The 55,895-nt window shown below is 64.6% G+C and carries 53 protein-coding genes (1 of these 53 cut by a window edge); 25 read left to right on the plus strand and 28 right to left on the minus strand.

Annotated features, from left to right (window positions below; translation table 11 throughout):
• Positions 1 to 109: 109 nt before the first annotated feature.
• On the plus strand, positions 110 to 1,894 hold the full coding sequence (locus tag NKG59_RS20150; protein ID WP_253540386.1) for an EAL domain-containing protein: 1,785 nt from the start codon (positions 110 to 112) through the stop codon (positions 1,892 to 1,894).
• Between the two features lie 16 nt (positions 1,895 to 1,910).
• Here the strand turns inward: NKG59_RS20150 and NKG59_RS20155 are convergent, their stop codons facing one another.
• Entirely contained in the window at positions 1,911 to 2,663 is a 753-nt protein-coding gene (locus NKG59_RS20155; protein WP_253540389.1) for an autoinducer binding domain-containing protein, read from the minus strand.
• Positions 2,664 to 2,950: 287 nt separating this feature from the next.
• On the opposite strand from NKG59_RS20155, the gene NKG59_RS20160 reads away from it, so the two are divergent.
• The 4 genes from NKG59_RS20160 to NKG59_RS20175 all read left to right on the plus strand — a co-directional run bounded on the left by NKG59_RS20160 (position 2,951) and on the right by NKG59_RS20175 (position 7,892).
• A complete protein-coding gene (locus NKG59_RS20160) occupies positions 2,951 to 3,232 on the plus strand; it encodes a hypothetical protein (protein ID WP_253540392.1) in 282 nt (93 codons plus the stop codon).
• Positions 3,233 to 3,597: 365 nt separating this feature from the next.
• A complete protein-coding gene (locus tag NKG59_RS20165) occupies positions 3,598 to 5,016 on the plus strand; it encodes a discoidin domain-containing protein (protein ID WP_253540395.1) in 1,419 nt (472 codons plus the stop codon).
• 182 nt (positions 5,017 to 5,198) lie between these two features.
• Complete coding sequence (locus NKG59_RS20170; protein ID WP_253540399.1) at positions 5,199 to 6,851, plus strand: alkaline phosphatase D family protein; 1,653 nt, start codon at positions 5,199 to 5,201, stop codon at positions 6,849 to 6,851.
• A gap of 27 nt (positions 6,852 to 6,878) precedes the next feature.
• Positions 6,879 to 7,892, plus strand: coding sequence for a 2-dehydropantoate 2-reductase (locus NKG59_RS20175; RefSeq protein WP_253540402.1), 1,014 nt, complete (start codon positions 6,879 to 6,881; stop codon positions 7,890 to 7,892).
• Here the strand turns inward: NKG59_RS20175 and NKG59_RS20180 are convergent.
• The 8 genes from NKG59_RS20180 to NKG59_RS20215 all read right to left on the minus strand — a co-directional run bounded on the left by NKG59_RS20180 (position 7,889) and on the right by NKG59_RS20215 (position 13,831).
• Complete coding sequence (locus NKG59_RS20180) at positions 7,889 to 8,581, minus strand: Crp/Fnr family transcriptional regulator (protein ID WP_253540405.1); 693 nt, start codon at positions 8,579 to 8,581, stop codon at positions 7,889 to 7,891. The two genes, NKG59_RS20175 and NKG59_RS20180, sit on opposite strands and share 4 nt — an antisense overlap.
• 17 nt (positions 8,582 to 8,598) lie before the next feature.
• The gene (locus NKG59_RS20185) at positions 8,599 to 8,970 is read right to left on the minus strand and encodes a 2OG-Fe(II) oxygenase family protein (RefSeq protein ID WP_253540408.1); all 372 of its coding nucleotides are present in this window, start codon (positions 8,968 to 8,970) and stop codon (positions 8,599 to 8,601) included.
• Between the two features lie 44 nt (positions 8,971 to 9,014).
• Positions 9,015 to 9,278, minus strand: coding sequence for a DUF2164 domain-containing protein (locus tag NKG59_RS20190; protein WP_253540411.1), 264 nt, complete (start codon positions 9,276 to 9,278; stop codon positions 9,015 to 9,017).
• Positions 9,279 to 9,313: 35 nt separating this feature from the next.
• Positions 9,314 to 10,927 carry an alpha,alpha-trehalase TreA gene (treA, locus tag NKG59_RS20195; RefSeq protein WP_253540415.1) on the minus strand — a complete coding sequence of 538 codons (1,614 nt, stop codon included), beginning with the start codon at positions 10,925 to 10,927 and terminating at the stop codon, positions 9,314 to 9,316.
• A 186-nt stretch (positions 10,928 to 11,113) separates the two neighbouring features.
• Entirely contained in the window at positions 11,114 to 11,674 is a 561-nt protein-coding gene (locus NKG59_RS20200) for a dihydrofolate reductase family protein (protein WP_253540418.1), read from the minus strand.
• Between the two features lie 70 nt (positions 11,675 to 11,744).
• Positions 11,745 to 12,917: a GGDEF domain-containing protein gene (locus NKG59_RS20205; protein ID WP_253540421.1), complete on the minus strand. Its 1,173-nt coding sequence runs from the start codon at positions 12,915 to 12,917 to the stop codon at positions 11,745 to 11,747.
• A gap of 165 nt (positions 12,918 to 13,082) precedes the next feature.
• The gene (locus NKG59_RS20210; protein WP_045205742.1) at positions 13,083 to 13,409 is read right to left on the minus strand and encodes a hypothetical protein; all 327 of its coding nucleotides are present in this window, start codon (positions 13,407 to 13,409) and stop codon (positions 13,083 to 13,085) included.
• A 71-nt stretch (positions 13,410 to 13,480) separates the two neighbouring features.
• A complete protein-coding gene (locus NKG59_RS20215) occupies positions 13,481 to 13,831 on the minus strand; it encodes a hypothetical protein (RefSeq protein WP_024977928.1) in 351 nt (116 codons plus the stop codon).
• A 208-nt stretch (positions 13,832 to 14,039) separates the two neighbouring features.
• On the opposite strand from NKG59_RS20215, the gene NKG59_RS20220 reads away from it, so the two are divergent.
• Complete coding sequence (locus NKG59_RS20220) at positions 14,040 to 14,618, plus strand: chorismate mutase (RefSeq protein WP_420804043.1); 579 nt, start codon at positions 14,040 to 14,042, stop codon at positions 14,616 to 14,618.
• Between the two features lie 68 nt (positions 14,619 to 14,686).
• Here the strand turns inward: NKG59_RS20220 and NKG59_RS20225 are convergent, their stop codons facing one another.
• From NKG59_RS20225 to NKG59_RS20250, 6 genes are all read right to left on the minus strand, one after another.
• The gene (locus NKG59_RS20225; RefSeq protein WP_253540424.1) at positions 14,687 to 16,846 is read right to left on the minus strand and encodes an Ig-like domain-containing protein; all 2,160 of its coding nucleotides are present in this window, start codon (positions 16,844 to 16,846) and stop codon (positions 14,687 to 14,689) included.
• 46 nt (positions 16,847 to 16,892) lie between these two features.
• A complete protein-coding gene (locus NKG59_RS20230; protein ID WP_253540427.1) occupies positions 16,893 to 18,674 on the minus strand; it encodes a glycoside hydrolase family 28 protein in 1,782 nt (593 codons plus the stop codon).
• Between the two features lie 458 nt (positions 18,675 to 19,132).
• Positions 19,133 to 20,614, minus strand: coding sequence for a DegQ family serine endoprotease (locus NKG59_RS20235; protein WP_253540443.1), 1,482 nt, complete (start codon positions 20,612 to 20,614; stop codon positions 19,133 to 19,135).
• A gap of 147 nt (positions 20,615 to 20,761) precedes the next feature.
• Positions 20,762 to 22,078 (minus strand): sensor histidine kinase, encoded by a 1,317-nt coding sequence (locus tag NKG59_RS20240; RefSeq protein ID WP_253540446.1) that lies wholly within the window; start codon positions 22,076 to 22,078, stop codon positions 20,762 to 20,764.
• A gap of 3 nt (positions 22,079 to 22,081) precedes the next feature.
• Positions 22,082 to 22,816, minus strand: coding sequence for a response regulator transcription factor (locus NKG59_RS20245; RefSeq protein ID WP_045205736.1), 735 nt, complete (start codon positions 22,814 to 22,816; stop codon positions 22,082 to 22,084).
• Between the two features lie 95 nt (positions 22,817 to 22,911).
• Positions 22,912 to 24,636 (minus strand): S53 family peptidase, encoded by a 1,725-nt coding sequence (locus NKG59_RS20250; RefSeq protein WP_253540449.1) that lies wholly within the window; start codon positions 24,634 to 24,636, stop codon positions 22,912 to 22,914.
• Positions 24,637 to 24,851: 215 nt separating this feature from the next.
• Between NKG59_RS20250 and NKG59_RS20255 the strand changes: the two genes are divergently transcribed.
• Positions 24,852 to 25,685: a MurR/RpiR family transcriptional regulator gene (locus NKG59_RS20255; RefSeq protein ID WP_045205733.1), complete on the plus strand. Its 834-nt coding sequence runs from the start codon at positions 24,852 to 24,854 to the stop codon at positions 25,683 to 25,685.
• 13 nt (positions 25,686 to 25,698) lie between these two features.
• Here NKG59_RS20255 and NKG59_RS20260 read toward each other — a convergent pair whose 3' ends face one another.
• Genes NKG59_RS20260 through zwf form a run of 3 tightly spaced genes read right to left on the minus strand, consistent with a single transcriptional unit; the run spans position 25,699 to position 28,920 of the window.
• Positions 25,699 to 26,766 carry a glucokinase gene (locus NKG59_RS20260; RefSeq protein WP_253540471.1) on the minus strand — a complete coding sequence of 356 codons (1,068 nt, stop codon included), beginning with the start codon at positions 26,764 to 26,766 and terminating at the stop codon, positions 25,699 to 25,701.
• On the minus strand, positions 26,747 to 27,451 hold the full coding sequence (pgl, locus tag NKG59_RS20265) for a 6-phosphogluconolactonase (protein WP_253540484.1): 705 nt from the start codon (positions 27,449 to 27,451) through the stop codon (positions 26,747 to 26,749). Before pgl ends, NKG59_RS20260 begins: the two co-directional genes overlap by 20 nt.
• The gene (gene zwf, locus NKG59_RS20270; protein ID WP_045205731.1) at positions 27,451 to 28,920 is read right to left on the minus strand and encodes a glucose-6-phosphate dehydrogenase; all 1,470 of its coding nucleotides are present in this window, start codon (positions 28,918 to 28,920) and stop codon (positions 27,451 to 27,453) included. Before zwf ends, pgl begins: the two co-directional genes overlap by 1 nt.
• Positions 28,921 to 29,241: 321 nt before the next feature.
• On the opposite strand from zwf, the gene edd reads away from it, so the two are divergent.
• On the plus strand, positions 29,242 to 31,071 hold the full coding sequence (gene edd / locus NKG59_RS20275) for a phosphogluconate dehydratase (protein ID WP_253540487.1): 1,830 nt from the start codon (positions 29,242 to 29,244) through the stop codon (positions 31,069 to 31,071).
• A 49-nt stretch (positions 31,072 to 31,120) separates the two neighbouring features.
• On the opposite strand, the gene NKG59_RS20280 is transcribed toward edd, so the two are convergent.
• Together NKG59_RS20280 and NKG59_RS20285 are read right to left on the minus strand one after the other, a co-directional pair.
• Entirely contained in the window at positions 31,121 to 31,819 is a 699-nt protein-coding gene (locus tag NKG59_RS20280; RefSeq protein ID WP_253540490.1) for a YceH family protein, read from the minus strand.
• Positions 31,820 to 31,922: 103 nt separating this feature from the next.
• Positions 31,923 to 32,378 carry a universal stress protein gene (locus NKG59_RS20285; RefSeq protein ID WP_045205728.1) on the minus strand — a complete coding sequence of 152 codons (456 nt, stop codon included), beginning with the start codon at positions 32,376 to 32,378 and terminating at the stop codon, positions 31,923 to 31,925.
• 155 nt (positions 32,379 to 32,533) lie between these two features.
• On the opposite strand from NKG59_RS20285, the gene NKG59_RS20290 reads away from it, so the two are divergent.
• From NKG59_RS20290 to NKG59_RS20325, 8 genes are all read left to right on the plus strand, one after another.
• On the plus strand, positions 32,534 to 32,992 hold the full coding sequence (locus NKG59_RS20290; RefSeq protein WP_253540492.1) for a DUF3293 domain-containing protein: 459 nt from the start codon (positions 32,534 to 32,536) through the stop codon (positions 32,990 to 32,992).
• A gap of 97 nt (positions 32,993 to 33,089) precedes the next feature.
• Positions 33,090 to 33,602: a hypothetical protein gene (locus NKG59_RS20295; RefSeq protein WP_045205726.1), complete on the plus strand. Its 513-nt coding sequence runs from the start codon at positions 33,090 to 33,092 to the stop codon at positions 33,600 to 33,602.
• A 232-nt stretch (positions 33,603 to 33,834) separates the two neighbouring features.
• Positions 33,835 to 34,992 (plus strand): cytochrome c oxidase subunit II, encoded by a 1,158-nt coding sequence (locus NKG59_RS20300; RefSeq protein ID WP_253540495.1) that lies wholly within the window; start codon positions 33,835 to 33,837, stop codon positions 34,990 to 34,992.
• 12 nt (positions 34,993 to 35,004) lie between these two features.
• Positions 35,005 to 36,795: a cytochrome c oxidase subunit I gene (gene ctaD, locus NKG59_RS20305; RefSeq protein WP_253540498.1), complete on the plus strand. Its 1,791-nt coding sequence runs from the start codon at positions 35,005 to 35,007 to the stop codon at positions 36,793 to 36,795.
• On the plus strand, positions 36,792 to 37,400 hold the full coding sequence (locus tag NKG59_RS20310) for a cytochrome c oxidase subunit 3 (protein ID WP_253540501.1): 609 nt from the start codon (positions 36,792 to 36,794) through the stop codon (positions 37,398 to 37,400). The genes ctaD and NKG59_RS20310 overlap by 4 nt, the downstream gene beginning before the upstream one ends.
• Positions 37,397 to 38,089: a heme-copper oxidase subunit III family protein gene (locus NKG59_RS20315; RefSeq protein WP_253540504.1), complete on the plus strand. Its 693-nt coding sequence runs from the start codon at positions 37,397 to 37,399 to the stop codon at positions 38,087 to 38,089. The genes NKG59_RS20310 and NKG59_RS20315 overlap by 4 nt, the downstream gene beginning before the upstream one ends.
• A gap of 7 nt (positions 38,090 to 38,096) precedes the next feature.
• A complete protein-coding gene (locus tag NKG59_RS20320) occupies positions 38,097 to 38,444 on the plus strand; it encodes a cytochrome C oxidase subunit IV family protein (protein ID WP_253540518.1) in 348 nt (115 codons plus the stop codon).
• A gap of 163 nt (positions 38,445 to 38,607) precedes the next feature.
• On the plus strand, positions 38,608 to 39,963 hold the full coding sequence (locus NKG59_RS20325; protein ID WP_253540520.1) for an MFS transporter: 1,356 nt from the start codon (positions 38,608 to 38,610) through the stop codon (positions 39,961 to 39,963).
• A gap of 476 nt (positions 39,964 to 40,439) precedes the next feature.
• Here NKG59_RS20325 and NKG59_RS20330 read toward each other — a convergent pair whose 3' ends face one another.
• Complete coding sequence (locus NKG59_RS20330) at positions 40,440 to 41,342, minus strand: LysR family transcriptional regulator (RefSeq protein ID WP_253540521.1); 903 nt, start codon at positions 41,340 to 41,342, stop codon at positions 40,440 to 40,442.
• Between the two features lie 130 nt (positions 41,343 to 41,472).
• Between NKG59_RS20330 and NKG59_RS20335 the strand changes: the two genes are divergently transcribed.
• The 8 genes from NKG59_RS20335 to NKG59_RS20370 all read left to right on the plus strand — a co-directional run bounded on the left by NKG59_RS20335 (position 41,473) and on the right by NKG59_RS20370 (position 48,227).
• Entirely contained in the window at positions 41,473 to 42,459 is a 987-nt protein-coding gene (locus NKG59_RS20335) for a 2Fe-2S iron-sulfur cluster-binding protein (protein WP_253540523.1), read from the plus strand.
• A 34-nt stretch (positions 42,460 to 42,493) separates the two neighbouring features.
• Positions 42,494 to 43,750, plus strand: coding sequence for an aromatic ring-hydroxylating dioxygenase subunit alpha (locus tag NKG59_RS20340; RefSeq protein WP_253540524.1), 1,257 nt, complete (start codon positions 42,494 to 42,496; stop codon positions 43,748 to 43,750).
• A 1-nt stretch (position 43,751) separates the two neighbouring features.
• The gene (locus NKG59_RS20345; RefSeq protein ID WP_253540526.1) at positions 43,752 to 44,243 is read left to right on the plus strand and encodes an aromatic-ring-hydroxylating dioxygenase subunit beta; all 492 of its coding nucleotides are present in this window, start codon (positions 43,752 to 43,754) and stop codon (positions 44,241 to 44,243) included.
• Between the two features lie 9 nt (positions 44,244 to 44,252).
• Positions 44,253 to 44,576 (plus strand): non-heme iron oxygenase ferredoxin subunit, encoded by a 324-nt coding sequence (locus tag NKG59_RS20350; protein ID WP_253540528.1) that lies wholly within the window; start codon positions 44,253 to 44,255, stop codon positions 44,574 to 44,576.
• Positions 44,577 to 44,586: 10 nt separating this feature from the next.
• Entirely contained in the window at positions 44,587 to 45,633 is a 1,047-nt protein-coding gene (gene gtdA, locus NKG59_RS20355) for a gentisate 1,2-dioxygenase (RefSeq protein WP_253540531.1), read from the plus strand.
• Between the two features lie 92 nt (positions 45,634 to 45,725).
• On the plus strand, positions 45,726 to 46,424 hold the full coding sequence (locus NKG59_RS20360) for a fumarylacetoacetate hydrolase family protein (protein ID WP_253540534.1): 699 nt from the start codon (positions 45,726 to 45,728) through the stop codon (positions 46,422 to 46,424).
• A gap of 11 nt (positions 46,425 to 46,435) precedes the next feature.
• On the plus strand, positions 46,436 to 47,077 hold the full coding sequence (gene maiA / locus NKG59_RS20365) for a maleylacetoacetate isomerase (protein ID WP_253540538.1): 642 nt from the start codon (positions 46,436 to 46,438) through the stop codon (positions 47,075 to 47,077).
• 46 nt (positions 47,078 to 47,123) lie between these two features.
• A complete protein-coding gene (locus NKG59_RS20370) occupies positions 47,124 to 48,227 on the plus strand; it encodes a porin (protein WP_253540541.1) in 1,104 nt (367 codons plus the stop codon).
• Positions 48,228 to 48,300: 73 nt separating this feature from the next.
• On the opposite strand, the gene NKG59_RS20375 is transcribed toward NKG59_RS20370, so the two are convergent.
• The 4 genes from NKG59_RS20375 to NKG59_RS20395 all read right to left on the minus strand — a co-directional run bounded on the left by NKG59_RS20375 (position 48,301) and on the right by NKG59_RS20395 (position 51,992).
• Positions 48,301 to 49,536: a cystathionine gamma-synthase family protein gene (locus NKG59_RS20375; protein ID WP_253540544.1), complete on the minus strand. Its 1,236-nt coding sequence runs from the start codon at positions 49,534 to 49,536 to the stop codon at positions 48,301 to 48,303.
• A gap of 377 nt (positions 49,537 to 49,913) precedes the next feature.
• Positions 49,914 to 51,185 (minus strand): Nramp family divalent metal transporter, encoded by a 1,272-nt coding sequence (locus NKG59_RS20385; protein WP_253540566.1) that lies wholly within the window; start codon positions 51,183 to 51,185, stop codon positions 49,914 to 49,916.
• A gap of 7 nt (positions 51,186 to 51,192) precedes the next feature.
• The gene (locus NKG59_RS20390) at positions 51,193 to 51,459 is read right to left on the minus strand and encodes a hypothetical protein (RefSeq protein WP_253540569.1); all 267 of its coding nucleotides are present in this window, start codon (positions 51,457 to 51,459) and stop codon (positions 51,193 to 51,195) included.
• Between the two features lie 41 nt (positions 51,460 to 51,500).
• Positions 51,501 to 51,992 (minus strand): DUF421 domain-containing protein, encoded by a 492-nt coding sequence (locus tag NKG59_RS20395; RefSeq protein WP_092970913.1) that lies wholly within the window; start codon positions 51,990 to 51,992, stop codon positions 51,501 to 51,503.
• A 155-nt stretch (positions 51,993 to 52,147) separates the two neighbouring features.
• Between NKG59_RS20395 and NKG59_RS20400 the strand changes: the two genes are divergently transcribed.
• A complete protein-coding gene (locus NKG59_RS20400) occupies positions 52,148 to 53,008 on the plus strand; it encodes an SDR family oxidoreductase (RefSeq protein WP_253540572.1) in 861 nt (286 codons plus the stop codon).
• A 32-nt stretch (positions 53,009 to 53,040) separates the two neighbouring features.
• Here the strand turns inward: NKG59_RS20400 and NKG59_RS20405 are convergent, their stop codons facing one another.
• The 3 genes from NKG59_RS20405 to NKG59_RS20415 form a co-directional block, all read right to left on the minus strand.
• On the minus strand, positions 53,041 to 54,177 hold the full coding sequence (locus tag NKG59_RS20405) for a porin (protein ID WP_253540575.1): 1,137 nt from the start codon (positions 54,175 to 54,177) through the stop codon (positions 53,041 to 53,043).
• A 116-nt stretch (positions 54,178 to 54,293) separates the two neighbouring features.
• Positions 54,294 to 55,514, minus strand: coding sequence for a 3-(3-hydroxy-phenyl)propionate transporter MhpT (gene mhpT, locus NKG59_RS20410; protein WP_045205706.1), 1,221 nt, complete (start codon positions 55,512 to 55,514; stop codon positions 54,294 to 54,296).
• A 29-nt stretch (positions 55,515 to 55,543) separates the two neighbouring features.
• On the minus strand, positions 55,544 to 55,895 hold the 3' end of the coding sequence (locus NKG59_RS20415; RefSeq protein WP_253540578.1) for a tannase/feruloyl esterase family alpha/beta hydrolase. 1,397 nt of this gene lie beyond the right edge of the window; only the last 352 of its 1,749 coding nucleotides appear in the window; its start codon lies beyond the right edge, outside the window; its stop codon occupies positions 55,544 to 55,546.

The following is a 55,895-nucleotide window of genomic DNA, read 5'->3' on the forward strand; positions in this document are numbered from 1 at the left end:
CCATCTCCCGCGAACCCGCGCCGCTGCGTGCGTCACAAAAAGTTCATTCAACTCTGTGTTCAGCGGGTCGTTTAGCGGAATGTCCGATCTTGCGTCTGCCGCCAACGTCATGACTTTCTCACCGCTTCCCTTGCCCGCGGGCATTGCGCCCGAGATGCTGCGCACGGTGTTCCAACCGATCTTCCGCCTGTCCACCACCGAGGTGCTCGGCTACGAAGCCCTGCTGCGCGGGCCGGCGGGTTCGGCCATGGAGTCGCCCGCGGCGCTGTTTGCCGCTGCATCGGACACAGCAGGCACGATTGCGCTGGAGACCACCGCTGCGCGTCTGGCCATCGCCAATTTCTCGGCGATGCGGCTGCCGGGCAAGCTGTTTCTGAACTTCAGCGCACTGGGCGTACGCCAGTTGCTGGAAGACCATGCCCGCCTGCTGCATGCCATTGCCGACCACGACCTGCACCCCTCGCGCATCGTCATCGAACTGACCGAGCAAACGCCCATCGATGATCTGGCCAGCTTTGCCGAGGCCCTGTCGGTGGCACGCGACTTTGGCCTGCAATGCGCGCTGGACGATTTCGGCACCGGCAATGCCAACCTGAACCTGCTGATCGAACTCACGCCCGACTTCATCAAGCTCGACAAATATTTCCTGCGTGACATTGCCAAGCACCCGGCCAAGCTGGACATGGCACGCACGCTGCAACAGACGCTCAAAGGCGGCGCCACCAGCATCATTGCCGAAGGGCTGGAGACTGAAGACGAACTGGGCGTGGTGCGCGACCTGGGCATCCGCTTTGGGCAAGGTTTCTTCCTCGCGCGGCCACAGGACAAGCCGGCGAGCGACATGTCGAGCCAGGCGGCGCGTGTGCTGCAGTCTTCGCAGATTGCGGTGTTTCCGCAGGCTGTGCGCGTAGGCTGGCGCGCCATCACGGCCAGCAAGTTGCTGCGTGTGGCACCTACCTTGCCCTTGCGCAGCAGCAACGACGAGGTGCTGCACCTGTTCAACCGTCACCCCGATCTGCACGCCGTGGCGCTGCTTGATGAAGACGAGCGTCCGCTCGCGCTCATCGCACGCCGAGCGTTCATCGACCGCTATGCGATGCCGTATCACCGCGAGCTGTACGGCAAGAAACCGGCGCTGGCGTTTGCCAACCGCCAGCCGGTGCTGGTGGAAAAATCCGCTTCGCTGGAAGACATGTCGGCGCTGCTGATGAGCGAAGACCAGCGCTACCTGACCGACGGTTTCATCATCACCGAGCATGGCCGCTACCTGGGCCTGGGCACCGGCGAAGAGCTTGTGCGCACCGTCACGGAAATTCGCATCGAGGCCGCGCGCTACGCCAACCCGCTCACGTTCCTGCCAGGCAACATTCCGTTGAACCTGCACATTGAACGTTTGCTGGAAGCGCGCGCGGAGTTCTACGCCTGCTATGTCGACCTCAACCACTTCAAGCCCTTCAACGACCAATATGGCTACTGGCAAGGCGACGAGATGCTGAAGATGGCCGCCGCCGTGCTGGCCACTGCATGCGAGCCCACGCGCGACTTTCTCGGCCACGTGGGCGGCGACGATTTCCTGATCCTGTTTCAGAGCGCCGACTGGCAGGCGCGCATCACGCAGGCCATGGTGGCGTTCAACGCCAACGCGCTCGCCATGTACACGCCGGCGGATCGCGCGGCGGGCGGCATCCATGCAGAAGACCGCAAGGGCCTGCCCGCATTCTTCCGCTTCGTGACGATTGCGGTGGGCGCGCTCCATGTGTACCCCGGTGCCGCGCGCAGCAGCGATGACATCGGCACCGCCGCCGCCCTGGCCAAGCGGCGCGCCAAGCAAAGCGAAAACGGCTTCCATCTGGAGGCCATGCGCCCTGCCCCTGCCGTGCGGGCCATGGCCTGACATCTCTGCGCCTGCGCTACAGCATCGCGGGAATCAGCCCGAGCAACGCGGCCTTTACCACGGCATGCGTCTTGTTGGCGGCGTTGAGCTTGGTGATGGCGTTGCGGATGTGGAAGTTCACGTTGCGCTCGGTCATCTCCAGGATGGCCGCGACTTCGGCCGCTGTCTTGCCTTCGGCCGTCCAGTGCAGCGTCTGGCGTTCAACCTCTTTCAAGCGCGCGGCGGCATCGGGCAAGACCTTTTCGGCCATCAGCGTGCTGATGCTGGCGTGCGCGCGCTGGCTCAGCCAGATCATTTCGGGCTCGCTCGCGGCCAGCTCCTCTTCGGTGATGGGCGTGGCGCGGCGCACCAGGCTGAAGGTACCGAAGATGCCGGTGTGATCTCGTATGGTGTGCGACCAACCGTGGTTGAGCCCGTGGCGGCGCGCGTCCATCCAGAACGGCGCGTCTGCCGTGGCGATGCTGGACCACAGCATTGGCTCGACGCAGCGCTGCCCGAACTGCAACACGGGATCGATCGCCAGATAGCCGCACACCCGGTAGTGCTCGCACCAGGGCTCCGGATAGGTGCTCCAGCAGATGGTGTTGAAGCGCGTGATCGGAATGGCTGCACGCAAGGCGTAGGCGCAATAGTCGAAGCCGAGCAGAACCACCGCCGTTTGCAGGCAGCGGATGACTGCATCGGCATCGCGCAGGGCATTCAACTCGCGCAGCAATGCCGCCCGCCAGGATATTGCGCAGCCATGCGGCACTTGGTTGTGAACGCCCATTCCCTCGACCTCCAGAGCACACCCTAAATCGCCATGCCCGCGCCCATTCCCGGCTTTCCTCATTTCAAACGGGCGAAAAGCGTGATCAGCCTTGCGTTTTGCTGAGAGCAATCGTTGGCGTGCTGAAACTATACATAATCCGAAACGAATTGCAGTCCATGCATAGTCGATGCAATTAGTGGATTTTCTCGAATATAGGAATAACGCAATACAGAAATAAATAAATTGATTGCCAAACAGTTTTGCGCAAAAAAACATCCACTATTTAAATCTGCTTTTTATGCAGCATGCCCGCCCTCGCCATTGCAAGCTGGCTACGCGGGGCAGTTTTTTTACAACGTCGGGTAGGCCGAATTCGTATCGTCGGCTTCCGCCAATGGCGGTTGCGGGCGGTGCAGGTGCGCCTCGCTGCGCATGACCCGCTTGCCGTATCGAAAACGCCGCAAAGCGGGCGCCGGCGCCACTTCAGGATGGTGCGCAAACGCGACAAGCAGCAAGGTTTGCACCGTCGCCGCGCGGCAAAACGCCGCAGTAAAAATAACAATATCGACTTCGCACGTGCAGTTTGATCGACGTGCGGAAAATTTGACGTGTCAGATTTACACGCACGTGTGGCGATTCGCTACCACGGCAGCGAATTAGGGCAAGAACGGCGTTCTTATTGGGGTTTCACAGTGTCAGCGAAACCCTTACAGTCTGGTCCGCGACTCGCCCTCTCGATGTAGTCGAGGCCCCGACAAGAAACACGACGGTACGAAGCAACAGGGTTTTTTGGCGCGTCTTTATCCTCGTCACTCCCCCGGTTTGTGGCGCTTTTTCAAATCCGGATTTCCCGGAATTGGCGGAGCTTTGCCCAAATTCAGAAAAGTGACGCGGACTTAATGCGGCGGTTGCCCCCGCCCCACTGACCCATTTGCATAGGAAGTCCCGTTTCATGCGCTCCACTCTGATTTCTCTTGGCCTTGTCGCTACCGCGGCCCTCGGTCTGTTCTCTGCCGGTGCCCAGGCCAACTGCGTTGCCAATCCGCCCACGCAATCCAACACGACGTTCCCCGCCAGCCTGACTGGCAAGCTCGCGTATCACAGCTACGTCAGCTACGGCGATGGCACCAGCCAACTCTTCATCTACGATTTTTCGGCACGCACGCTGCAGCAGGTGTCGAAGGCGGCCTGGGGCATCCAGGACCCGATGAACGCGGTGTTCAGCCCTGACGGCAAGTGGATCGCCTTCATGGGCATCACCAACAACGCGTGGAACGTGTTCTTCTGGCAAGTCGGTTCGACCAGCATGCCGATCAACCTGACCAACAGCACCGGCCAGACGCGCAATGAAGATCCGAAGTTCAGCACGGACGGCAAATCGCTGTTCTTCAAGCAGAACGGCGATGTCATGCAGGCCGCGCTGTCGTACACCAGCTCAGGCCCCGTCTTCACCTCGACTGTGAACCTCACGCGCACGGCACCGACATTGGAAAACTCGATGCCGTTTGCCACGCCGGACGGCACGGCCGTCTACTACACCACGGGCACGGGCTCGGGCATGGGCCTTTACAAGCAGACCGTGGGCAGCACCACCAAGGTGGCGTTTGACACGCCGGCGGGCCTGGCGACGTACTACCCGATCGTGCGCGCGGACGGCACCGTCTTCTATGCCCGCTGGCACGACGCTACCAGCCAGGCCGACCAGATCTACACCAAGGTCAACCCAAGCGACACGCCCAACCAGCTCACGCTCAACGACTGCAACAGCAACAACTCCGACCCGTCGCCCGTGAACGGCACGAACTACGTGTTCTTCTCGTCGACGAGCGCCGGTGGCTACCAGCTCTACCTGGGCGACGCGAGCAACGGTCAGCGCTGGAGCCTGTCGCAGTTTGGTGTGAACTCGGACACGACCAAGGCGAAGCTCGGCTCGAACTACTACCCGGGCACGCCGACGGCCGCAGCACAGGCCATCACGCTGCTCTCGCAAGGCAAGCCCGCCAGCGCGTCCACCAGCTACAGCGCCAGCCTCGGCCCGGCCTATGCGTTTGACGGCAACACCACCAGCACGCGCTGGGATTCGGTGGAAGGCGTGGCCGGCGCGCAATGGCTGATGGTGGATCTGGGCTCGACCCGCACCATCACCGGCGTCGACCTGTACTGGGACGCTGGCGCCAAGGTGTACTACATCCAGACCTCGAATGATGGCGTGACGTGGACGAACATCTACTCGACGTCGAGCGGCGCTTCGTGGGGCCACACATCGCTGGCCAACCTCAAGGGCAGCGGCCGCTATGTGCGCATGTACGGCACGCAGCGCGCCACGCAATGGGGTTACTCGCTCGACGAAATGCAGGTGTGGGGCTACTAAGCGGCAGCTCCAGCATCGTCTGACATGACAAACGCCCCGGTGGCTTCGGCCATCGGGGCGTTTGTCATTGGTGCGACGAGCCGACCGCATTGGGGCCTACCCCTAAATTGTCAAAAGCTGAACATTCAGCCTGCGCAGGGCTCGGCACGATGGCGTCTCCGCACCACGCCAGAGGATGGACGATGCCCTCCCATAAATCGCCGCATACCCCCGCGCACGGCATGAGCCGGCGCGATTTCCTGACGCTAGGCACTGCCGCTGCCAGCCTTGGCGCGCTGGGCCTGAGCCTGCCAGAAGGCGCGCAAGCAACCGACGCCAACTGGCATGCCGGCCAGCTCGCGCATCTGATTCCGGCGGCGAGCCACGACCGCTTTCTCATCAAGGCGTCGTTTCAGGCACCACTTGCGCGTGCGCCGTGGCTGATGGTCAACGGCAAGCGCGTCGCCGGCGAGCGAACCGATGCCGCCGGCCGCTTCTGGCGCTTTGATGCGCGCGGCCTGCAGCCCGCCACCGAATACACGCTGCGCATTGTCGATGCAGGCGGCAAGCCACTGGCCGACGCATGGCCGCTGCGGACTTTCCCCGCACCCGATGCCACCCCCGCGCGCCTGCGCATCCTGGCCTACACCTGCGCAGGCGGCTACGATGGCCCACCGGTGGCCGGCAAGACCGCATGGCTGGACATGACCGCCCGCCGCCGCCTGCTCGCGCGCGGGATGTCCTTCGCGCCCGACACCGTCATCGCCAACGGCGACCACATCTACTGGGATCTGCAGACCTCGCAGAACAAGCCGTTCGCACGCCAGGTGCGCGAACTGATGTGGGCGAAGTTTGGCGGCGCGCTCGACACGTCTGTGCCGATGTCGCACCCGAAGAACGAAGCCATCTTCACACGCGTTTGCGACTACCAGGTCAGCGGTCTGTACGGCACCACGCTGCGCTCCACGCCCGCGTATTTCCTGACCGACGACCACGACACCTTTGAGAACGACGAGTTTGACGACAAGGTGGCCACCCTGCCGCCGGAGCCGTACGGTCTGGTGGGTGCAGAGCTGACGCAACATCGCTACTACCCCGAGTTCCTGCCCGACGCGAACCGCCCCGTGTGGCTGCCCGGCGGTGACAAGGCCGGCATGCCCGCGGACACCAACAGCGCCTTCGGCACGCTGCGTTATGGCGCATTGCTCGAAGCCGTGCTGTACGACTGCCGGCGCTTTCTCGACAACAAAGGCATCCATGCACGCGTGGTGCCGCAATGGGTGGAAGACTGGCTCGTGGCACGCACGCGCGCTGAAGACACCGCGCATTTCTTCCACGTGCCGTCGCTGCCGTTTGCGTATTCGTCGGGCAAGCTGGGCGACTGGTATCCGGATCTGCTCGACAGGAAGACCGGCCGCCTCGTCGCCAACCAGCCTAAGCCCGGTTGGCAGGCCGGCTGGCACACGCAGCACCAGCGCCTGGTGGCGGCGCTTGCCGAGCAGAAGCAGCGCGCGGCCGTGATCGTGCAGGGCGACTTCCATGCATCGGCGGCCGGGTCCATGTCGCGCTCGGGCGATCTGGCGTTCGCGCATCCGGTGCATACGGTCATGACCGGCACGCTCGGCACCGGCGACCTCGCTTTCCCTTCGGCATTCCGCAGCATCGAGACCACGCCCGCGCTGTCCGTCGCCATGCAGGAGGCGCTGCACCCCACCGAGAAAAACGGCTTTACCATCATCGACGTAACGCCCGAGAAGATGACCTTCTCGCTGTTCATGTGGCGCCCGCCCGAGCCGGTGGAAGCCATCGATACACTGCAGCCGGCCCTGGTGTACGAGGTGCCGCGCCTGGCTTGAGGTGCCAGCGCAACAACAAGGAGACGCATGGCGAAGATCTGCATCGTGGGGGCCGGCTCGATCGGCTGCTATCTGGGTGGCCGTCTGCTGGCGGCCGGCGCCGATGTCACGCTGGTTGGCCGCGCACGCATCGGCAACGAGCTGCGTGAGCACGGCCTCACCTTGACGGACTACCGCAACGGCCGCTGGCAGGTACCGCCGGCTGAGGTGCGCTACGTGACCGACCCCGGCGCTGCCGCCGATGCCGATCTCGTGCTCGTCACGGTCAAATCTGCTGCCACGCAATCCGTGGCCGATGCATTGAAGCCCGTGCTGCGCGCGGGTACCGTTGTCATCAGCTTCCAGAACGGTCTTGGCAATGCCGACGTGCTGCGGGCCACCGTGCCGCAGCACACCGTGCTGGCCGGCATGGTGCCCTTCAATGTGATGCAGCCTGGCCCCGGCGCTTTCCATCAAGGCACGGGCGGCGAGCTGGAAGTGGCAGCGTCACCCATGCTGCAGCCGTTTCTGGGTGACTTTCTCCGCGCGGGTCTGCCGCTCACGGAACGGACCGACATGGCGGCCGTGCAATGGGCCAAGCTGCTGCTCAACCTGAACAACGCCATCAATGCACTGGCCAACCGGCCGCTGAAGGAAGAGTTGTCGCAGCGTGCGTATCGGCGCTGCCTCGCGCTGGCGCAAATGGAGGCACTGCGGCTGCTGTCGCGTGCGGGCATCCAACCCGCCAAGCTGACGCCCATACCGCCCGCCTGGATTCCACGCCTGCTCGCCACGCCCGACGCGGTGTTTGCGCGGCTGGGCGGCAGGATGCTCGCCATCGATCCGCTCGCGCGTTCATCCATGTCCGACGATCTGGCCGCCGGGCGCACGACCGAAGTCGACTGGATCAACGGCGAAGTTGTGCGCTTGGCGGAGCGCCTGGGGCAACGCGCGCCCGTAAATGCGCAACTGTGTGCGATGGTGCATGCCGCCGAATCTGCCGCCACACGCCCGAGCTGGTCGGGCAACGATCTGCTGGCGGCCTTGCGGGCTGCGGGTTAGTCGGCGCCGGCTTCGCTCGCGTCCAGCAACAACGCCATGTCCTGAATCTCGATGTGGCCATAGCGCAGGCGGATCGCGCCGAGTTTGACCAGCGCCTGCAGCTCCTTGCTGAGCGTCTGCCGGCTGATGCCCAGCATCATCGCCAGCGCGTCTTGCGAGGTGGAGATGCTCGCGCGCCCTTCTGCCGATTGCGACACATCGCCGTGCGCCAGTGAAGCGATACGCCGCGCCACACGCGCCCGCGTGCCGTGCAGCGCCGCACTCGCCAGCGAGCCATACGCCAGGCGCAAGCGCGTCGCCACCAGCCGTGCAATCGCTCCGGCAAATGCGGCATCGCGCATCAATGCTTCAAAGCGCGCCACGCTCACCCCCAGCACGTCCGAATCTTCCAGCGCAATTGCGCAATGGCCACGCGGTTGTTGATCCAGCGTCGACACCCCGCCAAACCAGTTGCCTGGCTCCACCAACGTGAGGATCGCCTCATCTCCGTCAGCGTTGAAGATGGAGAGTTTGAGCGCGCCACTGGCCACGCCAAAGAACGCGTGCGAACCCGCGTCCATCGGATCGCCCTGACGAAAGAGAAATGCGCCAGCCGCGATGTGCAGGGGCACCGCGGCTTCGAGCAGCGCATCAGCCGCGCGCGGCGGCAGGCTCTGGAACCAGGGGTTGGCGGCAAATGCGTGCGTCACGATTCTGTTCCCGGCCCTCAGGCGCGCGGCCCTAACACCCACCCCACCGACAGCACATACCGGCTGCCACCCACCACGCGCGTCACGCTGTGCTCGCACGCATCGGGGCGGAAGAGCTTGATGCGCCTTGTCTGGAAGATCGGGCTGGCGCAAACGAACTCGCCGCCCTCCCGCGGCGACTTCAGCACGATGTTCAGCCGATAGTGGCGGCCGTTGGTGACGGGGTCGGTATGCGGCGGAATTTCCGAACCGTCCGGATAGCGGATCAGGTAACTATCGAACGGGATGGGCCACAGCGCGGTGGCCAGCAGCATCTTGTCGTAGCCGGTGCCCTGGCGGCCGCGCTGCCAGCGGAAGGCCGTGCTGAAGAATGCGCGCAAGGAAGACATGGAAGCGAAGCAGCCCGATGGAATCCGGGCATGGTAGCGGGGAACTATCGGCGCTTGTCGAATTTCTTCCAGTATCCGAACGGCTCCTGGTAGCACTCGTAGTCGAGCTCGGCCACGCGCGTATGCAGGCGTTCCTGCACCTCCTGCACGGCGAGGTTGTAGACCACCGGGCCGATCTCTTCCAGAAAGAAACTCAGGAGCGCACCGGCCTGGATGTTGCCGATGCGCTCTTCCATGTGCTCGGTGAAGTAGCGCTGGATGGATTGAACCGCCTCTTCGCGGACGTCGCGGTCAAGTTCGATGGGCATGCGAGGCGCTCGTGGTGGCGGATGAAACCGCCAGCTTACTGCCCGCGGCCATACGCATCCAGCAGCTTGAGCGTGACACCGTTCGTCCAGCCGAAGCCGTCCTGCAATGGATACTCACCCCCGCCGCCACCCGTGCCCGTACCGTCGACGATGTATTTCTCGACAAGCTTCTGCTGGCTGGCATAGAGCTGCTCGACGCTGCCAAGAAAGCGCTCGCCGATCGCCTGGGCGAGCGGCTGCCAGCCGTACCGCTGCGCACCACGCAGCGCGATCCATTGCAGCGGCGCCCAGCCGTTGGGGGCATCCCATTGCTGGCCGGTCTTAAAGGTGGTGGTGGACAGCCCACCCACCTGCAGCAGCGCCTGCTGCGTCCACTGCAACGTCTTCCACGCGCGGTCTGGCCGTGCAGCACCCACAAACAGCGGATACATCATCGCGGCAGACTTGTTATCGCGAATGCGGCCGAGCTGCCAATCGTAGTCTGCGTAGTAGCCGGCGGGGTGCCATAGATAGCGCTCGATGGCGACTGCACGTTTTCCGGCGCGCACGGAATACTCGACCGTGCACGCAAAATCGCGCGCCGCTGTGCAGCCCCGCGCAATGGTCTTCTCCAGCTGGAACATCAGGCTGTTCAAATCCACAGGCACGATCGACGTGGTGCGAATGGTGCCCAGCGTGGCGTTGTCGCCAAACCAGCGCGAGCTGAAATCCCACCCGCTTTCAGCCGCTGCGCGCAGGTCGCGCCAGACTTCGTTGGCAGGGCGCGCGGGTGTTTGCTGCGCGGTGGTCACGTCTTGCAGATAGGACTCCGGGCGCGGGGTGTCCTGGTCGTCCCAGTAGCGGTTGAGGACAGCGCCGTCGCGCATGACGACGACGTTGCTGCTCGCCTGCCCAGCGGGCGTAGTCGAGGCACCGCGCATCCAGTACGCATACTCCTTGCGCAGTTGCGGCAGGTAGCGCTTGAGCGCCGCATCGCCCTCCTGCTGCGCGGCGAGCTCGACCATCAACGCAAAGAACGGCGGCTGCGAGCGGCTCAGGTAATACGTGCGATTGCCGTTCGGAATGTGGCCGAACTGGTCGATGGCATAGGCGAAGTTGTCGAGCATGTTGTCGACCAGGTCTTCACGGCCGGCCTCCTGCAGCCCGAGCATCGTGAAGTAGGTATCCCAGTAATAGCCTTCGCGAAAACGGCCGCCCGGCACGACATACGGCTTGGGCAGAGGAATGAGCGAGCTGTTGTCAGGCGCGGTGGTCGTCGTGCGCGTGAGCGCCGGCCAGAGCCAGTCGATGTGGGCGCGCGAGGACTGCCCCGCAGGCGGTGTCACGGGCGACTCCACCGGCGGCGTGAAGTACTGATCGACAAACGCCTTGAGCGAAAAACCCGGTACGTTCTTCTGTGCATGGTAAGCCTGCAGGATCGCAGCCGGTGCGGCTTTGGGCACCGCATCGACAAATGTCTTCTGATCCGGATACACCTGCGCGGTCTGCACGGCCACGAACAAGTCGCCGTAAAGCTTGTCGGGCGACGGCGGCAGCGCGGCACCCACGCCCACATCGGCCAACGCGGACGACGCCGCCAAACCGAACGCCAGCCATGCAGCAACATTGGCCGCGCGGCGCCGGATCAAAAAGTGAGCCTGTCGATGCATCGTCGTCTCCTGCCTGGTTGACGGAAAGCCAGTCCAGAAAAGGAGACGCCGACAGCGTTGTCAAATCGACAGGTTTTGCGCAAAACGGCGACGTACCGAAGCGCAAGAAATGGCGCCGTCTTGGGCGCTGCGGGCAAGCAACTTGCTGATGCGCGGCGATGCTTGGCTCGGTCATCCGGCCCGGCGCTACCCGCGAGCAACCTCGTAGCGCATCTCCACGAAGGTGTTCTTGTAGGGCACGGCGGAAGTGAGCTTGAGCGCAGGCTGTACGATGCGGCGCGGCAACAGGGGCAGCCCGGTGCCCAGCGTGACAGGCATCACCTGCACGATCAGTTCGTCAAGCAGCCCTGCATCGAGAAACTTGCCGGCGAGTTCCCCACCACCAACGATCCAGAGATTGCGTCCGCCGGCTGCGGCGAGCATGTCGCGGTGGACGGGCGCCACATCACCACGCACGAATCGGATGTCTGCACCTTGCACCGCCGGCAGGGTGCGCGATGTGAAGACCCACGCAGGCTGAACGTAAGGCCACGGCTGCGCTTGCCCCTCAGGGCCCGGCTTGGCCAGTTCGCGCAACAGCCATTCGTAGGTGGACGCACCCATGGCCAGCGCGCCGACGTCGCGAATGAAGCCGTCGTAGCTCGTGCCTTCCAGTGAGCCAAACTGCATCAGCCAATCGAGCGAGTGATCCGTCGTGGCGATGAAGCCGTCCAGGGTGGTAGCGGCGTAATACTGCGTCTTCGACATGGCGGGCTCCCGTTGAAATTTAGGAGCGAAATGCTACGCCGCACGGATTGCCGTTGCCTTGCGGGCGGCGCTACACCACCGGAACGGCGTTGCCAGCATCGGCAGCGCAAATCCGGTTGCGCCCCTGATGCTTGGCGTCGTACAGCGCGCGGTCTGCGCGTGCGCTCAGCCGGTCGAACGATTCACCGGGTTGCCACGCCGCCACGCCACCGCTGATGCTGTAGCGGCAGGGCTGCGCACCGGCCATGACAACTTGCGCGGCAGCAGCTTTGCGCAAGCGATCTGCGAGGTACATGGCGTTGCCGCTGTCTGTGTCGGGCAGCAGCAGCGCGAACTCTTCGCCACCGATGCGCCCAAGCACGTCGGTCGGCCGCAGTTGCGCTTGCGCCATCTGCACGAACGCGCGCAGCACCGCATCGCCGACGGCATGGCCGAGGCTGTCGTTGATGCGCTTGAAATGATCCAGATCGAGAATCAGCAATGCCAGCGGCTTGGCGTGCCGCTGCACACGGCCAACATGGCGGCGTGCCAGCACCTCAAAGCCCTGGCGCGACAGCGCACCGGTCAGGAAGTCGCGGTTGGCCGCATCGCGCGCGTCGGCCAGCAGCGCGTCATGCACCATCAGCATGGCCGACATCGACAGGATGGGCATGATCGCCGCCGCCACCACGAGCAGCAGCACGCTGCCGGCGCTGGCAAACATGCTCGGGCTGGAAGCCGCATCCAGCGTCAGGAAATAGAAGCCGCGTACGAGCTGACAAACGCCGAACACGAAAGCAATGATGGCCGTTACCCGATACGGATAGGTCGGTCGACCAGCGGGCGAATGGCGTACCAGCATCCACGTCAATGCCGTGCAGAATGCGGCGGAAAACAGCGTGGTCGAAAACACCCGCATGGGGATGCTGTCGACGGCGTAGCGCCAGTAGATGACCGCCACCCCTACCGCCGTCACGCCTGCCAGCAAGATCGGCCACTGCGGCCGACGGCCGAGAAAGCGCGCGCAGCCCGCGTAGTACGCAGCACCACCGAGCGCCAACAGGACGTTCGCCACAACAACCGAGAGGCTGTCGGGAATCTTCCCGCGCAGCAGAATCAAGGGTAGGGCCAGCACCACGGCCAGATTGGCACCAAACCATTCGGCAATGCCGGACTTGCCAGCGCGCAGCAACGAACCGAGCAGCCCCAGAAGCACAAAGCTCATCAGCGCCGACGTGGCAATGGCGACGCCAGGATCCAGCATGAGCACTCCCGCAAGTCTTCTGTGGCGGGGATTCTACGAAAAGTGGCGCATTGGTGACATCACCGGGTGGTGGGGCACAACCTGGGCCGAAAGCCGCAAATCAGCGCAGCCGGTGGCTTCCATGGTGTGATGACAACCCTTGCATGTAGGAACCGCCGCGCAAGGTCATGGCTTCGGTCCGAGATCGTCTACGGCATGTCCGCCAGCGGGCTGCAACGCGGCTTCAGCGGCGTCCACCTGCGTGGGCTCGGCGTCGATGGTCAGCAGAAAGCGCCCGCCGATCACGACGTTCTGGAATTTGCGCTCGTAGGTCTCGGCGTTTTCGCCGCCGGGCTCGTAGTCGCCGCAAAGGAAGTTGCCGCACAAGGCACCTGCCTCGTCACCCTGGTGCGACAGCGCGACGCGCTCCAGCGTGAGGCCGGTGTTCAACACGGCTTGGCGGGCTGCCTCAGCAGCGGCGTGGTCTGTGAAGATGCGGACGATGGTTGGCATGGGTTCTCCTCGACGTGGTGAACCCAAAGTTGACGCATCGGCCGTGCCCAGCGGCACGCCGGGCGGGTGGCTCAGAACAGCGCCATCTGCCGCATCCCAAACCCGATCGCCTCTTCCACCCGCATGCGCGCGTGCGTGAGCGACCCCTCGATGCCCGAGAGCGTGCCGGCCAGCCAGCGGTAAAGCAGCGGCGCCTGACCGCGCGGGCTCAGGTGGATTTCACCGAGCTTCTTGCCGCGCTTGTCACGGTAGTAGTGGGAGCGGTAGCCGCGTTCCCAATGCGTGATTGGGCCACGCCATCGGCGCAAGCGGCGGGGTTTGGTGGGGGACGTTTCGGCTGGCGATGCCGACGCTGGTTCCTCCCAGCCGAAAGCGGGTTTGGCAAACAGCGGCAAACCTTCCAGATCGGGGTAAAAATCCATCGTCGTATGCTCAGCTAGCCGCGCCGCCGCAGGCTTTGCAGACAAACACGGCGCGCAGCCCGCATGATACCTGGGTTTATGGCAGACAGCACGTGCAAACGCCCTAACGGCGGGCATCGGAACAACGTTGCGCACGTCGTCCGATCAGCGCTTCGGTATGATGGCCGCTCCCAGTTTCATGACACGCGGCAATCGACCGGTACCTAGCATGAAGAACGCCCTTAACACGTTGATGACATCCCGAATCGCCTGCACCCTGCTGTTGGCGGCGAGCTTCGCCACCCAGGCCCACGCCCAGGACGGCGCCTTTGCACCGCTGCTCCGCCATCTGGCGGATCGCCTGGTCACCGCCGACCAGGTTGCGCTGAGCAAATGGGACAGCGGCCAGTCGGTTTACGACCCGGCACGCGAAGCCAAGGTCATCGCCAATGCCTCGGCGCAGGCGCCAGCCTACGGCCTGGCAGCCGCGGACGTGAGCGATGTCTTCACAGACCAGATCGAGGCGAACAAGGAAGTGCAATACGCCCTGCTGAACGACTGGCGCCGGGCCGGTGCTGCGCCCACCGCGCAGCGGCAGAGCCTGCCGGATGTGATCCGCCCCAAGCTGGACGGGCTGCAGAAATCCATTCTGCAAGCCTTGCGCGATGTTGCCCCCGCACGCGGCCAGGCGGATTGCCCGGTGCAGGTGGCGAACGACATCGGCCGTGTCGTGCATGAGAAATCGCTCGACACCCTGCATCAGATTGCTCTGGACCGTGCAACGGCAAGGCTCTGCAGCACCCGCTGATCCCATGAAAAAACGGCGCGGTCCTGAAAGGGCACGCGCCGCTGCATCCGTCACGCTTGTCCGTGAAATCAGGGCGTGGGCGTCCAGCTCGCGCCGCTGCCATCCTTGAAGCTGGCGAACACCTTGGCGGTGGTGTTGAGCCCACTCAAATCAATGGCGCTGGTGGCGTATTGGGTATCCCGACCCGACATGCTCAGCGCATTGCCGGCCGCGTCCATGCTCAGCCATTCACGCCACCCTGCGGTTGCGGTTGGTGTTCCGGGGTACGGTGCCATGGCGCCGTTGGTGTTCGGATCTTGCCAGCCGCCGCTTGCAATGTGTGCGCCCATCTTCGTGCTGATGTACGCGGCTGTGTCGCAATACAGTTGAGCATTGCCGAAACTGCCGGTGCCCGTGTATTGCTGGGTGCAGTAGCTGTTCGCGGCCTGGGTGGCACCGGTCAGGGATCGTGCGAGATAGGTGGTCCCCGCAGGCACCGTGGCATCCGCGGTCAACGCGCTGTTGAGCACCACGAAGCCCGGGTAACCCGTGGCCGCACGTGCCTGGATGATGGCGTTGACGCTGTAGCTGCCGCCCGAACCGGCGATCGGGTCAAACGTCGTATGCAGCTCGCTCTGCTCGAACAGCGCTGCATAGGGCGAGCCCCAGATGAAATCGACGTTTCCCGCAATGTAGGACTTGTAATACCAGACCCAGCCCTTGGTCTGGATCGTATCCTGCGCGCTCAGGAAGTTCATGAAACTTGCCACCATGCGACTGGCGGTCAGGGTCGAGGTGTTGTAGTAAAGCGCCTCGGCCTGGTTGTTGAAGTTCGACTGTCTGACGTGCGAGTTCTGCAACGTGAAGTTGGTGAGCTTGAGCAGGTCGGAGCCCTCCACGAGAAGGACGGATCTTCCGCCCCCCAGGGCGCGCCGGGTGCCGCTGCCTTCCGTCGTCAGCGTTGTCGCCGGTGCTGTTTTGCTGCCGCCGGTGCCCGGGTTGTAAGACTCCGAGTTGTCCTGGTAGACGATGGTGCCCGCCTGGCTCTGGCCCGAAATCGTCAGGTTATTCACGTTACGCAGGAACAGCTGCTCGTTGTAGCTGCCATCCTGGATCGTGATCGTCTTGCTGGCCGACGCGTTCGCGCTGCTGTTGCGCATGATCCAGTCGAGCGCACCCTGTACGGTCCGGAAGTCCGCCGAGCCGGTGCTGGCGACGGTCACGGCCGTCTGGGATGCCGGGGCGGCCTTGGTCGTGAAGGTCCACGCCGTAGGCGAGGTGATGCCCGCAAAGGGGGTACCGTTCATCTTGCCGGCCAATACACCGTTGTCGATGGTGACGTAGTACTTGGTGCCGTTGCTGAGCATGTTGTCGTGCAAGCGGATGGTGGCTGTGTTGCCGGAAATCGTGACCGGCGTGTAGTACACATACCGCCACTGGGTCAGCCCGGTGTTGTTGCCCAGCGTGTCGATCTCGGTGTTGGCGGCCGGCATGTACGTCTGCGTTTCGCCGCCGGCGGTGACCGGTGCGCCACTGATATCGATCTGGTCGACCTGCGCGCCCGTCGTGGCATTGAAGACCTTGATCAAGCCGGTCGCACCCAAGGTAGGTGTGGCGTCAAAGCTGAGTTGCAGCCGCGTGTCGACATAGGCGGCGGTTTCTCCATTGGCGGGAACCAACCCGACCGCGTTCGTCGAGCCTGACGACGAACCACCGGAAGACCCCGATCCTCCGGAAGCCGCCGCGACCGTCACAGACGTATTGCAACTGCCCTGGGCCGCGCAGCCCGACACCCCTTCGCCGGACGTCGAGACAGAACTGGTGAGGCTACCGGCGGCTGTGGCCGTGGCCGTCAGGGTGACGGTCGCGGCGGCTCCGGCTGCGAGCCCCGCAGGAATGGTGCACGTGAGCGTGCTGACCGCCGGGCCGCATGTTGCACCCTGCGCGTTCACCGCGATACCGCCGACGTTGCCGGGCACGGTGGCCACCAGCGAAACGGTATCCCCGGTGGCGCCGCTTCCGTTGTTCACGGCGGTGATCGTCCAGATCACCCGGTCGCCAACGGCGGCGCTCGTCTGGCTGGCGGTCTCGGACACATTCACAGAAGCGAGGCTGGCCGTTGTAGCCGAGCCGCCGCTTCCGCCGGTGGTAGCGCTGGCGGTGCCGGTGCCACCATCTCCGCCGCAGCCCGCCAACAGCAGTGCCGGCAGGGCTGCAACCACAACTGCGCGCTTGAACGTTCTTGTCATTGTTGTCTCCTCTTCTTCTTTTGGTGTGAGCGGGCCGTAGTTGTGCTCAGTGAATCGACATCGGCGCATTCACTGCGGGGAAGTCCACGAACGCGCTCGAGCAGTCATAGGGCGCCGGGGTTGCCGTCCGGTTGTCGAAGATGTGGACGTGGTTGATGTCCTGGCCCGCGAGCAGCAGGCTGGCAAACGACACCGGCCCCGAACCCATCGTCAACTCCGCATAGGACGGCACGGGATTCGTCAGCTTGGTCGTTGCCCAACCCGGCAGAGAATCAAAAACCACGTTGTCGAAGACGACGTTGTAGAGATAGTTGAACTGGCTCTGCGACTGGTAGCCGCGCAGCAGCAAGGCCGCGTTGGCGCCGTCGTAGACGGAGCCGGCCACATCCAGGTAGCGGAAATTGCGCACAGTGATGTCGTGAAGGTTCGGGTAGAGCGCCTTGGCCGAGCCGGAAGCGTCGCCGTAGTACGGGTCCATCACGATCGGCTGTTGCACGCGCCGTGCGCACACACCGTCAACCGTCACATTCTTGACTTCCCCGCCACGGCTATCGTCAGTCTTGATGCGAAAGCCGCTGGTGGCGCCCATGTCAAAGCCGTCGATGGTCAGGTCGCGAATCGTGATGCCGTTCATGCCGCTGTCCGTTTCGCTGCCGAGCGACATGCCGTGCGTGAAATAGAAGCGGTTGTGCAGGATCTGCACGTTGGAAACGGGGCCCGTGGTGCTGGCGTGCGACTTGATGGCGATGCCGTCGTCGCCGTTGCTGATGTGGTTGAACGCGATGAGCACGTTCTGCGATTGGCCCGGGTCGATGCCGTCTGTGTTTTTGACGGTGGCAGGCGTAAAGCAGGTGCTGGGTGTGGTGGTATTGGGCGAACCTGAGACGACCGGCGTCGTGTTGGCTGCGCATTGGTAGCCTGCCACGGAGTATTCGAGCGAGGGCGTCAGGATCTTGGTGCCCCAGGCGGTCACGCCGCTGACGCCACTGGTGACAACGTGGAACTTCGGCGCGTTCTGCAACGTAATCCGATAGAGGCTGAAGTTGCTGCCGCCATTCACCTGGATCAGGCGCGGGTTGTTCTGACTGGCGTTGCTCATGGTTTTGGTCAGCGCACCGACATCCCACCACGTGAGCTTGTTGGCATACAGGCCGGAGGTGAGCACCTCGCCGCCGCGGCCGTCGATCACGCCGTCGCCGACCACGCCGTTGCCATTGGGCGTCGTTGTGATGAGCGCGTTGCAGCCGTTGTCGCTGCTGGCGGTTTCACCGCAATTGTTCTTGCCGCTGATCTGGTAGTCAGACGGCTTACGCGAGGCGAACAGCGTCACCCCCGCATCGACCCACAGCGTGACGGACCCCGGCAAGACGATCGGGCCACTGAGGAAAGCGTTTTGGCCTTGGCTTCCCTTGACCAGTTTCACCGCTTGTCCGGCAGGACAACCGTTGACGGCCGCCTGAATGTTGGCGGTGTCGGGCTGAGAGTCGGCCGGCGGCGCATCCACCGACGCGTCAAGCAGCCCCTTGCTGTTCTTGGTCAAGGTGGCGCTCAAGGTCGCGCACACCGTGGTGGGCAGCGACGGCTCCTTGCCCTGCACGGCCGGATCAGAAAGCGCCGTGGCCGGCCAGAGCGCAGTGGACGTTGTCGTAGATGTACCGGTGCCGACTCCAGGGCCGGTTCCAGGGCTCGTGGCGACACCACCACCGCTGCTGGCGATGTCGCTACTGCTGCCATCACCACCCCCGCAGCTGGCCAACGCAAGGCTGACAGATAGGCAGATCAGGCCGATGCAGGCACGCGCTGGCCGCACCGCTCTTGAATGGGTCATCGTGTTGTTCTCCTCGTTTTCTTCGTATGGGTGTGAATTCAGCGCGCGTGCGAGCCGCTCGCAGGCGGAGCAGCGCGCATTTGGCGGGGGCGGGCGCGCGTAGGAATACGGGCGGCGAATGGGCGGATCAGCACACGCCGGTGTTGCGCCGCAACGTGCGTCGTGAAGGCGCGAAAAGCGTATGGGCGCGAGTTGGCGCCCACCGCCGGTGGCGGGGGTATTGCATGCGTCTCCTCTCTGCTTTTTGTATTGGCCTCTACCGGAGGACTGCATCCTTGCGAGCAGGCATGTCCCCGGTCAGCCAATTTCTGATATATCAAAATCTATTAATTGATATATTAGAAGTCAAGGCAGGGTTTTCCCGGCAGCGCCGGAGGGTCGGCAAGACGGAAGCAAAAAAAAGCCGGCCCCAGAGGACCGGCTATTCGAGGAGAGATAGCGCCTAGCCAAGATCTACGTCAACCCAGATCCACAGGCACGAAGATCTTTGTATCGTCACGCTGCACCAACAGCGCGACATGCTTGCCGGCACGATCCACCAGCGTGCGCAACTCCTGCACCGATGACACCGGCGTGCCATTGAGCGACAGGATCACGTCTCCGGGCTGGATGCCGACCTTGGCCGCCGGGCCGGTTACGTCCATCACCACGAGGCCGCCAGGCAGGCCGTTCTGGCGCTTCTCTTCCGGTTGCAGTGGTCGCACCGCCAAGCCCAGGCGGCCTTGGTCCGGCGCAGCCTTTTCACTGGACGCCACCTTGGCGTCCTTGGCTGCACCGACGGTCACAGTCAGCGTGGTCTGCTTGCCCTGGCGGATGATCTGCAGCGGGACGGTGGAGCCCGGCTTGATGTCGGCCACCTGCTCGGGCAGATCACCCGACCGGTCGATGCGCGCGTCGCCAATCTGCAGGATCACGTCGCCAGGTTGCAGGCCGGCCTTGGCTGCGGGGCCGCCGTCTTCCACCGAGTTCACCAATGCGCCTTCTGGCTTGGGCAGCTTGAAGGAGTCGGCAAGCGACTGGTCGACCTCTTGCACCGCAACGCCCAGGCGGCCACGCGTGACCTTGCCGGTGGACACAAGCTGCTGCTCCACCTTCATCGCCACATCGATCGGCACGGCAAACGACAGGCCCTGGTAGCCGCCGGTCTGGCTGTAGATCTGCGAATTGATGCCAATCACCTCGCCGCGCTGGTTGAACAGCGGGCCGCCCGAGTTGCCCGGGTTCACGGCCACATCGGTCTGAATGAACGGCACATAGGTATCGTCCGGCAGCGAGCGCGACTTGGCGCTCACGATGCCTGCCGTGACGGTGTTCTCGAAACCGTACGGCGAACCGATGGCCAGCACGGGCTCTCCCACCTTGGTATTGGCTGGGCTGCCTATCTGCACCACCGGCAGGTTCTTGGCGGAGATGCGCAGCACTGCCACGTCGGATTGCTTGTCGACGCCCAGCACCTTGGCCTTGAACTCGCGACGATCGGTCAGCTTGACGTTGACCTCCTGCGCGCCGTCCACCACGTGGGCGTTGGTCAGGATCAGCCCATCCGCCGAGACGATGAAGCCGGAACCCAGTCCGCGCACGATCTGGTCGCCGCGTTGTTGCGGCATCTGCGGCATGAAGTGTTTGAAGAATTCTGAGAACGGATCATCCGGGCTCATGCCGGGCGGCAGACCCTGCATGCTGGTGCGCTGCGCGTGCGCGGTGGTGCTGATGTTGACCACCGCCGGGCCGTAGCGATCGACGATGCCGGAGAAGTCCATCGGCGCCGCAACAGCCACCGGAGCTGCGCCGGGAGCCGGCGCGGTCGTTGTCGTTGCGGTGGCCACGGGTGCCGCCACCGCACGCGAAATCATGTCTTTCTGCAGATAGGCGTAGCCGCCTGCAACGGCGACCACAGCCGCCAGGCCAGCCGCACTGCGTGCCAGGGTTTGACGCGTCATTGTCGTGTCCTCTCTTGCTTAGCACGAGGGTCACGGCCTGCGGAGTCGCCTGTCGTGCCCATCGGTTGAAGGCATCGTAGGCGGGCAGACTTAAACGAGACTTAAAGGTGCAAGGCGCACGCGCACATCACACGAAACAAAATGTTTCTACGCATTGGCCTTGAATGGAAAGCGCAGCACCACGCGCAAGCCGCCACCCTCGCGCGCTTCCAGTGCCAGAGTTGCGTCGTGCGCCTGGGCGATCTCGCGCACGATGGCGAGGCCGAGGCCGCTACCGCCCGTGGGTGCCTGCGCTGGCCGATAAAAGCGATCGAGCACGCGTTCGCGTTCCTCCGCAGGGATGCCAGGGCCGTTGTCTTCCACCACGAGCTGCGCGCCACCGTCGGGCGTATGTTCGGTTGACACATCGACGCGCGCCCCGGCTGGACAGTATTTCAGTGCGTTGTCGACAAGGTTGACCAGCAGCACGCGCAGCGCATCGGCATTACCGATAACGGATGCGGGCTGCGACTCCACTGCGATCCCCAGGTCAATGCTCTTTTGCACTGCCGCCGGCGACAGTTCGGCAACCACGTCGGCCGCCACCGCCTCGAGCGCAACCGTTGCGCGCTGCGTATCGGCAGCGCCCGGCTCCTGCCGGGCGAGCGTCAGCAACTGGCCAACGAGACGGATCATGCGTTCCACACCGCGATGCAGATCGGCATGCGCGGCGCGGCGTTCGTCTTCGTTCTCAGCGCGGTCGGCCACCTGCAACTGCAGCTTGAGGGCGGCCAGCGGCGTACGCAGCGCGTGTGCGGCATCGGCAACGAACGCGCGCTGGTGCGCAAGTGCGGTGCCGAGTCGCGCAAGCAGATCGTTCAATGCATTCGTCAGCGGGCGGATCTCGTCAGGCAAACCCTGCGTGGGCAACGGCGACAGCGCTGCCGCATCGCGCGCCTGCACCTGCTTGGCCACGGAGCCCAGCAGCGCCAGACCGCGCCCGACCGCCAGCCACACGATCCATCCCAATAGCGGCAGCAGGATCAACAACGGCGCCACCGTACGCAACGCCATGCGCGCCGCCACCTCGTGCCGCGCGCTGTATGGCTGGGCGATCTGCACCACGGCGGGCCCGAACGCGACGCTGTAGATGCGCCACGGGCCCTCCGGCGTATTCGCGTCGGAAAAGCCCAGCTCCGCCTGGTCTGGCAGATCGGGCCGCGCGTGCGAGAGATACAGGCTGCGGCCGGTGCCGTCCCAGATGCGGATCACGACGTCGTCGTCACGGGCAATGCCGGCGAGCGCCGGCGGCGGCGGGTCGATCCACTGGCTCGGCAGCGCGGCGGCCACCTGCTGCATCTGGTAGTCGAACAGCGCGTTGGCTTCCTGGCGCGCCTGCGCGTAAATCAGGCCGGTGGCAATGACAATGCCCGCCAGCAGGCCGCCGGCCAGCCACCACAGCAGGGTTTTACGGATCGATTGCATGGCTTATTGGTGCGAGTCGCCGTCGGCAGGTTCCGCAGGCGACGTTGACGCCTCACGTGGAATCACATACCCCACGCCGCGGATGTTCTGGATGAAATGGCTACCGAGCTTCTTGCGCAGCGCGTGGATGTAGACCTCGACCGTGTTGCTGCCGACCTCTTCATCCCAGCCGTAAAGGTTGTCCTGCAACTGGGCGATCGACCACACCTTGCCCGGCCGCGCCAGCAGCGCATGCAGTACCGCAAACTCGCGGCCCGACAGTTTGACTGGCACCCCCGCACGCAGCACCTCGCGGGTGACGGGGTTGAGCAGCACCTCGCCGTGGCGCATGAGCGGATCGGCGCGGCCGCCTTGTCTGCGCAGCAGCGCGTGCATGCGTGCCGCCAGTTCCTGTAGGTCGAAGGGCTTGACGAGGTAATCGTCTGCGCCGGCATTGAGACCGGCCACGCGGTCGGCCACCGCATCGCGTGCGGTCAGGATCAGGATCGGGATGGCGATGCCGCGCTGGCGCAGTTCGCGCACCACGTCCAGCCCGTCGCGCTTGGGCAGGCCGAGGTCGAGCAGCATGAGGTCGAACATGGTGGCGCCGGACTCTGCGCCGGCGGCGCCAGGCGCCGTGATGGCGTGCACGGCTGCCTCGCCGTCGCGCACCCAATCGATGGTGAAACCGTCGTGGCGCAAACCCTTGCGCACGCTGTCGCCGATCATGTCGTCGTCTTCCACGAGCAGTACGCGCATGACGAATCAAAAATAAGCCGGGGAAGGCTCATTGTAGAACCGCCGCACGGGCGGTTGGCGCTTTGTCCAAAACCGCCCGCAAACTCACCTCCGCATCAGAAGCCACCCGACTTGATCAGTTGATTCAACGCGCCGATGTTCAGGCTGCCCCAACCCGTCGGGTAATCCCAGCCTTGCGCGGCGCTGTAACCGTAGCCCTGGTAGCCGTTGTTGCCCGAGACCACGTCATACCGCAGCAGCGATGCGTTGGCCGGAATGGCGCTGTACAGGCGCGCCGCCGGAAAGCCCAGGTTGCCGTTGGCCGCCAGCAACCGTGCCCAGAAGCCGACAAAGATGGGCGATGCCAGGCTCGTGCCGCCAATCTGCTGCAGTTGCCCGTAGTTGTAGATGTAGGCACCGGTGCTCTGCGCTGCGTCGAACGACACATCGGGCAGCAGCCGCGCATTGCCGCCCTGCCAAATTGGGGCCGGCAGGATCTGGCTGATGCCGCCGCCGGTGGCCCACAGCTTGCCGTTGCCGTCGAGGCCTTCGTTCCACACGGTCTCGCTGGCGAAGCTGGAACCGCTCGTGTAGAGCGTGGTGCCTCCAATGGCGAGCACGTGCGGCGACGATGCCGGCCACGACACGCTGTAGTTGGCGCCATCCGGATAGCCGCGGTTGTTGCACTCGTAGACGCCCTCGTCTCCCGAAGACACAGAGAACGTCTGCCCCTGCGCCGCGGCAGTTGTGAAGATGGCCTCTTCAGCGTCGAGCGTGCCGTCGGCGCTGGCGTCGTTCTCGCACCAGCCGAGCGACACGTTGATGATCTTGGCGGTGTTGTCGGTCACCGCCTTGTTGAAGGCCTTGGTCAGGCCCGTGTTGCCCGGCGCATTCAGGTCGGCCATGTAGAAAGCCAGCTTGCCGACCGCGCCGCCGGCCGCGCCCACGATGGACTGGCTGTCGAGGTTCCACTCGCCCTGGCCTTCCTGATCATCGGTGTAGTTGCCGCTGGTGCCGTTGGTCTTGATCGTGGTGGTGGACACTGCGGCATAACCGTTGTTGCTCGTGAACGTGCGCAGGTCACGCAGTGTTTGCGATACACCGCCGATGGTGATGACGCCCACGGTGGTGCCCGCCGCCGTCGGAACGCCCGTCGCGCCGTACAGCGCCGGGAATTCTTTCGGGTAATGGCCCGTCGCGGTGCCCGCAGCCAACGTGCGCGCTTCGGCCACATCGCCCACACGCAGCAGCGGACGGGCACGCGCCACGTTCTGCAGGCCCAGCACCGAGCCGACGATGCCGCCCAGGGCGCGTGGCACCTGAGCCTTACCGCTGTTCGCAAACCCGCTGCGGCCTGCTAGCTGGTAATGCACCAGCGGCGTGTTGAACGCCGCCTTGACCGTGCCCGCCGTACCGCGCGCCGACACCAACAGCCGGTTGGGCGCAACTTCAATATCGATAAAACCGTTCTGCCGCAGATAGCGCGCCACGGCATCCACCTGTGCCTGCGTGGGCGCGTGGTCGGCCAGGAACTGCTCGGTGGTCAGGTACTTGCGGTAATGCGAGCTGCGCGGGTCGTTCACATCGTGCGCGAGCGCCTTAAGGCTGGCCTCATTGCGCAGCTTGAGGCTGATCAGCACATCGGTGGTCTGGCCGGGCGCGACCTCGTTGACGGCGCCGCGCGCCATGAGTTGCGGGCCGGTCACGAAAGCTTTGGTGTGGGTGTCGACCCAATCGGTGGCGGCATGCAGCGGCCCGGCCGCGAGCACCAGCGGCCATACACAAGCCAGTTGACGGCACAAAGTAGAAAGGTGCTGCATGGGGAGATCAGTACGGAGCATCGGATGTCCTTTTGAGGTGTACGACGTTGCAGGACCACGCCGCTTGTGACGACGTGGGCGTCGTTCACCGTATCCAACGCATTGCCCTCGCAACAGTGCGAAAACAGTCAGTTGCATCCGGAGCGCGCTGCATCTAGCAACCCCTCGCCGGGCGGTTGCGCGAGGCAGCGCTTGCCTTTATCGTGATGCGATCCGCCATTCGAACCCGCGCCCAGATGAGCGCCCAGCAAACCACTTCCCCCGCCACCCCTGATTCACCGACCGACCTGCGCGAACGCATTCGCACGGCACGCCCGTCGCTCTCTCCGGCCGAACGCCAGGTGGCTGACTGGGTGCTGCGCCAGCCCGGTACGGTGCTCAGCCTGCCGGTGGCGGCCATCGCGCGTGAGGCCGGTGTCAGCCAGCCGACCGTGATCCGCTTCTGCCGCTCGATGGGCTGCCATGGCCTGTCGGATTTCAAGCTGCGGCTGGCGCAAGGCAACGTGGCCCGCGACGCCGCGCCGGCGCGCATCGCGTCGCCCTCCGGCACGCGCGTCCTGCAGAACGCCATCGATTCGCTCACCACGCTGCAGGACCGCTTCGATCCGCGCACGCTCGATGCAGCGGTAGCGCTGGTCGACAGCGCACGCCGCATCGACCTGTACGGCTTCGGCAGCTCGGGCGTGGTGGCGCTCGATGCACAGACGAAATTCTTCCGCTACGGCATTCCCGCGAATGCGTATAGCGATCCGTATCTCGTGTCGATGTCGTTGAACGTGCTGCAGGCAGGCGACGTGGTGATCGCCATTTCCAAATCGGGCGCGCTACCCGAACTGCAGACAGCGGTGGAGCGTGTGCGCGAACTGGGCGTGCGCGTGATTGCCGTCACAGCGCCCGACAGCCCGCTCGCGGCACTGGCCGATGTCGTGCTGCCCGCCGGCGTGGACGATGCCGTGGCCGACCGTTCGATGGTCGCGCGCCTGTTGCACCTGGCGCTGCTCGATGCGCTGGTGCTGGAAGTGGCGCTGCGCAAGGGCAGCGCACTCCATCACGCCGATCAACCTGAGTAACGCGAAAGCCGCGTCAGTGTCCCTGGGCCACTGCGTGGTCCATGGCTGCACACAGGCCAATCAGCCCCGGGTACGGTGAATGAATCACGTACACCGGCATCGACGCCACATAGGCCGAGAAGCGGCCCTTGTCTTCAAAGCGGCGCCGGAACGGAGAGTTGGCAAACGCCGGCCCCAGACGCGGGACAATGCCGCCGCCGATGTACACGCCGCCGCGCGCACCCAGCGTGACCGCCAGGTTGGCCGCAATGGTGCCGAGAAACGCGCAGAACGTATCGACGGCATAACGGCAGCGCGCGTGGTCGCCGGCGGCGTCTTCCATCTCGCCAAGTGCGATGGCGGTAATGTCGGCCGCGCGGCGCAAGGTAGGGCCTTGCTGCCAGAGGTCGAAGCACGCACCCAACGCCTCGTAGATCAGCTCCAGGCCCATGCCGGAGATCAGCCGCTCGGCCGACACATGGCCGAAGCGCTCGCGTGCGAAGCGCCAGATGACGGCTTCCTCGTCGTTCATCGGCGGAAAAGCGACATGGCCGCCCTCGCCTGCCACAGCGATGTAGCGGCCCTCGGCCGTCGGCACCAGCGATGCAACGCCCAGGCCCGTGCCAGCGCCGAGCAGCGCCCGCGGTGCATCGGCCAGGCTCGCCCCGCCGCCCACCTGTTCCAGCTCGTCTGCGGGCAGATACGGCAACGCGTGCGCCAGCGCGGCAAAGTCGTTGAGCACGACAAAGGTGTCGAAGCCCAGCGACTGCCGCATTGCCTCGATCGAGAACGCCCAATCGCGGTTGGTCATGCGAATCTGGTCGCCCAACACCGGATTGGCGATGCCGATGGCCGCATGGCGTACGCCAGCGGTTGCGATTTCCGGCGGCAACGATGCCAGGTACGCACGCATGGCCGCTTCGAGCGAAGGGTAGTCATCGCCGGCCAGCACACCGATGTGGGCCAGGCGCATGGGCGCCATCTCCAGCGCAAAGCGCACGTTGGTGCCGCCAACGTCGGCCACCAGCCGCGGATAGGCCAGCATGTCGGCCAATTGGTCGGCCCCAGTGCCCGCGTTCACCTCATGTAGTCCAATAGACATCGAGCGGTACCTCCCGCTGATGAATGACGTAGCTCACCGGCAGCGCACGCTGTGCCACGCCTCGCGCGGCATCGTCGAACACACCGCGCTTGACCGGCCCTGAGATCGAAAGGAACAACCGCCGCGCCGCACACAGCGCAGACAGATTCAGGCTGATACGCCGATGCGGCGCTGTGCCCGGACGCACCGGCAGATAAGCCGGTGCCCGCGTGCGATCGATGCCCTCGTTCAATTCAGGCGCGTCGGGAAACAACGATGCGGTATGCCCGTCGTCCCCCATGCCGAGAATCACTACGTCGGGTTGCTGAAACGGATCATTGGCAGTCGCCACGCATGCATCCACGTCAACCGATTCGCCATGCACGTGCGGTGACAACACCAGCGGAAAAAAGCGTGCTGCAGCTGCGGCATCCTGCAACAGGTGCTCGCGGACGAGGCGCGCGTTGCTGTCGGCATGCTCGGGCGGCACGGCACGCTCGTCGACCAAGGTGATCGACACATCGGCCCAGCGCAGCGGCAACACGCGCAACTCGGCAAACAGCGCGATGGGCGAACGCCCGCCCGACACGGCCAGGCACACGCTGCCCTGTTCTTCGATCACATACGTGAGCGTGTTGGCAATGGACGCTGCCAACGCTTGCACCTGCGCCGCGGCGTCTGGAACTGCGTGCCAGCGCATTGCCATTACATCTCCTCGTGCCAGGCAGCGTTGTCGCGTGAGAGCAGCGCGCTCGATGCCGCCGGGCCCCAACTGCCTGCGGTGTAACCCTTGGGCGGAATGCGTGCTTCGTTCCACGCTTCAATGATCGGTTCGACCCAGCGCCAGGCTTCGGCCTGCTCATCGCGGCGCACGAACAGACCGAGCTTGCCGTTGACGGCGTCCATCAGCAGACGCTCATACGCGCCGGCATGGCGCACGCCGCCGTGGTCGGTAAAGTCCAGGTCCAGCGTGGACGGCTGCAGGCCGAGCGCCGCGCCCGGCGTCTTGGTCAGGAACTGCAGGCGGATGCTCTCTTCCGGCTGCAGGCGGATGACGAGACGGTTTTCCGGAAACTGGATCAGCGGCTTGGGAAACAGCGCGTGCGGCACGTCGTGAAAACGCACCACGATCTCCGCCAGGCGCTGCGGCATGCGCTTGCCGGTGCGCAGGTAGAACGGCACGCCAGCCCAGCGCCAGTTGGCAATCTCGGCCTTGATCGAGACGAACGTCTCGGTACGGCTGTCCGGCGGAATGCCCTGTTCATGGAGATAGCCCTGCACCGGCTGCCCTGCAATGGCGCCTTCGAGATACTGGCCGCGTACGGTCTTCTCGGGCACTTCCTGCAGCGGAATCGGCTTGAGCGCCTTGAGGATCTTCAGCTTCTCGTCACGGATGGCGTCTTGCGACAGGCTCGACGGCGGCTCCATGGCGACAATACACAGCAGTTGCAGCAGGTGGTTCTGCACCATGTCGCGCAGCGCGCCGACACCGTCGTAGAAGTCGCCGCGCTTTTCCACGCCAAGCTGCTCGGCAATGGTGATCTGCACGTCCTTGATCCACTCGCGGCGCCACAGCGGCTCGAACAGCGCGTTGCCAAAGCGGATCGCCATCAGGTTCTGGACGGACTCTTTCCCGAGGTAGTGGTCGATCCGGTAGATCTGGTCTTCGGCAAAGAATTGCGCCACGGCGGAATTGATACGCTCGTTCGACGCGAGATCGGTGCCCAGCGGCTTTTCCAGCACCAGCCGCACATTGGGCGTATTCAGCCCGACGCGGGCGAGTTGCGCGCAGATGTCGATGAAGAAGCCCGGGGCGGTGGCCAAGTAGCACACGGTTACTGGGGCTCGGTCTTCGCCCAGCGCGGCGGCCAATCCGTCGAACTGCTCGGGCTTGCGGGCGTCGACCTGCTGGTAGACGATGCGCTCGGCAAACGAGGCCCAGGCGTCGTCGGAAACGGGCGCGCCAGAGTACAGGCGCATGGTCGGGCGCGTTTCGCGCTCCAGCAGGGCAAGGTAGCCGGCTGTCTCCAGCGGCTGCGTGCCGATGGCGAATATCCGCCCACGCGGGTGCAGTTCGCCGCCCTGATGCGCATCGAACAAGGCCGGAATCAGCTTGCGGCGGGCAAGATCGCCCGTACCGCCGAACAACACCATGTCGAATGCGGGCACCGACATCGTCATCTCCTGTGTGTGAGCCATCGATTAGGCTAGCCTAGCTGACTAGCAAGACACCACGTGTTTTTAGCTTATTTTGTAGTATTACTACATCGCGAGCAAGGCGTTCGTGAAACTGTTCGGGCAAGCGTTTCCGGCGAGGCTTTTGCCGCAGGGGGTAGGCTTCGGCGCGTCTCCTGGCACGCAATTCGCGTGCTCGCCCGTGTTATCGGTGCTGCATCGGATGCGGTACCTGTGGAAAACCCTGCACCACATCCGGCGTATTTGTAGGAAAATTACAGCATTCCGTCCTGCCCGGACCTACCCCCCAGGAGAACCCGCATGGCCCTGCACCGCACTTTGGCCGCCGTCACCCAGCGCATCATCGACCGCAGCCGCGGCCCCCGCCAGGCCTATCTGGACGTCACCCGCAAGAACGCCGGCCGCAAGGTCGAGCGTACGCTGCTTTCGTGTACGAACCTCGCCCACGGTTTTGCGGCCATGCCGGGCGAAGCAAAGATCCGCCTGAAAGCGCTGGAACGGCCGAACCTCGGCATTGTCTCGGCGTACAACGACATGCTCTCTGCGCATCAGCCGCTGGAGGCGTTTCCGGCGTGGCTCAAGCAGGCCGCACTGGATGCCGGCGGCACCGCACAGTTTGCCGGCGGCGTGCCGGCCATGTGCGATGGCGTCACGCAAGGGCAGGATGGGATGGAGCTGTCGCTGTTCTCGCGCGACACGATTGCCCTGTCGACGGCCGTGGCGCTGTCGCACCAGATGTTCGATGCGGCGCTGTACCTGGGCGTCTGCGACAAGATCGTGCCGGGGCTGGTGATCGGTGCACTGTCGTTCGGCCACCTGCCCGCCGTGTTCGTGCCGGCCGGCCCGATGACCACCGGCATCAGCAATGATGAAAAAGCCCGCACGCGCCAGCTGTACGCCGAGGGCAAGCTCTCGCGCGCCGACCTGCTGGAAGCCGAATCCAAGTCGTACCACGGCGCCGGCACCTGCACGTTCTACGGCACGGCCAACTCCAACCAGATGCTGATGGAAGTGATGGGCCTGCACCTGCCGGGCACCGCCTTCATCAACCCGAACACGCCGCTGCGCGAAGCGCTCACCCGTGAATCGGCGCGCCAGGCGCTCAAGCTCGTCTTCAGCGGCGACCAATACACCCCCATTGCCGACGTGCTGAATGAGCACGCCTTCGTCAATGGCATCGTCGGCCTGCTGGCCACGGGCGGCTCGACCAACCACACGCTGCACCTGATCGCCATGGCGCGTGCGGCCGGCATCCTGCTCACGTGGGATGACTTCAACGATCTGTCGGGCGTGATTCCGCTGCTGGCGCGCGTCTACCCGAACGGCAAGGCCGACGTGAACGAATTCCAGGCCGCGGGTGGCCTGTCCATCGTGATTCGCGAGCTGATCGATGCGGGCCTGCTGCACGACGACGTAACGACGATCATGGGCAAGGGCCTGCGCCGTCATTCGCAAGAGCCCTTCCTGGACGGTGACAAACTCGTGTGGCGCGATGGTGCCGCGGCTTCGCTCGATACCAACATCGTGCGCGGCGTGGCCGAGCCGTTCTCGCCGGACGGCGGCCTGCGTGTGCTCGACGGCAACATCGGGCGCTCGGTCATCAAGGTTTCGGCGGTCAAGCCGGAACATCGTTTTGTGGAAGCGCCGGCGCGCGTGTTCCTTGCGCAGGACGATCTGATCAATGCCTTCAAGGCCGGCGAACTGGAGCGCGACTTCGTGGCCGTGCTGCCGTATCAAGGCCCGGCTGCCAATGGCATGCCTGAGCTGCACAAGCTCACGCCGACGCTGTCGGTGCTGCAGGAGCGCGGGTTCAAGGTCGCGTTGGTGACGGACGGCCGCATGTCGGGCGCGTCGGGCAAGGTGCCGGCCGCCATTCACATCACGCCGGAAGCGCTCAACGGCGGGCCGCTCGCGCGTGTGCGCGATGGCGACATCGTCGTGCTGGATGCCGAAGCGGGCACGCTCTCGGTGCGCGTGCCGGAGGCGGAGTGGAATGCCCGCCGGGTCAGCACGCCCGATCTGTCGCATTACCACGCAGGCGTGGGGCGAGACCTCTTCTCGGGCTTCCGCCGCAATGTGTCGGCAGCGGAAGAAGGCGCCTGCACGTTGTTCGTATCGGCAGGCGCATAAGCTGAAGACAAACCGACCGGCCCCGCCCGATACGGGCGGCCGGTTGCGTCTACAGCACCGACTTGTCGATCGAGATACCCAGCTCACCCGCCATCTGTTCGACAAGCGCCTGAAGCCTGGCCACCTTGTCGGCCAACTGCTTCTGCTCCGCCTTCAGCGCTTCAAACTCAGACGGTGAGATGGACTCGCCAACGCCGTCGCCCTGCCGCATATCGGCTTGCGCAACTTCACCGCAGAGCAGGTGCATCCAACGGCTTTCTCGCTCCCCCGGCATACGCTGCAGCTTGACGACATAGGGCGGATCGTTCTCAGCCAGCTCATCCAGAAACGCTTCAACGGATGAAATGTCGGCAAAGGTGTGGAACCGCGCGGCGTTCAGTCGCAGCTCGGCTGCGGTCTGCGGACCGCGCAGCAACAGCACGGTAAGCAACGCGACCGATTGGCTCGGCACACCAAGCACGCGGTTCATGTTGTGCTCGAAGCGCGGCACGCGGCTGCTGCTGCCTTCCATGACCAGGCTCATCGATTTCAGCCCGTCGATGGCCGTAACGATCTCGGCTTCGGTAACGGACATGACCGGCGCACGTGCGGTTTTCTGATTGCAGCCGGCCGCCAGCGCATTGAGCGTCAGCGGATAAGTGTCGGGCACCGTGTGCTGCTTTTCGACCAGAACGCCGAGCACGCGTCCTTCAAGTGCGGTGAGGGTGCGGATGGCGCGACGCTGCACAGCGTCGGGATTGATATTCATGATGGGGCGGCGACGGATACGCTGGGTTGGGGCAAATCGAACCCCAACATCATATCCGGCACCCGCAGGCAGGAGGCCCTGCCTGCGCAACGACAACCGAAACTCAGCCCTTGGCCGGGCCGCGCACCAGCAACACCGGCGTGGTCGCCTGGCGGATGAACTTCTCGGCCACGCTGCCAAGCATCGCATGCGCCAGCCCACGGCGGCCGTGCGTGCCGATCACGACCACATCGGCGCCACTGCGCACCACTTCGCCTTGCAGAGCGGCGGCCACATCCTCACCCACGTTCTGCGTTTCCACCAGCACCGTTTCCTGCTGCAAACCGGCAGAGGTGAGCGTTGCGGCGGTATCGGCCAGCAGCGCGGTGCCGGCCTGGATAAACGACTTGCGCAGCTCGGTCGGGTCGTAATAGCCGACGTCGAACAGCATGGCCGGGCTGTCGACGATATAAACGGCGCGGACAGTGCTCTGGAATGCCTTGGCCAGGCGCACGGCCTCGGCCAGGGCCAGCTTGCTGGTTTCGCTGCCATCAATGGCGACCAGGATCTTCTTGTACATGGTTCAAGCCTCGCAGGGGAGTGGTTGTCGGAATACTGTGTTGACTGTGCTGACTGTGCTGGGGCAGCGTTCGGGCCACCCACACGCTATTCTGTGACATCGAACGCCCTTTTGCGTTGCGCCAAATCAGATGGCCGCGACCATGCGACGCAACAATGCACCGTCATCCGCCCGCTCCCGCACCTGAGTTGATTGCCGCTTACCGCAGCGCGCGGTATCGCGTCAGCGCACCGCAGGGCGACGTGCTGCTGCGCATCGATGCCGTCAACCCATGCGTGGCGGCTCTGCTTGCGCAAGCCAATGCACCATGGGCCGTCTTCGTGACAGCGCACCAGCCTTTCTCCCGCCCGGTGTCTGCGGACGAAAACGCTGCGCGGCAGGCCGAACTGCTGGCCTGGGCCATCGCGCGCGGCATGCCGTGGCTCTCTGGCGAAGGCGGCCCGCCGGAAGATGCCCCGGCGAACACGTGGTCGCCCGAGCCGAGCCTGCTTCTGTTCATCGAAGACCCGGCCATCGCCGACACCCTGATGCTCACGTTCGAGCAGAACGCCGTAGTGCTGTGCGATGCGCATGGATTTTGTACCTTGCGTTGGCACCCGTATCTGCCAGACTGATTTTGCACAAGGCACTTGTCGCACAGCGCTTTGCAGCACCGTAAGTGGCGCTTCCGATTCCTAAGTGCTTGCGTAGATACATCAGCAGGAGGTTCGTATGGAACTGCACATGCAATCGCATCATTGGGAGCGCCGCATGCCTGACTGGCTCGCCGCCAGCGTGGCCGGCCTCGTGGGCGGCGCACTGGTCATCGTGCTCGAATTCTTCTGGTCGACCATGGTGCTCAATGAAAGCCCATGGCGCCCGACCCACAAGATCGCCGCCATGGTCATGGGCCGGGGCGCACTGGAAGAGATGTCCCTGTTCAGCTACAGCATCGTCGTGACGGCGCTCGTGCTGCACTTCGTGCTGGGCGCCATCATGGGGATGATCCTTGGCGCCATCATCGCGCCGTTCCACTTCGATTCGAGCCCGGGCATGCTCGCGGCCGTTGGCGTGGTCTTCGGGATCGTGGCGTACGCGGTGAACTTCTACGGCATGACGGCCGTGTTTCCGTGGTTTGTGTCGGAGCGCGGCTCGGGGCCGCTACTGGCGAACCTGCTGTTTGGGGTGGCGGCGGCCATCACCTACGGCATGCTGGAGCGGCGCGTACGCGAACCGATGCACTGACACGCCCCTTTTTCCTGCGGCGCCGCAAGCTGAGCGGCGCCATCAGGAGGCGGCCGCCTCTGGCAACACATGCCGGAGGCGGCCGTTTTGCATTGCGGCGCAGCACGCAGATGCCACATCGGCGCTATCTGTACGCTGGGTGCGCCTCGTCCTTACGTTGCCTTGCACGATCCGAGTGCGCGACCTAGCCTGTCTTTAGCGTGTTGAGGGAATCCCTCGCCGGGAGGTGCCCATGGCCCTTGCGATTGCGCTCGTGCTGATCGTCGTGCTGGCGGTGGGGTTTCACTTTGCCAGCCCGTGGTGGATCACCCCGATCGCCTCCAACTGGGTGCGCATGGACGACACGCTGACGATCACCATCGTCATCACCGGCGTGCTGTTTGTCGCCATCAACCTCTTCGTCGTCGCGGCGCTCCTGCGCTATCGCCATCGCGATGGCCAACCCAACCAACGCGCCGCCTACGAGCCGCACAACACGCGACTGGAATGGTGGCTGATCGGCGTCACGACCGTGGGGGTGGCAGCGCTGCTCGCGCCCGGCCTGTTCGTCTATGCCGATTACGTGCGCCCGCCAACAAACGCCCTGCAGATGGAAGTGCTCGGCCAGCAATGGCAATGGCGCTTCCGCTTTGCCGGCCCCGGCGGCAAGCTCGGCACGACCGACGTGCGCTACATCAGCAATGACAACCCGTTCGGCATGAACCCGGCTGACCCGAACGGACGCGACAACTACCTGATCGAAACCCCCGAACTGCACCTGCCGATCAACCGCCCGATCCAGGTGCTGGCGCGCTCGCGCGATGTGCTGCATGACTTTTATGTGCCGCCGTTCCGCGCGCGCATGAACATGGTGCCGGGCATGATCACCACGTTCTGGTTCACGCCCACCAAGGCAGGCCGCTACGACATCCTGTGCGCGCAGCTCTGCGGTATCGGGCACTCCAACATGCGCGGTGTGGTGGTCGTGGAAGACGAGGCATCGTTTGCCCGCTGGCTCGCGCGGCAGACCACCTTCGAGCAGAGCCAGAAGGCGAAAGTGCAGGCCGCCCCCGCCGCTGCGGGCGGCAGCGCACAGGCTCTGGCGGAGCAAGGCCACACGCTCGCGCAGGCCAAAGGCTGCGTCGCCTGCCACTCGGTGAATGGCACCCCTGGCGTCGGCCCGACATGGAAGGGTTTGTACGGCTCCACACAAACCATGGCCGACGGCTCGACCGCAGTGGCCGATGAAGCCTATCTGCGTGCCTTCATCCGCGATCCGAAAGCGCGTGTGGTCAAAGGCTTCGCGCCCATCATGCCGAACTTCGACCTGAGCGAGCAGGAACTCGCAGCGCTGGTGGCGTACATCAAAGCGCAAGGTGGCGACGCTGCGGCGACCGCTGCAAAACCGTAGCGAGGAGAAACCATGTCCTACGGACACGCCGACACCGACCACGACCAGGGTCACGCACCTCAAAGCTTCTGGACACGCTACGTCTGGAGCCAGGACCACAAGGTCATCGCGGTGCAGTACGCGCTCACGGCCATCGCCATCGGGCTGGTGGGGCTCGTGCTGTCGAACCTGATGCGGCTGCAGCAGGGCTTTCCGGGCAAGTTCGCCTTTATCGACGCCAACCACTACTACCAGTTCGTCACCATGCACGGAATGATCATGGTGATCTACCTGCTTACGGCGCTGTTCCTCGGCGGCTTCGGCAACTACCTGATCCCGCTGATGCTGGGCGCGCGCGACATGGTGTTTCCGTTTCTGAACATGCTCAGCTACTGGGTCTACCTGCTGGCCGTGCTGGTGCTGGTGGCGAGCTTTTTCGTACCGGGCGGGCCGACCGGCGCGGGCTGGACGTTGTATCCGCCGCAGGCGATCCTGCCCGGCACGCCCGGCACCGAATGGGGCATTGTGCTGATGCTGGTGTCGCTGGCGATCTTCATCGTGGCGGCAACGATGGGCGGGTTGAACTACGTGACCACCACGCTGCAGGCGCGCACGCGCGGCATGACGCTCATGCGCATGCCGCTCACGGTGTGGGGCATCTTTACGGCGACGGTGCTGGCGCTGCTGGCGTTTCCGGCGCTGTTCGTGTCGGCCATCATGATGCTGCTCGACAAGACGCTGGGCACCAGCTTCTTTGTGCCGGCGGTGGTGTCGATGGGGCAGCATCTGCCGCATGCCGGCGGCAGCCCGCTGCTGTTCCAGCACCTGTTCTGGTTCTTCGGCCACCCCGAGGTCTATATCGTCGCGCTGCCCGCCTTCGGCATCGTATCGGACCTCATCAGCACGCACGCGCGCAAGAACATCTTCGGCTACCGGATGATGGTGTGGGCCATCCTGATCATCGGTGTGCTGTCGTTCGTTGTCTGGGCGCACCACATGTTCGTCTCGGGCATGAACCCGTACTTCGGGTTCTTCTTTGCCACCACCACGCTCATCATCGCCATCCCGACCGCGCTCAAGGTCTACAACTGGGTGCTCACGCTGTGGCATAGCGACATCCACCTGACCGTGCCGATGCTGTTTGCCATCGGCTTCATCAGCACGTTCCTGATTGGCGGGTTGACGGGGCTGTTCCTGGGCAACGTGAGCGTGGACATTCCGCTGTCCAACACGTACTTCGTGGTGGCGCACTTCCACATGGTGATGGGCGTGTCGCCGATCCTGGTCGTGTTCGGCGGGCTCTATCACTGGTATCCGAAGGTGACGGGCCGCATGCTGAACGACACGCTGGGCCGCGCGCATTTCTGGATCACCTTCATCGGCACGTACCTGATCTACTTCCCGATGCACTACCTGGGCTTGCTGGGCATGCCGCGGCGGTACTACGCGTATGAGGGCTACAGCTTCATCCCGCCTTCGGCGCAGACGCTGAATACGTTCATCACCGTCATCGCCATCATCGTGGGCGTGGCGCAGTTGCTGTTCCTCTTCAACCTGGCGTGGAGTCTCGTGCGCGGCAAGAAGGCCGAGGCCAACCCGTGGCGGGCAACCACGCTCGAATGGCAGACCCCGCAGACGCCGCCCGTGCACGGCAACTGGGGGCCGACGCTGCCGGTGGTCTACCGCTGGGCATACGAGTACAGCCCGCCCGACCGTGTGGATGACTTCGTACCCCAAAACGAACCGCCCACCGGTGCACCCGACATGGGTACCGAAGCGGCGCCGGGAACCGACATCCTCCACACCAGCGGGGTGCGCACATGACGACCCTGCCCCGCCACTTTGTTCCCGAAACCCCGCCTGTATTGCCCCACGCCGGGCGCATTGGCCTGCGCGTCTTCATGGCCGTGGTGACGGCGCTGTTCTCGCTGCTGATCCTGGCCTATGCCATGCGCATGCGCGAGCCGGATTGGATGCCCGTTCCGCACCCCGTGCTGCTGTGGTGGAACACTGGCGTGCTGGCGCTGGCCAGCGTGGCCATGGAACTGGCACGGCGCACAGACACGCGCCGCACAATCTGGCTGCTAGCGGGTGGCGTGCTTGCCGCGCTGTTCGTCTTCGGCCAATGGACAGCGTGGCAGCAACTGTCCGCCACCGGGCAAGGCGTGGCAGTCAACCCCTCCAACAGCTTTCTATATGTGTTCACCGGCTTGCATGCGGCGCATGTCATCGGTGGGCTCGTCGTCTGGGCGGTGACGGTCGCACGCCTGCACAGCAACGCCGATCGCACGCAACGGGCCGTTGCCCTCTGCGCGACGTACTGGCACTTCCTGCTGGCCGTGTGGCTCGTGCTGCTGGCAGCAATGTGGTGGATCACGCCCGCATTCGTCAGCGCCATCTGCGGGCCGTTGTACGGAGCCACGCCATGAGCAACCCCACGCTTCCCACCGACTCGGCCAACGCCTTGCCCGAGGGCTGGCCCGGCGTCGTCAACGACTGGTCGGGCGACCGCGAAGCCTTCAAGGTGCCGTGGGGCAAGGCCATGATGTGGATCTTCCTGCTGTCGGACACCTTCGTCTTCAGCAGCTTCCTGATCGGCTACATGACCGTGCGCATGTCGACCACGGTGCCATGGCCCGACACGGCCGAAGTGTTCGGCATGAAGATCGGCGGCGTGGAGGTGCCGTTACTGCTGATCGCCATCATGACCTTCGTGCTCATCAGCAGCAGCGGCACCATGGCCATGGCCGTCAACTTCGGTTACCGGCGCAATGCGAAGCGTGCCGCCGCGCTCATGCTGGCCACGGCATTGCTGGGCGTCTGCTTCGTCAGCCTGCAGGCGTTCGAGTGGACCAAGCTGATCGTGCTCGAAGGCGTGCGCCCCTGGGGCAACCCGCTGGGTGCAGCGCAGTTTGGCGCGTGCTTTTTCATGATCACCGGGTTCCACGGCTTTCACGTGACCTGCGGCGTGATCTACCTGCTGCTGGTTGCACGCAAGATCCGGCAGCCTGGCTTTGCCGAGCACGGCAACTTCCAGATCGTGGAGATCGCGGGCCTCTATTGGCACTTCGTCGATCTCGTCTGGGTGTTCATCTTTGCGTTGTTCTACCTGTGGTGAGGCAGCCATGAACCACACCGACCCATCCTCCACGCCAGCGGTGCCCGACACCCATGGCCAGCAGCACAGCATCAGCGTCTACCTGAAAATCTGGGGCCTGCTGTTCGTGCTCAGCACGCTGTCGTACTTGGTGGACTACTTTCGCGTGGAAGGGCTGACGCGCTGGGTGCTGATCGTCGTGCTGATGATCGCCAAGGCCGGGCTGATCGTCTCTGTGTTCATGCACATGATGTGGGAGCGGCTGGCGCTGGTGTACGCCATCCTGATGCCGCCACTCGCGTTGCTGGTGCTGATGGTGCTGATGGCGGCGGAGGCGCATCACACCTTGGGCACGCGCATGCTGTTCTTCCATTGAGTCGCCTCTCGGCTGTCGTTTGACCGGCCGCCCCAGGCCGGCCACACTTAACTTTTCCGTCCAGTATCAATCTGGTGAATGTCGCGCATTCACCAGCCGACTGGCGTGCCTCCTCGGTGCCCGCTACCTTCAGCGCACACCTACAAAAAACTGAGGAGACACCATGCTGCCCCACCCTTCAACCATCGACGTGCGCGCCTGGCTCGACGGCCAACGCTTTTCCGCCTTCCAGTGGCGCGTCGTTGCGCTGTGCTTTTTCATCGTCGCCATTGACGGCTTTGACACCGCCTGCGTCGGCTTCATCGCGCCGGCGCTCGTGCAGGACTGGCACGTCACCCCCGGCGTGTTGGGCACTTTGTTCAGTGCCGGCCTCGCGGGGCTAATGGTTGGCGCGCTCGCCTTTGGCCCATTGGCAGACCGCATCGGGCGCAAACGCACGCTGCTGATTACGGTGGCGGCGTTTGGCGTGGCCACCGTGGCATCGGCGTTTGCACCCAACGTGAGTGCCCTGATTGCGTTGCGGTTCCTGACTGGCCTTGGCCTGGGTGGCGCCATGCCCAACGCCATCGCCCTCACGTCTGAATACTGCCCAGAGCGCCGGCGCTCCTTCCTCACCACGGTCATGTTCTGCGGCTTTACGTTGGGCTCGGGCTTTGGTGGCATCGTCGCGGCGCAACTGGTGCCGGATTTTGGCTGGCGCAGCGTGCTGCTGTTTGGCGGCGTCGTGCCACTGGTGCTGGTGCCGTTGATGGCCTTTGCGCTGCCGGAGTCGGTGCGCTATCTGGTATCCAGTGGCGCAAGCAACACCGCGGTCGGCAAGCTGCTCAACCGCATTGCGCCATTGGACGTCACACCCGACACCCGCTTCGCGCTGCATGAGGCCAAGGCGTTGGGGTCGCCGGTGCGGCAGCTCTTCCTGCCGGCTTTCCGCACGGGCACGCTGCTACTGTGGACCGTGTTCTTCATGAGCCTGTTGATCGTCTATCTGCTGACGAACTGGCTGCCGACGCTCATTCACGCGGGTGGCGTGTCGCTCGCGCTGGCGTCGCGCATTGCGGTGATGTACCAGGTGGGCGGCACCATTGGTGCGCTCATCATCGGGCGGTTGATGGATCGGTACCCCGCGACGATCGTGCTGTGCGGCACCTACGGCCTGGGCGCCATATTCCTCGCCCTGACAGGCGTGACGCAAGGCACGATGCTCGCCTTTGCCGTCACGGGAGTGGGCTTCTGCATCAGCGGCTCGCAAATCGGTGCGAATGCGTTCGCAGCCCAGTTCTACCCCACCGCCAACCGTGTGACAGGGATCAGCTGGGCATTGGGCGTGGGCCGTCTCGGTTCGGTGTGCGGTGCACTGGTGGGCGGCGTATTGCTGACGGCGAACATCGGGTTCCAGCTGCTGTTCCTGATCGTGGCGGTGCCGGCAGCAATTGCGGCGGTGGCCATCTTCCTATGCGGCAGCCAGGCCAAACGTACCGGCGGCGGGCAGGCATTGCCCGTTGCCCCGGAAGGCACGTAAGCGTTCGGCCCCTTGAGGGTGGATTACGGACCTCAAACAGTGGAGTGTCGCTGTCTGAGGTCCAAAATTTCGACCTCCGAGCGCGGCGTTCGACCATCTGAGAGCGGAACGCCAGCCTCCACCCGCCGAGCTCGACGGTCCAAGGGCGGAGTGCGAGCCTCGGAGCACGGAAGGGTCGAATGTTTCAGGGCCGAGCGCGAGCGTCCAACAGTCGCGTTCGAGCCTTCGAGACTGAAGCGTCACCCTCCAAGCGCGGCAATCGAATGTTTGAGAATGGCGCTCGCCCCTCTGACCGTGGAGTGTGTCCCCCAGAGGGCCATCGTCGAGCGATCGAGCCCGATGCTCGACCTTCGGACGTTGCAGCGCCAGTGTTCGAGCCTCAGTCCTAACGATCCAAAGGTGGAATTCGAGTGTTCGACGGTGGAGCGCTGCTCCAGCACTCGCAAGCAACAAGGCAGGACACCCCTGCTGCCCGCCTAGATAGCAAACATCTCGAACAACAACTGCCGCAGCCATTGATTGGCCGGCTCGCGGTGATTGCGCCCGTGCCACAGCACATTGATGGTGATATCCGGAATCTTGGCCGGGCAAGGTGCCGTGGCCAGGTCAAACGGTTTGAGCGTGCGCGTGGCATAGGCCTCGGGCACCACCGCAATCATGTCGGTCGACTGCAGGATGTGCCCCAGCGCCACGAAGTGCGGCACACGCAGGCTCACGCGCCGCGACATCCCTGCCCGCAGGATGGTTGAATCCACCATGCCGTGGCCCGTTCCCTCGGCAACGATCGACACGTGCTCGGCTTCCAGGAAGCCCTTCATCGTCATGCCGTTCTTGGCGAGCGGATGGCCCTTGCGGAAGAGGCACACATAGCGCTGCTTGAACAGCCTGCGCTGGAAGAACCCCGCCTTCAGGTCCGGCAGAAAGCCAATGGCGAGATCCACACGGCCGGCCTCCATCTCGTCGCGCAGCGTGTCGGCATGGTTGCGCACCGTGCTGATGGTCACCCCGGGGGCGTCCTTCTCCAGGCGGCGCATCAGACTGGGCAGAAAGTAGATCTCGCCGATGTCCGTCATCGCAATGGTGAAGGCACGCGTGCTCGTCTTGGGGTCGAACTTGGTCGTGGCGTTGAGCGAGTTGTAGATCGCCCCGAGCGCGTAGGCGATGGGCTCGGCAAGTGTCTCGGCAAAAGGCGTCGGCACCATGCCTTTCGATGTGCGGATGAACAGCTCGTCTCCAAACAACTTGCGCATGCGGTTCAGCGCATTGCTGATGGCCGGTTGCGAGATGCCCAGTGTTTCCGCCACGGCAGAGACACGACGTTGCCGAAGCAATTCATTGAAGACGACCAACAGGTTGAGGTCGATGTCCTGCAGTTCCACCGCGTGTCTCCTCGTGTTCTCGCATTATCACTGCGAGTGATATGAGACATCAGGTTGCTTCTATTTAAGTATGTCGTCAAGCGGGCCATGATGCTTCCACACAGAAAAACGACTAGCCCGGAGACACGGCATGGACGTCACCGTCACCCCACTGCAGCGCATCGTCAGCGCGCGCTCGGGCGATAACCTGCTCGAAGTCCTTCGCACCAACGAAGTCCCTATCTCGTATAGCTGCATGGCCGGCCGCTGCGGCACGTGCCGCTGCCGGGTGGTATCCGGCAATGTGGCCGTCACGGGTGGTGCCGACATGAACAGCCCCTCGGCCTCGGGCCAGATCGTGCTGGCCTGTCAGACCACGCTGGTGGAAGACTGCGCAATCGAATTGCCGGAAGTGGACGAGGTTGTCGTGCACGCCGCCCGGATCGTCAAGTCGAAGGTCGCATCCATCGAAGACATGACCCACGACATCAAGCGCATCCGGCTGGACCTCGCCAAGCCGCTCGATTACTCGCCCGGCCAGTACGCCACGCTGCAGTTCACGCCCAAGCACGTGCGGCCGTATTCGATGGCCGTTGCCAACGAAGGGAGCACGCTTGAGTTTCATGTGCGCGTGGTGCCGGATGGCCGCGTCACCTCGTACATTGCCCGCGAACTCAAGGTGGGCGATGACGTGCGCGTGAGTGGCCCGCTTGGCACGGCGTATCTGCGCCGCCGCAATGCAGACCCGATCCTTTGCGTTGCGGGCGGCACCGGCCTCGCGCCCATCCTCTCCATCCTGCGCGGTATGGCCGATGCGCGCATGACCAACCCGGTACACGTGTACTTCGGCGTGCGCTCGCCCATCGACGTGTACGGCACGCATTGGCTGGACGCGCTGCGCGAGCGCCTGCCGAACCTGCACACGCATGTCGTCATCACGACATCCAATACAGACCACCGCTACCGCTCGGGGGTGGTGACCGACGCCGTGGCGAGCGACTGGTCGAGCCTTGCGGACTGGCGCGCCTATCTGGCCGGCGCGCCCGTCATGGTGGACGCCGCGAGCCTGCTGCTGCGCCAGCGCGGCGTGCTGCCCGAACACATCTACGCGGATGCCTTCTACGCCGTTGGCGTCTGAAGCAGCACGCCCATTACAAGCCTCGGAGACACCCATGAAAGAGTCGACCCTCACGTTTTCCAGACCCGTCTGGAAAGACGATGGCTCCAGCCGGATTCCATTCCGCGCCTACACCGACGACGAGATCCACCAGCGCGAGCTGGAACGCCTGTTCTACAACGGGCACTGGTGCTACGTCGGCCTGGAAGCGGAGATACCCAACGCGGGCGATTTCAAGCGCACGGTGGTGGGCGAACGTTCGGTGATCGTCACCCGCACGCCGGACGGCGCGATAGCCGTGGTGGAGAACGTCTGCGCGCACCGCGGTGTGCGCTTCTGCCGCGAGAAATCCGGCAACCGCAAAGACTTCACCTGCCCCTACCACCAGTGGAACTATGACCTGAAAGGCAACCTGATCGGCGTGCCGTTCCGGCGGGGCGTGAAGTCCGAAGGCAAGGTGCGGGGCGGCATGCCTGCCGATTTCGATCCGAAGGAACACGGCCTCACGCAGCTCAACGTGGCCGTGCGCAACGGGGTCATCTTTGCCTCGTTCGACCATGACCTGCCGTCTTTGGAAGACTTTCTTGGGCCCACCATCCTCGGTTACTTCGACCGCGTGTTCGACGGTCGCAAGCTGAAGATCCTTGGCTACAACAAGCAGCGCATTCCGGGCAACTGGAAGCTGATGCAGGAGAACATCAAAGACCCGTATCACCCGGGGCTTTTGCACACATGGTTCGTCACGTTCGGGCTCTGGCGGGCGGACAACAAATCAGAGCTGAAGATGGATGCGCTGCATCGCCACGCCGCGATGATCTCCACACGCGGCACCGGCGGAAAAAGCGCCGTCACCAGCGGCGTCACCAGCTTCAAAGAGAAGATGACGCTGCACGACGACCGCTTTCTCGATGTCGTGCAGGAACCCTGGTGGGGCGGCCCGACGGCCGTGATGATGACCGTCTTCCCGAGCGTGATCATCCAGCAGCAGGTCAATTCGGTGTCGACGCGACACATCCAGCCCAACGGCCACGGCTCGTTCGATTTCGTCTGGACCCATTTCGGCTTTGAAGACGACACCGAAGAGATGACGCAGCGCCGCCTGCGCCAGGCCAACCTGTTCGGGCCCGCCGGCTTTGTCTCAGCAGACGACGGCGAGGTCATCGAGTTTTCTCAGGAAGGCTTCGAACAAAAGCCTGCCCACCGCACCGTGGTCGAACTCGGCGGCCGCGAAGTGGGCGACACCGACCACATGGTCACGGAAACGCTCATCCGCGGCATGTACGAATACTGGCGCAAGGTGATGGAGATCTGACATGGCTGACGCGACTGACACGCTCGATTTCTCGACCTACCAGCAACTGCTAGCGCTTTACACGCGCTATGCCAGCGCCGTGGACAACGCAGCGTGGGACCAATGGACCGACCTCTTCGTCGACGACTGCACCTACAAGGTCCAGCCGCGCGAAAACTACGAACGCGGTTTTCCGCTCGCCACGCTGTCGTTTGAAAGCAAGGGCATGTTGAAGGACCGCATCTACGGCATCACCGAGACGATCTTCCACGACCCGTATTACCAGCGCCATGTGGTGGGCCTGCCCGAAGTCACGCACGTGGAAGGCGACTGCATTGAAGCGCAGGCCAACTACGCCGTGTTCCGCACCAAGCCCGATGAGTTGTCGACGGTGTTCAACGTCGGCCGCTACATCGACACCATCGTCCGCACCGAAACGGGATTGAAGCTGAAGTCGCGCACCTGCGTGTTCGACAGCGAAATGATCCCGAACTCGATCATCTATCCGATCTGAGGTCTGCCCATGAGCAATACATCAACCACCGCCTGGCTCAAGCTCATCAGCGTGGACGACCTGCCGGACGACGACGTGATTGCCGTCAGTGCGGGCGACGCAGAGATCGCGGTGTACCGCGTTGCCGGTGAAGTCTTCGCCACCGACAACGTCTGCACACACGGCCACGCGCGCCTGTGCGACGGCTTTCTCGACGGCTACGAGATCGAATGCCCGCTGCACCAGGGGAAGTTCGACGTGCGCTCGGGCAAGGCGATGTGCGAACCGCTCACGACCGACGTGCGCACGTTCCCGATCAAGATCGAAGACGGCCACGTCTTTGTCGAGCTGTAAAGGAGTGGCCATGACATCAACCACGCTGCAGATCGAGCGCGGCGCGTACTACGCCCAACTCGAAGGCAAGCAACTGGCGCCGCTGTGGGAATCGCTGCATTCGCTGGTGCCGCGCGAGCCCAAACCGCGCATCGTGCCCGCCATCTGGAAGTACAACGACGTGCGCCCGCTGGTGATGCAGGCCGGCGACGTCATCAGTGCGGAAGAGGCCGTGCGCCGCGTTCTGATCCTGGAGAACCCGGGGCTGCCGGGCAAGGCCAGCATTACGTCCACACTGTACGCTGGGCTGCAGTTGATCCTGCCCGGTGAGATCGCGCCGAGCCACCGGCATACGCAATCGGCGCTGCGCTTCATTGTCGAAGGCCGTGGCGCGTGGACGGCCGTCAACGGCGAACGCACCACGATGCACCCCGGCGATTTCATCATCACGCCTTCGTGGACGTGGCACGACCACGGCTGCCCGACGCTTGAGGATGGTGGCGAACCCGTGGTTTGGCTGGACGGCCTCGACATTCCGCTGGTACAGCAGTTCGACTGCGGCTTTGCCGAGAACTACCCCGAAGCCCAGCAACCCGTGATGCGCCCGGAAGGCGACAGCTACGCGCGCTTCGGCCACAACATGGTGCCGGTGCGCCATCGCGTGACCGACCCCACGTCACCGATCTTCAGCTATCCGTATGCGCGCTCGCTCGAAGCGCTCGACAAGCTCTACCGCCACGGCGAACTGGACCCCTGGGATGGCGTGAAGCTGCGCTACGTAAATCCCGCCACGGGCGGGTGGCCGATGCCGACCATCGCCACCTTCATGCAGTTCCTGCCCAAGGGCTTTGCGGGCAAGACCTACCGCAGCACCGACGCCACCGTCTACAGCGTGGTGGAAGGCCGCGGCACGGTATGCATTGGCGACGCGCAATTTGAGTTCGAGCCGCGCGACGTGTTTGTCGCGCCGTCGTGGGCGCCGGTGCAGCTCAACGCATCGGAGGATACGGTGCTGTTCAGCTATTCCGACCGGCCCGTGCTGTCTGCGCTGAATCTGCTGCGCGAAGCGCGGACCTGAAGAAAACCCATTCCATTGCTCTTGCGGCGTGCCGGAGGCACCGCCGCTGGCCTCGCACACCCAAACGATTTAGCCACCCGACAGAACCCACCATGACTTACGTCTTCACGCCCCCTACCCTCACCACCGTGCCCGTTGCAGGCAGCAGCGACCAATTTGCCGTGCGCCGCGTCTATTGCGTCGGCCGCAACTACGCCGCCCACGCCCGCGAGATGGGCTACGACCCCGACCGTGAACCGCCGTTCTTCTTCTGCAAGCCCACCGACGCCATCGTGCCGGTGGCGGATGGTCAAACGCTTGAACTGCCCTATCCGTCGCAAACGCAGAACTACCACTACGAAGCCGAGCTGGTGGCCGTGATCGGCAAATCCGGCGCAGACATCTCGGTGGAGAACGCGCTCGACCATGTGTGGGGCTACGCCGTCGGGCTGGATATGACGCGCCGCGACCTGCAGATGAAGATGCGTGAGATGGGCCGCCCGTGGGAAATCGGCAAGGCGTTCGACGTGTCCGCACCGATGGGGCCCATCCACCCGGCCAGCAAGATCGGGCACCCGCAGCAAGCCGGCATCTGGCTGACCGTCAATGGCGAGACCAAACAGCGCAGCGATGTAGCGCACCTGATCTGGTCGGTGGCGGAAACGGTGGCGTACCTCTCGCAGTTCTTCCGTCTGGAGCCGGGCGACGTGATCTTTACCGGCACGCCGGAGGGTGTGGGGGCCGTGAAGCGCGGCGACAGCATCGTCATGGGCGTCGATGGCCTGGGCGAGCTGAAGGCCTGCATCGTCTGAGCGGCCGCGCCATGCAGCTCTACAGCTTCTTCAACAGCTCGACGTCGTATCGGGTGCGCATTGCGCTGGCGCTCAAAGGGCTGCCGTACGAGACACTGCCGGTGAACATCCGCACCGGCGAGCATCGCGCGGCAGGCTATGTGGAGCACATCAACCCGTCGGCGGGCGTACCGGCGCTCATCGACGGCGAGATGCAATTGAGCCAGTCGCTCGCGATCATCGATTACCTCGACGCGCGCCACCCCGAGCCACGGCTCATTCCGCTCGAACCATTGCAGCGCGCACGCGTGCTGGAACTGGCCAACGCTATCGCGTGCGACATCCACCCGGTCAACAACCTGCGCGTGCTGCGCTATCTGCAAGACGTGCTGAAGGTCACGCCCGAGCAGAAAGACGCGTGGTATCGCCATTGGATCGACGAAGGCATGGCGGCCGTCGAGCGCCTGCTCGCGCGGTACGGCGCCGGCCCATGGTGCTTTGGGGATGCACCGACGCTGGCGGACGTGGCGCTGGTGCCGCAGGTTGCCAACGCGCTGCGCATGGGGTGTTCGATGGAGCGTTACGAGCGCGCGATGGCGATCTACCAACACGCCAGTGCGCATCCGGCCTTCAAGGCTGCCGCGCCAGCACAACAACCAGATTTCGCCGCCTGATGCACGTCACGCATCGCTGAAAAACAATCACAACGGAGGAGACCTCATGAACCTGCGCCACCTGGCGTTCCCCTTGCTGCTGGCAGCGCCCGCGCTTGCCGCTGCACAATCAGCAGCCCAGTCCGTGACGCTGTACGGCGTCATCGATACTGGCGTCGAATACGTCAACCGCATCGGCTCGACCGGCAATAGCGTCGTGCGCATGCCCAACCTGAGCGGCACCGTACCCTCGCGCTGGGGCCTGCGCGGCACCGAAGACCTGGGCGGCGGCGCCAAGGCGCTGTTCACTCTGGAATCGGGCTTCGCGCCCGACAGCGGCACGAGCAACCAGGGCGGCCGCCTGTTCGGTCGGCAGGCGTGGGTGGGCCTGTCCAACAACTGGGGGCAAATCAGTCTCGGCCGCCAGTACACGATGCTGTTCTGGGCCACGCTCGATACCGACCTGCTCGGCCCCAACGCGTACGGTTCCAGCTCGCTCGACGCCTACCTGCCCAACGCCCGCGCCGACAACGCCATTGCCTACAAGGGTAAGTTCGGCGGGTTCACGGTCGGTGCCACCTACAGCTTTGGCCGCGATGCCGTCAACGCCGGGCCGAGCCCATCCGGCACCAATTGCGCAGGCGAAAACCCTGCCGACACGCGCGCCTGTCGCGAGTGGTCTGCGCAGCTGATGTACGAGACCGGCAAGTGGGGCGTGTCCGCCGCGTATGATTCCCAGCGCGGCGGGCCCGGCGCGTTTGCCGGGTTGACGTCAAGCTCGCTCAAGGATGAGCGCATGGCGTTGGGCGGCTATGCGCTGTTCGACCGCGCGAAGGTCGGCCTGGGCTGGATCGGCCGCCGCAATGGCGCATCGGCCACGCCGCGCAGCGACCTCTTCTATGCGGGCGCCGCGTACGACCTGACACCGGCACTCACGTTAACCGGCGAGGTGTTCCACCTGCGGTTCCACAACAGCGCCAACAAGGCATGGCTGGGGGCGGTGCGCGCCAGCTACGCGTTCAGCAAGCGCTCGTCGGTGTATGCCACGGTGGGCTATATCGACAACCGCGGCAGCCTAGCGCTGTCTGTAGACAGTGCCGCCACGGGCGCGGCGCCCGCTGCCGGCGGAAACCAGCTCGGCACGATGGTCGGCATCCGGCACGTGTTCTGACCTGCCATGAAAAAGGCCCGCCACTCTGTACGAGCGGCGGGCCTTCAAACTGCAAAGCAAGAATGGAGCAGGCTCAGCCGATGGCCGTAGCGTCCAGCGCCTGCGTGAAATCCGCCAGCAGATCGGCCTCATCTTCAATGCCAACCGACACGCGGACCAACGAATCCGCAATGCCCATCGACGCGCGGCGCTCCGCGCCCATTTCCCAGTAGATGGTTGGTGCCACCGGAATCACCAGCGTGCGTGTATCGCCCAGATGCGTAGCGCGCACGGCGTAGCGCAGGTGGTCGAGCATGTCGACGTAGTCAGCGCCATCCACCAGTTCGAAGCTCAGCAGGCCGCCGTAGTGGCGGAACAGCTCTGTGGCGCGGGCATGCTCAGGGTGCTCCGGCAGGCCGGGGTAATACACGCGTGCCACCTGCGGGTGCGCAGCCAGCGTGCGGGCCAGCGCCAGGGCGTTGCTGCAGGTCCGGTCAATGCGCAGCGCCATTGTTTCGGCCCCCACGGCAATGCGGTGCGCGGCATCGGCAATCAACGTCGCGCCTTGGTCGCGCAGGCCCTTCTTGCGAATCTGCTGGATGCCTTGCATTTCCGGCTTGGCTTTGCGGTATGCCGGGTAGATGTTCGGATACGCCGTCCAGTCGAACAGACCGGTATCGACCACCGCACCGCCCAGCGCGTTGCCGTGCCCGCCGATGTACTTGGACAGCGAATGCACCACCAGGCTCGCCTGCGCATCACGCGCACGGAACAGCCACGGCGAGGTCATCGTGCCGTCGACCACGTAGATCAGGCCGCGTGCCTTGCAGACATCGCCAATGCCCTTCAGATCCGCCACCTGGGTGCGCGGGTTGGCAATGGTTTCCACGAAGACGAGGCGTGTATTTGGCTGCACAGCGTCGGCCACGGCCTGGGCAGACGTGGCATCGACGAATGTCACTTCCACGCCCAGGTTGCGCAGCGTCTCGAACACGCTGTTGGTGTTGCCGAACAGGAAGGCGCTGGAGACCACGTGGTCGCCCGCGCGCAGCATGGTCGAAAACACCGCCATGATGGCCGCCATGCCGGTGGCGAAGCACGCGGTGGCCACGCCTGCTTCCATCATCGTGATCTTGGCTTCCAGTGCGGCCGTGGTGGGGTTGCCCTGGCGCGCGTAGGTATAGCCGGGCTTGCCCTGGAACACGTCGATCAGCTCGCGCGTATCGGTATAGCCGTACGTGGTGGACGTGTGCAGTGGCTTGTGGATGGCGTAGTGCTCGACGCCGGCTTCACGGTCGGCGTGCAGGAGGGCGGTGGTCAGTCCGGTCATGGCGGGGGCAGCAGAAAGGCAGGAAACAGCAGGAAAGTTACGCATTATCGCGCGATTCTGGGGCCACCTGGCGGCCAGAACCCCGGCGGGCGTGGAACGTGGCTTGCGTCGCACCTCGCGTTGCAAGACAGACCGGATTCCCAGCCTGGTGACGAGCGCATCTCCTGCACCGTCCCAGCTCGGGCGGCGCCTTCATGCAAGCCGGCAGACGGGCGGGCTGATCTGCGATGTGGAGCGCGGCACCACGGGCACGTCTTCCAGGCGGATGTCGCCAACGCCGTGGAATACGACAGCTTTCATGACCCCTTGTTGGGCAACACGACACCGCGCCTGCTGCACGGTTTCGCCCAAGGCCCGCAACCCCGGTGCCTGCCGTTTTACGAACCGCGCACAGCCAGCACAAAGAACAGCAGCGTACTGGCGCACATGCTCAGCGTCGCCAGCCACGCCGTACCATGCAGCAGCCGAGAGCTGCGGAACGGCCCCATCACGGACTTGCGGCGCGACATCAACTGCAGCATCACCATGACGGGCGTAGCCGCCACGCCATTGAGCACCGCAGCCCAATACAGCAGCTTGAACGGCTCGATGGGCAAGAACACCATCACCGTGGCCACCGCCATCACGAGCGCCAGGAACAGGTAGAACTTGGGCGCGCGGTGCACCTTGGCCTCCAGGCTGCTGTGCCACTGGAAAGCTTCGGCAGCGGCATAGGCGGCAGAGCCCGCCAGCACCGGCACCGCCAGCAGCCCCGTGCCGATCACGCCCACGGCAAACAACGTCTGCGCAAAGCGCCCGGCCACGGGCTTGAGCGCTTCAGCGGCCTGTGCGCAGGTCTCGATTTGCGTGATGCCGTGCGTGTGCAGTGCGTAAGCGGCCGTCAGCATGATGCAGAAGGCGATCAGCGCCGACACGACCATCCCGACCGTGGTGTCGATGCGGATGCGTGCGAGCTGATCCTTCGCCTGCCAAGGCGCTTTCTTGAGCGGCGCTTCGTCTTCGGCCAGCCGCGTCTCTTCGACTTCGCCCGCGGCCTGCCACACAAACAGATAGGGGCTGATGGTGGTGCCGAACACCGCCACCAGCGTCATTGCATAGTCTTTCGACCAATGCAGCCGAGGCACCACGGTGTCGTGCAGCGCGTGCGCCCAGTCCACCTTCACGACAAACGCCGTGGCCACATAGGCCAGCAGTGACAGCGCCGTCCATTGCAGATAGCGCGCATAGCGGCGGTACGGCATCCAGACTTGCAGCACGAGCGTGAAGACGGCAAACAGGCATGCATACCACGCTGTCGAACCACCCAGAAGCAGGCGCACGCTGTCGCCCATGGCCGCGATGTCGGCACCCACGTTGATGATGTTGGCAAGCGTCACCAGCGCCACAAATGCATAGGCGAGCCATGGCGACTGATGCCGCCGGATGTTGGCGACCACGCCCCGGCCGGACACACGCCCCAAGCGCGCGCTGACGAGCTGGATGGAAATCATCAACGGCAGCGTCAGCAATAGCGTCCATAGCATGCCGGTACCCATTTGCGCGCCGGCCTGCGCATAGGTGGCGATCCCGCTCGGATCGTCATCGGCGGCGCCGGTGATCAGGCCGGGCCCCAACCGGCGGTACCACGGGGCGTCTTCTGCGGCAGGCACGTTGCGCTCAGCTGCGGTTATCTGTGGGCGAAGCGTCCGGCGTCTGGTCTCCGGGGTCGTGCAGCTTGTCACGCGTGATGCCGGGCGGCACCTCACCCTGACGCATGCGGCGCAGCGTGTCATGCCGGCTTTGCGGCTGGGGTGCCGTGCTGCCGGTGCGGCCCACTTCCGCACTGGCCGGCCGGTCGCCTGGTTTGCGATGCGATTCGGCTTGTTCCCAATCGGCCTTGCGTTGTTTGGCGTCTCGGTTTTCCTTCTGTTGCTTGTCTCGCATGGTCGGCTCCGGTGTGCTGGTGCGGGTGCGGGTGTGCAAAATCAGCGGCGTTTGCGGATCAGGCTGACCTGTCCGTTGCGCTCCAGGATGGCGGCTTCTACATCATCGAGCGTGCGCGAGCCCAAGGTCTGGCGCACGCTCTCTTGCAAGTCGCCCACGGTGATGAGCGCCGCATCCATCTGTCCTTGATCGAAGCGCCCTTCGCGATAGACCTCGCGCTCGCGGCCCGCGATGAGCCGATCCAGCTTCGGCAGCCGCACGCACGCCCAGCCAAGAAGGCGGTGCACGGCCACCAGCGCAAGCGACGCCGACACCGTGGCCACAAACGGCGAGGCCCCGACAATCGCGCGACTCAGCGTCGCCCCGAGCAGCACGGCGACAACGAAATCGAACGGCGCACGCTGCCCGAACGAGCGTCGGCCCGACAGACGCACCAGCGCCAGCCCGATGGCGAACACAACGACCGCGCGCATCGCGGTTTGCAGCGGGTTGAGATCCTTGCCTTCGCCAAACAGGAACAGCAGCGTGTCCATGGCGCCTCCCGTCGTCGATGTGGAGTCTGTTCCACCAGCAGAGCAAGCGGCGTGCCGCACGGCATGCGCGCGAGAGTGCTCCTCACGCCGCGTTCAGGCGCAATGGCATGCGGCGTGCTGAAACGGTGTATCCACCCTTTCATAGCGAGCCCACCATGCCAGACCAGCCACAGCAGCAACCGCCACAGCATCAGGACCGTCAGCCCGGCACCGAGGGCGACATGACGCCGCGCCCGCGTGCCGAGATGGAAAACTACAGCGGCAGCGGCAAGCTGACCGACAAGGTGGCCATCGTCACCGGCGGCGACAGCGGCATCGGACGCGCCGTCGCCATCGGCTTCGCCAAGGAAGGCGCCGACGTGCTGATCGCCTACCTGGACGAACACGACGATGCCAACCAGACCTGCCGCCTCGTACGCGCGACCGGCCGCCGCTGCGAAGCCATTGCCGGCGACTTGGGCGACGAAGCGCATGCCCGCGCGGTGGTCACGCAGGCGGCGGCCATGTTCGGCAAGATCGACATCGTCGTCAGCAATGCAGCAGAACAGCATCCGCAGCAGAGCCTGGCCGACATCGATGCCGTGCAACTGGAGCGCACGTTCCGCACCAATGTCTTTGCGATGTTCTATTTGATACGAGCGGCGCTACCGCACTTGCATGAAGGCGCGCGCATCATCACGACGACGTCAGTCACGGCGTTTCGCGGCAGCGGGCATCTGGTGGACTACGCCGCCACCAAGGGCGCAATCGTGGCGTTCACGCGCTCACTGGCGCAGCAGCTGGCGGACAAGGGCATCCTCGTGAACGCCGTGGCACCGGGACCGATCTGGACACCGTTGATCCCATCCACCTTCGATGCCGAGCACGTCGCCAAGTTTGGCAGCAAGGAGCCATTGGGCCGGGCCGGCCAGCCGGATGAAGTGGCGCCCTGCTACATCTTTCTCGCGTCTGCCGATGCGAGTTACATGACGGGGCAGACGCTGCATCCGAATGGGGGGGAGATCGTCAATGGGTGACGGGGTGACGGTGCTCTCCCCCTTCCACATCATCAAAACGCCGTTCGCATCCCAACCATCGCGCCGAGCTGGTTCACGCCCTTGGCGGGCGTGGTGCCGCCCCCTCCGCCACTGACGGAATACTGCGCGTTGGCGCTGTTCCAGAGATAGCCCGTCTGCGCGTACAGCGCAGTGCGCTTTGACAACGCATAGACGCCGCGCAACACGGCCATCGTTGCGCTACGGCTCTGATCGGCATTGACGATACGGAGCAGGCCGGCATCCAGCGTGAGCGCACCCGTTAGCGGATAGCTGCCGTTGACGAAGTACAGGTTGGAGCGCACGTCGCCAGCCGCGGCTTGCAGGTGGCGGCCGATCCAGCCGACGCCAAGCTTGGCGTTGCCGAGTTTCACGTAGCCGTTGGCGACGATGCGGCGGTCCTTGTCACCCGCATCGCTGAACGCGATGGGCGCGCTGCCGTTGAAGAACGATGCAGTGGCTCCGGTGCCGCCGCGCTGCTCTTCGTAGGCGCCGGCCACACCAAAGGTGGCAGCGTCGTACTTCACCATGGCCGACATGGCGCGGCACGCCGATGCATTGCCCGCTACCTCTCCCGCACAGGTGCCGGACGCCGGCACACCGCCCGCCGCATCGCGGCCGAACGAATACGTGGCGCCCACCGTGAGGCCGCTGAAGGTGCCCTTGTAGGCGATCGTGTTGTCGGTACGTGCGTTCGGAATGTAGGCATCCAGTGACCCGATGGCATATTGGCTGGGGCCGAGAATGTCAGCATCGGCCAGCGACAGAAACACCATGCTGTACTGCCTGCCCAGCGTGACGGTGCCGTAATCGCTTGCGAGCCCGACCCACGCCTGCCGGCCGAAGAGACGACCGCCCTGGCCGGAGGTGCCGGTGTCGGTGTTGAAACCGCTTTCCAGCGTGAACACGGCCTTCATGCCGTTGCCCAGGTCTTCAGCGCCGCGCAGGCCCCAGCGCGAAGGCAGCGTTCCCGTCACGGAGGGGATGCGCGTGAGGCCATTGCCGTTGGCATTGGCATGGCTCACGTATTCAATGCCGGTGTCGATCAGGCCGTAAAGCGTGACGCTCTGGGCGTTCGCGGTGCCGCTGGCGAGTGCGCACGTAGCCGCTGCCAGTGCGAGACAGTGCGTGCGCAAGGTGGTGGTTTGCATGTGGGGCCCCTCCTAGGGTCGAGCCGGTCCCGCCCCCCATGTCTGGCGAGCCGGCAGTTTGGAATGCATGGAAGGCGCCATCCGGGCGGACGGCGCGAGAAAGAAGAACCGCTATGTCAGTCCTGCACGCGCGGCCGCTTGAGCAGCAGCAACGCCGCCAGCGCCGCAACAACGGTGACGGGGATGCTCGCGCCGATGATGGTGGTGGCGTGCTGCCCCATCGCAAGCAGCTGGCCCGCCAGCAGCGGCCCGGCGATCGAGCCCAGCCGGCCCACCGCCACCGCCGCGCCCACGCCGGTACCGCGCACGACGGTCGGGTAGTAGGCTGCCGCCAGCGCATACAGCACCGACTGCGCGCCGATCACAAACAGCCCGGCCATGAAGGCCCCCGCCGACATCGACGCCATGCCGCCCGCAGCGGCCAGCAACGACAGCGCCGCGATGATGCCGACATACATGCCGGACACCACCCAGCGCGGGCGCGCCGCGTCCATCAGCATGCCGATACCCAACGCACCCGCACCGCCACCGATGTTGAACAGGATCTGCACCATGCCCACCTGCGGCCGGCTCAGCCCCTGAGCGGCCATCAGCGAAGGCAGCCAGTTGAGCAGGAAATACAGCACGATCAGCGTGAAGAAATAGCTGACCCAAAGGAACAGCGTGGCGGTCGTGCGGCGCTCGCCAAACAGTGCCCATGACACGGGCGGCGGCTGAATGGCACCACGCTGTGCGCCGTCGAACCGGCGCGATTCCTGCAGCGTCAGCAGCAGCGGCACCACCACCAGCGGGCCGAAGCCGCCCACGTAGAAGATGTGGCGCCAGCCGGAATCGCCCGCGCTCAACATGCCGACCACCGCGGCGATAGCGCCGCCAAACGGGATGCCGCAATACATGATGCTCACGGCGGTGTTGCGCAGGCGTGTGGGTACTGCCTCAGCACACAGCGCGATCAGGTTGGGCATGGCGGCACCCAGGCCGATACCGGTGGCCACGCGGATCATCAACAGGCTGTTGAAATCCCACACGTGCGCGGTGGCGATCGAAAAAATGCCAAACAGCGCCGTGGCCAGGATCAGCACCCGCTTGCGGCCGATGCGGTCGGCCAGGCGGCCGCCCAGCATGGCGCCCGGCAACAGGCCGAACGTGCCGGCACTGAAAGCCAGGCCCATCTGCCCGACCGATAGGCCGAACTCGCGCGCCATGCGCGGCGCGGCCACACCGATGGATTGCAGATCGAGCCCCTCAAGCAGCGCAACGATGAAGCACAGCCCGAGGGTCATGGCGACACCGGGGCCAACGTTCTCCCGGGTCAATGTCGTGGTGGTGGTTTGCATGGCATCTCCTTCCGGATGTTGGGCGGCCGTCATTGGCAACTGAAGCTCGAGGCGTCGTTGATGTTGCCGGTGCCCGTATAACGGGCGTTCTTCGGGTATGCGCACAGGGGGCGTGTGCGGTCGTGGCCAGCGGAATTCCAATCGCTGGGCACTTCGGTATTGGGCACGGCGTTGGCAGGGCCGCGCGCCGTGGCGACCACGCTGTCGGGCGCCACGCCGTGTTCCACCCAGGCCACCAGCGGCGTGAGCATGTCGAACTGGTCGGCGGTCGGGCCGCCCGCGCAGTGGTTCATGCCGGGCACCGGATAGAACCGCGCGAAGTTGCTGGCATCGCCGCCGTTGGCGGCTGCCAGGCGCTGGTACCAGTCGGTCGTGTCGTCG

It is taken from the genome of Ralstonia chuxiongensis (genome assembly GCF_024158925.1).
In the GTDB taxonomy this organism is placed as follows: Bacteria; Pseudomonadota; Gammaproteobacteria; order Burkholderiales; family Burkholderiaceae; genus Ralstonia; species Ralstonia chuxiongensis.

What these genes read in the sequence shown, in the direction of transcription:
- NKG59_RS20370 (WP_253540541.1), top strand. Translation starts at nt 47,124, where the DNA reads ATGAACCTGCGCCACCTGGCGTTCCCCTTGCTGCTGGCAGCGCCCGCG.
- NKG59_RS20235 (WP_253540443.1), bottom strand. Translation starts at nt 20,614, where the DNA reads ATGACGCGTCAAACCCTGGCACGCAGTGCGGCTGGCCTGGCGGCTGTG.
- NKG59_RS20185 (WP_253540408.1), bottom strand. Translation starts at nt 8,970, where the DNA reads ATGTCTTCCTTGCGCGCATTCTTCAGCACGGCCTTCCGCTGGCAGCGC.
- NKG59_RS20240 (WP_253540446.1), bottom strand. Translation starts at nt 22,078, where the DNA reads ATGCAATCGATCCGTAAAACCCTGCTGTGGTGGCTGGCCGGCGGCCTG.
- NKG59_RS20255 (WP_045205733.1), top strand. Translation starts at nt 24,852, where the DNA reads ATGAGCGCCCAGCAAACCACTTCCCCCGCCACCCCTGATTCACCGACC.
- ctaD (WP_253540498.1), top strand. Translation starts at nt 35,005, where the DNA reads ATGTCCTACGGACACGCCGACACCGACCACGACCAGGGTCACGCACCT.
- treA (WP_253540415.1), bottom strand. Translation starts at nt 10,927, where the DNA reads ATGCATCGACAGGCTCACTTTTTGATCCGGCGCCGCGCGGCCAATGTT.
- mhpT (WP_045205706.1), bottom strand. Translation starts at nt 55,514, where the DNA reads ATGCAAACCACCACCACGACATTGACCCGGGAGAACGTTGGCCCCGGT.
- NKG59_RS20215 (WP_024977928.1), bottom strand. Translation starts at nt 13,831, where the DNA reads ATGGATTTTTACCCCGATCTGGAAGGTTTGCCGCTGTTTGCCAAACCC.
- NKG59_RS20245 (WP_045205736.1), bottom strand. Translation starts at nt 22,816, where the DNA reads ATGCGCGTACTGCTCGTGGAAGACGACGACATGATCGGCGACAGCGTG.
- gtdA (WP_253540531.1), top strand. Translation starts at nt 44,587, where the DNA reads ATGACATCAACCACGCTGCAGATCGAGCGCGGCGCGTACTACGCCCAA.
- NKG59_RS20290 (WP_253540492.1), top strand. Translation starts at nt 32,534, where the DNA reads ATGCACCGTCATCCGCCCGCTCCCGCACCTGAGTTGATTGCCGCTTAC.
- NKG59_RS20225 (WP_253540424.1), bottom strand. Translation starts at nt 16,846, where the DNA reads ATGACAAGAACGTTCAAGCGCGCAGTTGTGGTTGCAGCCCTGCCGGCA.
- NKG59_RS20150 (WP_253540386.1), top strand. Translation starts at nt 110, where the DNA reads ATGACTTTCTCACCGCTTCCCTTGCCCGCGGGCATTGCGCCCGAGATG.
- pgl (WP_253540484.1), bottom strand. Translation starts at nt 27,451, where the DNA reads ATGGCAATGCGCTGGCACGCAGTTCCAGACGCCGCGGCGCAGGTGCAA.
- NKG59_RS20350 (WP_253540528.1), top strand. Translation starts at nt 44,253, where the DNA reads ATGAGCAATACATCAACCACCGCCTGGCTCAAGCTCATCAGCGTGGAC.
- NKG59_RS20230 (WP_253540427.1), bottom strand. Translation starts at nt 18,674, where the DNA reads ATGACCCATTCAAGAGCGGTGCGGCCAGCGCGTGCCTGCATCGGCCTG.
- NKG59_RS20280 (WP_253540490.1), bottom strand. Translation starts at nt 31,819, where the DNA reads ATGAATATCAATCCCGACGCTGTGCAGCGTCGCGCCATCCGCACCCTC.
- NKG59_RS20310 (WP_253540501.1), top strand. Translation starts at nt 36,792, where the DNA reads ATGACGACCCTGCCCCGCCACTTTGTTCCCGAAACCCCGCCTGTATTG.
- NKG59_RS20155 (WP_253540389.1), bottom strand. Translation starts at nt 2,663, where the DNA reads ATGGGCGTTCACAACCAAGTGCCGCATGGCTGCGCAATATCCTGGCGG.
- NKG59_RS20340 (WP_253540524.1), top strand. Translation starts at nt 42,494, where the DNA reads ATGAAAGAGTCGACCCTCACGTTTTCCAGACCCGTCTGGAAAGACGAT.
- NKG59_RS20220 (WP_420804043.1), top strand. Translation starts at nt 14,040, where the DNA reads ATGAAGAACGCCCTTAACACGTTGATGACATCCCGAATCGCCTGCACC.
- NKG59_RS20320 (WP_253540518.1), top strand. Translation starts at nt 38,097, where the DNA reads ATGAACCACACCGACCCATCCTCCACGCCAGCGGTGCCCGACACCCAT.
- NKG59_RS20285 (WP_045205728.1), bottom strand. Translation starts at nt 32,378, where the DNA reads ATGTACAAGAAGATCCTGGTCGCCATTGATGGCAGCGAAACCAGCAAG.
- NKG59_RS20250 (WP_253540449.1), bottom strand. Translation starts at nt 24,636, where the DNA reads ATGCTCCGTACTGATCTCCCCATGCAGCACCTTTCTACTTTGTGCCGT.
- NKG59_RS20260 (WP_253540471.1), bottom strand. Translation starts at nt 26,766, where the DNA reads ATGTCTATTGGACTACATGAGGTGAACGCGGGCACTGGGGCCGACCAA.
- NKG59_RS20200 (WP_253540418.1), bottom strand. Translation starts at nt 11,674, where the DNA reads ATGTCGAAGACGCAGTATTACGCCGCTACCACCCTGGACGGCTTCATC.
- NKG59_RS20190 (WP_253540411.1), bottom strand. Translation starts at nt 9,278, where the DNA reads ATGCCCATCGAACTTGACCGCGACGTCCGCGAAGAGGCGGTTCAATCC.
- zwf (WP_045205731.1), bottom strand. Translation starts at nt 28,920, where the DNA reads ATGTCGGTGCCCGCATTCGACATGGTGTTGTTCGGCGGTACGGGCGAT.
- NKG59_RS20395 (WP_092970913.1), bottom strand. Translation starts at nt 51,992, where the DNA reads ATGGACACGCTGCTGTTCCTGTTTGGCGAAGGCAAGGATCTCAACCCG.
- NKG59_RS20165 (WP_253540395.1), top strand. Translation starts at nt 3,598, where the DNA reads ATGCGCTCCACTCTGATTTCTCTTGGCCTTGTCGCTACCGCGGCCCTC.
- maiA (WP_253540538.1), top strand. Translation starts at nt 46,436, where the DNA reads ATGCAGCTCTACAGCTTCTTCAACAGCTCGACGTCGTATCGGGTGCGC.
- NKG59_RS20335 (WP_253540523.1), top strand. Translation starts at nt 41,473, where the DNA reads ATGGACGTCACCGTCACCCCACTGCAGCGCATCGTCAGCGCGCGCTCG.
- NKG59_RS20205 (WP_253540421.1), bottom strand. Translation starts at nt 12,917, where the DNA reads ATGCTGGATCCTGGCGTCGCCATTGCCACGTCGGCGCTGATGAGCTTT.
- NKG59_RS20375 (WP_253540544.1), bottom strand. Translation starts at nt 49,536, where the DNA reads ATGACCGGACTGACCACCGCCCTCCTGCACGCCGACCGTGAAGCCGGC.
- NKG59_RS20345 (WP_253540526.1), top strand. Translation starts at nt 43,752, where the DNA reads ATGGCTGACGCGACTGACACGCTCGATTTCTCGACCTACCAGCAACTG.
- NKG59_RS20390 (WP_253540569.1), bottom strand. Translation starts at nt 51,459, where the DNA reads ATGCGAGACAAGCAACAGAAGGAAAACCGAGACGCCAAACAACGCAAG.
- edd (WP_253540487.1), top strand. Translation starts at nt 29,242, where the DNA reads ATGGCCCTGCACCGCACTTTGGCCGCCGTCACCCAGCGCATCATCGAC.
- NKG59_RS20175 (WP_253540402.1), top strand. Translation starts at nt 6,879, where the DNA reads ATGGCGAAGATCTGCATCGTGGGGGCCGGCTCGATCGGCTGCTATCTG.
- NKG59_RS20300 (WP_253540495.1), top strand. Translation starts at nt 33,835, where the DNA reads ATGGCCCTTGCGATTGCGCTCGTGCTGATCGTCGTGCTGGCGGTGGGG.
- NKG59_RS20405 (WP_253540575.1), bottom strand. Translation starts at nt 54,177, where the DNA reads ATGCAAACCACCACCTTGCGCACGCACTGTCTCGCACTGGCAGCGGCT.
- NKG59_RS20315 (WP_253540504.1), top strand. Translation starts at nt 37,397, where the DNA reads ATGAGCAACCCCACGCTTCCCACCGACTCGGCCAACGCCTTGCCCGAG.
- NKG59_RS20325 (WP_253540520.1), top strand. Translation starts at nt 38,608, where the DNA reads ATGCTGCCCCACCCTTCAACCATCGACGTGCGCGCCTGGCTCGACGGC.
- NKG59_RS20295 (WP_045205726.1), top strand. Translation starts at nt 33,090, where the DNA reads ATGGAACTGCACATGCAATCGCATCATTGGGAGCGCCGCATGCCTGAC.
- NKG59_RS20160 (WP_253540392.1), top strand. Translation starts at nt 2,951, where the DNA reads ATGCCCGCCCTCGCCATTGCAAGCTGGCTACGCGGGGCAGTTTTTTTA.
- NKG59_RS20400 (WP_253540572.1), top strand. Translation starts at nt 52,148, where the DNA reads ATGCCAGACCAGCCACAGCAGCAACCGCCACAGCATCAGGACCGTCAG.
- NKG59_RS20360 (WP_253540534.1), top strand. Translation starts at nt 45,726, where the DNA reads ATGACTTACGTCTTCACGCCCCCTACCCTCACCACCGTGCCCGTTGCA.
- NKG59_RS20170 (WP_253540399.1), top strand. Translation starts at nt 5,199, where the DNA reads ATGCCCTCCCATAAATCGCCGCATACCCCCGCGCACGGCATGAGCCGG.
- NKG59_RS20210 (WP_045205742.1), bottom strand. Translation starts at nt 13,409, where the DNA reads ATGCCAACCATCGTCCGCATCTTCACAGACCACGCCGCTGCTGAGGCA.